This window comes from Rhizobium freirei PRF 81, from assembly GCF_000359745.1.
Lineage (GTDB): Bacteria > Pseudomonadota > Alphaproteobacteria > Rhizobiales > Rhizobiaceae > Rhizobium > Rhizobium freirei.
This window is the reverse complement of the sequence record NZ_AQHN01000013.1, coordinates 57,672-115,342: the sequence shown is the minus strand read 5'-3', so window position 1 is coordinate 115,342 and position 57,671 is coordinate 57,672. Positions and strand designations below refer to the sequence as shown.

General features: G+C 60.4%; 46 protein-coding genes (2 of these 46 cut by a window edge). 11 read left to right on the top strand and 35 right to left on the bottom strand.

Annotated elements, in window-relative coordinates:
• From RHSP_RS06100 to RHSP_RS06080, 5 genes are all read right to left on the bottom strand, one after another.
• Positions 1-199, bottom strand: the beginning of a protein-coding gene (locus RHSP_RS06100) for a CynX/NimT family MFS transporter (RefSeq protein WP_004110665.1). Its footprint begins 1,112 nt before the window's first position; only the first 199 of its 1,311 coding nucleotides appear in the window; its start codon is at positions 197-199; the stop codon falls past the left edge of the window.
• Positions 196-873, bottom strand: coding sequence for a FadR/GntR family transcriptional regulator (locus tag RHSP_RS06095; RefSeq protein WP_004110663.1), 678 nt, complete (start codon positions 871-873; stop codon positions 196-198). The genes RHSP_RS06100 and RHSP_RS06095 overlap by 4 nt, the downstream gene beginning before the upstream one ends.
• A 113-nt stretch (positions 874-986) precedes the next feature.
• Positions 987-2,186, bottom strand: coding sequence for an MFS transporter (locus RHSP_RS06090; RefSeq protein ID WP_004110661.1), 1,200 nt, complete (start codon positions 2,184-2,186; stop codon positions 987-989).
• 118 nt (positions 2,187-2,304) lie between these two features.
• The gene (locus RHSP_RS06085) at positions 2,305-3,528 is read right to left on the bottom strand and encodes an MFS transporter (protein ID WP_240535371.1); all 1,224 of its coding nucleotides are present in this window, start codon (positions 3,526-3,528) and stop codon (positions 2,305-2,307) included.
• Between the two features lie 228 nt (positions 3,529-3,756).
• On the bottom strand, positions 3,757-4,452 hold the full coding sequence (locus tag RHSP_RS06080) for a GntR family transcriptional regulator (RefSeq protein ID WP_004110658.1): 696 nt from the start codon (positions 4,450-4,452) through the stop codon (positions 3,757-3,759).
• 522 nt (positions 4,453-4,974) lie between these two features.
• Between RHSP_RS06080 and RHSP_RS06075 the strand changes: the two genes are divergently transcribed.
• From RHSP_RS06075 to RHSP_RS06055, 5 genes are all read left to right on the top strand, one after another.
• Positions 4,975-6,801 (top strand): ABC transporter ATP-binding protein, encoded by a 1,827-nt coding sequence (locus tag RHSP_RS06075; protein WP_004110656.1) that lies wholly within the window; start codon positions 4,975-4,977, stop codon positions 6,799-6,801.
• A 47-nt stretch (positions 6,802-6,848) separates the two neighbouring features.
• The gene (locus RHSP_RS06070; RefSeq protein ID WP_004110654.1) at positions 6,849-8,384 is read left to right on the top strand and encodes an ABC transporter substrate-binding protein; all 1,536 of its coding nucleotides are present in this window, start codon (positions 6,849-6,851) and stop codon (positions 8,382-8,384) included.
• A gap of 64 nt (positions 8,385-8,448) precedes the next feature.
• Positions 8,449-9,372 (top strand): ABC transporter permease, encoded by a 924-nt coding sequence (locus RHSP_RS06065; RefSeq protein WP_004110652.1) that lies wholly within the window; start codon positions 8,449-8,451, stop codon positions 9,370-9,372.
• 6 nt (positions 9,373-9,378) lie between these two features.
• Positions 9,379-10,227 (top strand): ABC transporter permease, encoded by an 849-nt coding sequence (locus tag RHSP_RS06060; RefSeq protein ID WP_037149957.1) that lies wholly within the window; start codon positions 9,379-9,381, stop codon positions 10,225-10,227.
• A 6-nt stretch (positions 10,228-10,233) separates the two neighbouring features.
• A complete protein-coding gene (locus tag RHSP_RS06055) occupies positions 10,234-11,964 on the top strand; it encodes a M14 family metallopeptidase (protein ID WP_037149954.1) in 1,731 nt (576 codons plus the stop codon).
• Here RHSP_RS06055 and RHSP_RS06050 read toward each other — a convergent pair.
• Positions 11,948-12,835: a LysR family transcriptional regulator gene (locus tag RHSP_RS06050; RefSeq protein ID WP_037149951.1), complete on the bottom strand. Its 888-nt coding sequence runs from the start codon at positions 12,833-12,835 to the stop codon at positions 11,948-11,950. The genes RHSP_RS06055 and RHSP_RS06050 overlap by 17 nt on opposite strands.
• 104 nt (positions 12,836-12,939) lie before the next feature.
• Here RHSP_RS06050 and RHSP_RS06045 point away from each other — a divergent pair, with 104 nt between their 5' ends.
• Both RHSP_RS06045 and RHSP_RS06040 read left to right on the top strand, forming a co-directional pair.
• Positions 12,940-14,205 (top strand): YbfB/YjiJ family MFS transporter, encoded by a 1,266-nt coding sequence (locus tag RHSP_RS06045; RefSeq protein ID WP_004110640.1) that lies wholly within the window; start codon positions 12,940-12,942, stop codon positions 14,203-14,205.
• A gap of 123 nt (positions 14,206-14,328) precedes the next feature.
• Positions 14,329-15,594, top strand: coding sequence for a glycoside hydrolase family 5 protein (locus tag RHSP_RS06040; protein WP_004110637.1), 1,266 nt, complete (start codon positions 14,329-14,331; stop codon positions 15,592-15,594).
• A gap of 701 nt (positions 15,595-16,295) precedes the next feature.
• On the opposite strand, the gene RHSP_RS06035 is transcribed toward RHSP_RS06040, so the two are convergent.
• The 9 genes from RHSP_RS06035 to aptA all read right to left on the bottom strand — a co-directional run bounded on the left by RHSP_RS06035 (position 16,296) and on the right by aptA (position 30,667).
• Entirely contained in the window at positions 16,296-16,856 is a 561-nt protein-coding gene (locus tag RHSP_RS06035; RefSeq protein ID WP_004110633.1) for a hypothetical protein, read from the bottom strand.
• A 503-nt stretch (positions 16,857-17,359) separates the two neighbouring features.
• On the bottom strand, positions 17,360-18,550 hold the full coding sequence (fdhA, locus tag RHSP_RS06030) for a formaldehyde dehydrogenase, glutathione-independent (protein WP_004110631.1): 1,191 nt from the start codon (positions 18,548-18,550) through the stop codon (positions 17,360-17,362).
• Between the two features lie 689 nt (positions 18,551-19,239).
• A complete protein-coding gene (locus RHSP_RS06025; protein WP_157385304.1) occupies positions 19,240-21,219 on the bottom strand; it encodes a beta-galactosidase in 1,980 nt (659 codons plus the stop codon).
• Between the two features lie 180 nt (positions 21,220-21,399).
• A complete protein-coding gene (locus RHSP_RS06020; RefSeq protein WP_004110626.1) occupies positions 21,400-24,432 on the bottom strand; it encodes an aminotransferase class III-fold pyridoxal phosphate-dependent enzyme in 3,033 nt (1,010 codons plus the stop codon).
• 16 nt (positions 24,433-24,448) lie between these two features.
• Positions 24,449-25,165: an SDR family oxidoreductase gene (locus tag RHSP_RS06015; RefSeq protein WP_004110624.1), complete on the bottom strand. Its 717-nt coding sequence runs from the start codon at positions 25,163-25,165 to the stop codon at positions 24,449-24,451.
• Positions 25,146-26,801: an amino acid ABC transporter permease gene (locus RHSP_RS06010; RefSeq protein ID WP_037150046.1), complete on the bottom strand. Its 1,656-nt coding sequence runs from the start codon at positions 26,799-26,801 to the stop codon at positions 25,146-25,148. Before RHSP_RS06010 ends, RHSP_RS06015 begins: the two co-directional genes overlap by 20 nt.
• 66 nt (positions 26,802-26,867) lie before the next feature.
• Positions 26,868-27,614 carry a transporter substrate-binding domain-containing protein gene (locus RHSP_RS06005; protein WP_004110619.1) on the bottom strand — a complete coding sequence of 249 codons (747 nt, stop codon included), beginning with the start codon at positions 27,612-27,614 and terminating at the stop codon, positions 26,868-26,870.
• Positions 27,615-27,893: 279 nt separating this feature from the next.
• The gene (locus RHSP_RS06000; protein ID WP_037149948.1) at positions 27,894-28,928 is read right to left on the bottom strand and encodes a LacI family DNA-binding transcriptional regulator; all 1,035 of its coding nucleotides are present in this window, start codon (positions 28,926-28,928) and stop codon (positions 27,894-27,896) included.
• Between the two features lie 404 nt (positions 28,929-29,332).
• Positions 29,333-30,667: an omega-aminotransferase AptA gene (aptA, locus tag RHSP_RS05995; RefSeq protein WP_037150043.1), complete on the bottom strand. Its 1,335-nt coding sequence runs from the start codon at positions 30,665-30,667 to the stop codon at positions 29,333-29,335.
• A 143-nt stretch (positions 30,668-30,810) separates the two neighbouring features.
• On the opposite strand from aptA, the gene RHSP_RS05990 reads away from it, so the two are divergent.
• A complete protein-coding gene (locus RHSP_RS05990; protein ID WP_004110596.1) occupies positions 30,811-31,359 on the top strand; it encodes a cupin domain-containing protein in 549 nt (182 codons plus the stop codon).
• Between the two features lie 117 nt (positions 31,360-31,476).
• Here RHSP_RS05990 and RHSP_RS05985 read toward each other — a convergent pair whose 3' ends face one another.
• The 7 genes from RHSP_RS05985 to RHSP_RS05955 all read right to left on the bottom strand — a co-directional run bounded on the left by RHSP_RS05985 (position 31,477) and on the right by RHSP_RS05955 (position 38,993).
• Positions 31,477-32,208, bottom strand: coding sequence for a molybdate ABC transporter substrate-binding protein (locus RHSP_RS05985; protein ID WP_004110594.1), 732 nt, complete (start codon positions 32,206-32,208; stop codon positions 31,477-31,479).
• Complete coding sequence (locus RHSP_RS05980; RefSeq protein WP_240535370.1) at positions 32,205-32,993, bottom strand: ABC transporter ATP-binding protein; 789 nt, start codon at positions 32,991-32,993, stop codon at positions 32,205-32,207. Before RHSP_RS05980 ends, RHSP_RS05985 begins: the two co-directional genes overlap by 4 nt.
• A complete protein-coding gene (locus RHSP_RS05975; RefSeq protein WP_004110589.1) occupies positions 32,983-34,017 on the bottom strand; it encodes a FecCD family ABC transporter permease in 1,035 nt (344 codons plus the stop codon). Before RHSP_RS05975 ends, RHSP_RS05980 begins: the two co-directional genes overlap by 11 nt.
• Positions 34,014-35,078 carry an ABC transporter substrate-binding protein gene (locus RHSP_RS05970; RefSeq protein ID WP_004110586.1) on the bottom strand — a complete coding sequence of 355 codons (1,065 nt, stop codon included), beginning with the start codon at positions 35,076-35,078 and terminating at the stop codon, positions 34,014-34,016. The genes RHSP_RS05975 and RHSP_RS05970 overlap by 4 nt, the downstream gene beginning before the upstream one ends.
• 227 nt (positions 35,079-35,305) lie before the next feature.
• On the bottom strand, positions 35,306-36,328 hold the full coding sequence (locus RHSP_RS05965) for an ABC transporter permease (RefSeq protein WP_004110584.1): 1,023 nt from the start codon (positions 36,326-36,328) through the stop codon (positions 35,306-35,308).
• Positions 36,312-37,847, bottom strand: a complete 1,536-nt coding sequence (locus tag RHSP_RS05960) for a sugar ABC transporter ATP-binding protein (RefSeq protein ID WP_037149946.1) — start codon at positions 37,845-37,847, stop codon at positions 36,312-36,314. The genes RHSP_RS05965 and RHSP_RS05960 overlap by 17 nt, the downstream gene beginning before the upstream one ends.
• Positions 37,848-38,006: 159 nt before the next feature.
• Positions 38,007-38,993 carry a sugar ABC transporter substrate-binding protein gene (locus RHSP_RS05955; RefSeq protein WP_004110580.1) on the bottom strand — a complete coding sequence of 329 codons (987 nt, stop codon included), beginning with the start codon at positions 38,991-38,993 and terminating at the stop codon, positions 38,007-38,009.
• Positions 38,994-39,331: 338 nt separating this feature from the next.
• On the opposite strand from RHSP_RS05955, the gene RHSP_RS05950 reads away from it, so the two are divergent.
• Together RHSP_RS05950 and RHSP_RS05945 are read left to right on the top strand one after the other, a co-directional pair.
• Positions 39,332-40,342, top strand: coding sequence for a LacI family DNA-binding transcriptional regulator (locus RHSP_RS05950; RefSeq protein WP_004110579.1), 1,011 nt, complete (start codon positions 39,332-39,334; stop codon positions 40,340-40,342).
• A gap of 74 nt (positions 40,343-40,416) precedes the next feature.
• Positions 40,417-40,956, top strand: a complete 540-nt coding sequence (locus RHSP_RS05945; protein WP_004110577.1) for a GNAT family N-acetyltransferase — start codon at positions 40,417-40,419, stop codon at positions 40,954-40,956.
• 67 nt (positions 40,957-41,023) lie between these two features.
• Here RHSP_RS05945 and RHSP_RS05940 read toward each other — a convergent pair whose 3' ends face one another.
• The 9 genes from RHSP_RS05940 to RHSP_RS05900 form a co-directional block, all read right to left on the bottom strand.
• A complete protein-coding gene (locus RHSP_RS05940) occupies positions 41,024-41,968 on the bottom strand; it encodes an isoaspartyl peptidase/L-asparaginase family protein (protein ID WP_037149944.1) in 945 nt (314 codons plus the stop codon).
• Positions 41,969-42,056: 88 nt separating this feature from the next.
• Positions 42,057-43,595: a hydantoinase/oxoprolinase N-terminal domain-containing protein gene (locus tag RHSP_RS05935; RefSeq protein ID WP_004110573.1), complete on the bottom strand. Its 1,539-nt coding sequence runs from the start codon at positions 43,593-43,595 to the stop codon at positions 42,057-42,059.
• Positions 43,592-44,668, bottom strand: coding sequence for a DUF917 domain-containing protein (locus RHSP_RS05930; RefSeq protein ID WP_004110571.1), 1,077 nt, complete (start codon positions 44,666-44,668; stop codon positions 43,592-43,594). The genes RHSP_RS05935 and RHSP_RS05930 overlap by 4 nt, the downstream gene beginning before the upstream one ends.
• Before the next feature lie 170 nt (positions 44,669-44,838).
• The gene (locus RHSP_RS05925) at positions 44,839-46,434 is read right to left on the bottom strand and encodes an ABC transporter substrate-binding protein (RefSeq protein WP_004110569.1); all 1,596 of its coding nucleotides are present in this window, start codon (positions 46,432-46,434) and stop codon (positions 44,839-44,841) included.
• 41 nt (positions 46,435-46,475) lie between these two features.
• Positions 46,476-47,609, bottom strand: a complete 1,134-nt coding sequence (locus tag RHSP_RS05920) for a DUF917 domain-containing protein (protein WP_004110566.1) — start codon at positions 47,607-47,609, stop codon at positions 46,476-46,478.
• Positions 47,602-49,158: a hydantoinase/oxoprolinase N-terminal domain-containing protein gene (locus tag RHSP_RS05915; RefSeq protein ID WP_004110563.1), complete on the bottom strand. Its 1,557-nt coding sequence runs from the start codon at positions 49,156-49,158 to the stop codon at positions 47,602-47,604. The genes RHSP_RS05920 and RHSP_RS05915 overlap by 8 nt, the downstream gene beginning before the upstream one ends.
• A 17-nt stretch (positions 49,159-49,175) precedes the next feature.
• Positions 49,176-50,822: an ATP-binding cassette domain-containing protein gene (locus RHSP_RS05910; RefSeq protein WP_004110561.1), complete on the bottom strand. Its 1,647-nt coding sequence runs from the start codon at positions 50,820-50,822 to the stop codon at positions 49,176-49,178.
• Positions 50,823-50,825: 3 nt separating this feature from the next.
• Positions 50,826-51,707 carry an ABC transporter permease gene (locus RHSP_RS05905; RefSeq protein ID WP_004110559.1) on the bottom strand — a complete coding sequence of 294 codons (882 nt, stop codon included), beginning with the start codon at positions 51,705-51,707 and terminating at the stop codon, positions 50,826-50,828.
• Positions 51,707-52,735 carry an ABC transporter permease gene (locus RHSP_RS05900; RefSeq protein ID WP_037149940.1) on the bottom strand — a complete coding sequence of 343 codons (1,029 nt, stop codon included), beginning with the start codon at positions 52,733-52,735 and terminating at the stop codon, positions 51,707-51,709. The genes RHSP_RS05905 and RHSP_RS05900 overlap by 1 nt, the downstream gene beginning before the upstream one ends.
• 135 nt (positions 52,736-52,870) lie before the next feature.
• Here RHSP_RS05900 and RHSP_RS05895 point away from each other — a divergent pair, with 135 nt between their 5' ends.
• A complete protein-coding gene (locus tag RHSP_RS05895; RefSeq protein WP_037149937.1) occupies positions 52,871-55,225 on the top strand; it encodes a helix-turn-helix transcriptional regulator in 2,355 nt (784 codons plus the stop codon).
• A gap of 24 nt (positions 55,226-55,249) precedes the next feature.
• On the opposite strand, the gene mnhG is transcribed toward RHSP_RS05895, so the two are convergent.
• The 4 genes in view from mnhG to RHSP_RS05875 are tightly spaced (each overlapping or abutting the next) and all read right to left on the bottom strand, a layout consistent with a single transcriptional unit that may run on beyond the window.
• A complete protein-coding gene (mnhG, locus tag RHSP_RS05890; protein ID WP_004110552.1) occupies positions 55,250-55,633 on the bottom strand; it encodes a monovalent cation/H(+) antiporter subunit G in 384 nt (127 codons plus the stop codon).
• Positions 55,630-55,911, bottom strand: coding sequence for a K+/H+ antiporter subunit F (locus RHSP_RS05885; RefSeq protein ID WP_004110549.1), 282 nt, complete (start codon positions 55,909-55,911; stop codon positions 55,630-55,632). The genes mnhG and RHSP_RS05885 overlap by 4 nt, the downstream gene beginning before the upstream one ends.
• Positions 55,908-56,384 (bottom strand): Na+/H+ antiporter subunit E, encoded by a 477-nt coding sequence (locus tag RHSP_RS05880; protein ID WP_004110547.1) that lies wholly within the window; start codon positions 56,382-56,384, stop codon positions 55,908-55,910. The genes RHSP_RS05885 and RHSP_RS05880 overlap by 4 nt, the downstream gene beginning before the upstream one ends.
• Positions 56,384-57,671, bottom strand: the 3' portion of a protein-coding gene (locus RHSP_RS05875; RefSeq protein ID WP_004110544.1) for a monovalent cation/H+ antiporter subunit D. It continues 323 nt past the right edge of the window; only the last 1,288 of its 1,611 coding nucleotides appear in the window; its start codon lies off the right edge, out of view — the gene reads right to left on this strand; its stop codon occupies positions 56,384-56,386. Before RHSP_RS05875 ends, RHSP_RS05880 begins: the two co-directional genes overlap by 1 nt.

The following is a 57,671-nucleotide window of genomic DNA, read 5'->3' as shown; positions in this document are numbered from 1 at the left end:
GCCCGGTCCGGATCTCCGGCAGCAGCGCCGATGCGCTGGAAAAGACCGGCCTCAAATTGAATGCGATCAGGACGAGGCTCACGCCAAGAACAAATCTGCCGATCGGCGATTTACCCATGTGCGGCTGCGGCGGCGGGATTTCATCGGCCTCGGCATCGATCAAGTCCAAAGAGGCGGCATTTTGCGAAGACATGGTCATGACATCAGTAACCGATCAAGTGTGACAATAACGGGAGCCATGAAACGGCGCACGGCAGCGTCGGCCGCTTCCGGATCACCGGTTTCGATGGCGTCGACGATCTCGACATGCGCCTGCATGTCCGGCTCGGGAATTTCGGCATCGAGCGTCGCCTCGATGGTTTCGGCGATCGACATGGAGAAGAAATCGTAGATCTCGACCATCGCCATGTTCCGCGATGCGGCAACGACCGCTTTATGGAAGGCAAGGTCGCGCTTGATGAAACCCGACTTGTCACCCCCTTCGTAATTTCCTCGCGCGGCGAGCAGCCCGCGCAGTTGCGAGATCACCTCCGGCGTATGGCGCAGAGCGGTCAGCCGCGCGGCCTCGACCTCAAGAGCCAACCGGGCTTCGAATTGGTCCCTCAGCCCGGCGCGACGGGCGATGTCGAGCGGACGGCCGAAATCGGTCGTCGAGCGCACGTAGGTGCCGGACCCCTGTCGTGTCTCGAGATAGCCTTGTGAGGCCAGCACGCGCACGGCTTCGCGGATCGTGCCGCGACTGACTGAAAGCATCGAGGAAAGAGCGGCCTCATTGGGCAGCTTGTCACCGACTCCCCAGCGTTGGGCGATGATTTCGCTGCGGATAGCCTCCACGGCAGTGTCGGCAAGCGTCGTCTTGGTCAAGGCACGCACGGCTCATCCTCATCAAGTCATCAGATGACTTTACGACTATCTGAACGACGTCCGTTCGTCAATGGATGGTCGAGGCCATAGCGAAGCGCCGGAAAAAGCTTTTGATTTCTCTCTCAGTGTCGCCTGATGCCGTCGCAGTAAAGCAGCATGGCAAGCCCCGACAGCCCGGCAAAGGCCCCGATAATCGCTGTTCCGGAATAGCTGCTCACGGCAGTCCCCAGCGCGAAAAGGAGAGCGCTCAAGCCGGCGCTCAGGAAAATATTGACCGAGATCAAGGCGCTGCCGAGTCCGGGGCGCTCGGCAATCAGATCCTGCAGATAGGTGATCGGGATGCTTATGAGGGCCGCTGCCCCGATGCCGCTGATAAGCGTCAGCGCATACATATGCCACGGCGCCGACGCCAGACCGAGCAGCAGCAGGTAAATCACATAGATCACCGTGCCGATCGCGAGCGCCGTGACATGGCTCATGATCCGCTGGGCGCGTCCCCAGACGACGATGAAGATGACCTCGAGAAGCGCCACGATGCCGACGAGAACCCCGATGTCGGCAACGGTCCCATGCGCTGCACCGGTAACGACTAGCGGCAGGATGGCGCCGTTGACGTGGAGCGTACTGCTGATCAACGCCACTGCCATCACGCGCACGAATACGGGCGGTGAGATGACCTCGCCAAGTGCGGCAAGATAAGAGAGATGACGCGTCGCCGCCGCGTCGGTGCCGTTCTGCCGCGGGAGGAAAACCGCGATCAATCCGAAACAGACGACGCAAGCGAGACCGGCAAAAAGATAAGCGGGCAACATGCTCGCCGAGTTTGCAAGCAATGCTCCGGTAATTCCCGGCACCAGAACCCAGGAGAGCGAAATCATCGCCCGGACGCCCGAATTGACGGTCGCGACATCATTGCGCTCCATCCCTCTGGTCGCAACCCTGACATTGGCGAAAAGCAGCGAATTGAGCGAGCCGTAAATCGGCAGGAAGAACAGGGCGCTGAGAATGAAGGTCGCTTGCGCCGGGACGATATAGACGGCGCCGTAACCGAGAGTACCGAAGATGGCGACCGTCAGCATCATCGCGCGATATTCGCCGATCCTATCCGCCAGATTTCCCAGGAGAATGCTGACGACGACATTCACCGCAGCCGCACAGAAGATCAGCGCCGAATACAACCCGTTGCTCAAGCCGAGTTCGCGGATCCCCACGACGGACTGATAGGGAGAGGTCGCCGCTCCGGCAAAGCCGAAGGCAAAGATGGCAAGCATGCTCACCCGGATCGTCGGGTTGCGAAAAACGTCAGGAAGGAGGCGGGTCATCTGTGATGTCGAGGGTCTGGCAAATCACCCGGTAGCTGGGCGAAGGGCTTTTAGCAGGTTTGGCATTGTCCGAAACCTGCCAAAGCAAATTATTGGCGACGCCGACGCAGGCGGAACGCTACTCGATGACGCCGCGCCGCGCCATGATCGCCAAGCCGATCATCGCCACCAGGGAGAATACCGCCGGAAGGTAGAAGACATTCGGAAGACCGAGATAGGCGACACCGATGCCGCCGACACCGCCGCCAAGTGCCATGGCCAGCGCCGAAGAGCTCATGAAGATGGCGGAGGCGGTTGCGACGGCGTTGGGAAGAAGACGCTGGGCTACGATCAGCCCCAGCACCATGTAGAGCCCCCAGACGCCACCCATCAGCGTCTGCCCTGCAAACATGCCGATGGCGCTTGGCCATGCTGCAAAACACAAATTGGCGGCGACGCCACATGCCGCCGCGATGCACATCAGCCAGAGCGTGCCGATCCGCCGGGCGAGCATGACGCTGAACGGCATCAGAAGAAGCTCGATCAGCGGCTGCGTTCCGATAACCGCGCCGCGCACACCCGGATCGACCCCGAGGTTTTCCTCCATGTAAAGCAGAAGAAAGCCGTATTTGATGGGCTCGCCGGCATAGACGAGCACATAGAGGCCGGTAAAAGCCAGCAGCGGCATCATATCCGACCAGCTAGGCGAGCTGGCTTTGCCGGTCGCATGTTTTGTTTTTAACTTGGGGCTCACCGAGACGCTCAAGGTTCCCAGGGGAGCGATTTGCGCCACAAAACAGATGGCCGTCGCCCAGAACATGGTTCGCAGACCGGTTTCGGCCGCCAGCCACGCACCGATAAACGGGCCGACGATCCAACCCGCCGTCAAAGCCATTCGGATGATTGCGACCACGCTCTCGTTCGCGCCCGCCGGGTTTCTGTTCAGATCGTCGTGAATGGCGGTGAAAAGCTGCGATGTCGCGGAGCCGGAGAACGCCAGGACGACAGCACCGATGACGAACGGCATCCAGGGCGCATTCGAAAGTGCAAAGCCCATCCATCCGAGAAAGCCTGCCATGGCGCATAGTCGGAATAGGCTGAGGCGTTTGCCCGCCCGGTCGGAGTAGCGACCGACCAGATAGCCGGCAACCGGCGCCGTCAGACCGGTAAGGTAGTAGAGCCCGGCCACGGGCATCGATGTTCCGAGCTCTTTTACCAGGAAGACGACGATCTGCGGCAGCGAAGCCGAAGTTCCCAGGCCCGAAAGGAAGAGAGCGAGTGTCGCTCCGCGATAGAGCGGCGAAGCCCATACCTGCTGAATTGCAGTGGTCCTGCCGGAACTTTTCAAGGATTGCGCGTCCATTCCATCCCAGTCCGTAGTAGCCGGTTGCTTATTTTGCTGTTCCGGTTCGACATGCATGGTCGTCCTGATCGACGACGGCCAAGATCAGCCCGTTTAAGGCAGATGGAATCACGATTTCATCCCGGATGGCGGCTATCCTGCCGCCAAAATCGGCTGTGACGCAAATGTTTGCTTGGAGCCACAACCTATCCGGATACGATTTCCACAATGAATGTCTCGGCTGTGCCTTCAGCCGGGAATCGCTCTGGAATAGGCGGCCAGGATGAACCGCTCGGCTTGATAGAGATATTTCTCCAGCGCTTCGGCAGCGCTCGCCGTTGCCCCCTCCTCAAGATGGGACAGGATCGTGGCATTCTGCCCGACATAGGGAGCATGCAGATATTCCGGATCGCGTATCAGGCCGAAGACCAGCCGCAGCTCCAGCGAGATCTGCGCGTAAAATGCCGAGAGCCGAGGGCTGTCGGCCAGCTCGACGATCGCGGCGTGAAAGGCAATGTCTGCGCTGCCGACATCAAGCCATTCACCGAGGTCACGATGACGGACCGCCTCATCCACAGCCGCTCGCATCTTGCCGACGCTCGGATGACGATGATGGGCACCGGAAAGCGCGGAACATTCTATGAGGCGGCGGATATGGAAGATGTCGATGATGGTCGATATGCTGGGCGTGGTGACGAACACGCCGCGATTGGCTTCATGGCGCAGCACGCCTTCCTTCGTCAGCAGCCGAAAAACCTCGCGCAGCGTATTGCGCGAAACCTGCAGTTCCTCGCATAGGTTCGCCTCGGAGAGATGGCTTCCGGGCGATAGCGTTCCGCTGATGACCCGCTCACGGATACGCGCCGCCGTCACCTCGGTGACCGTCTGCCCGGCTTCCGCCGTACCCGAAGTCGGCTCGATACTCACAAGCTTCGTCTGCTTCATCTGCTCTCCTGGCGCCTGCGTTCGGTCAAACTGCAGCGCCTATCCATCCCTGCATTCTCCGGCAAGCTATGCATTGCTGCGAAAGCTCGCAAGCAATCGGATTTCTGATCCCAATCCACTGGGTTACACCGCTGACGGCGCTGCCCCGTTGGACGATTCCACGTGAACTCCTCCCGATTTTCGGCGAGCATCACGAAAATTGTTCAACAATATAGACCGGATTGTTGTTTGATGCTATCTCATGGCCTAAGAAATATAGTGGGAACACGGATATAGGTGATCGTGAGGCACCTGCTTCGGAGGAAAAAGTCGCTTGGCTTTCCAGAATCAAATGGCTGCGGACTACAACGTCCTATCGCCCAATCCAAGCGGTGATCCCTGCGAGAACCTTAACGCGTTCGCATCAAAGAACCACGTCATTGCTGCCGGGGATAGAGTGAGAATGGAATCGCAGGTCGCGCCCATCAATCCGCAAGATTCCGAACGCTCATGGAGCAATCCGCTACATATCGAGGTGAGCGCATGACGGAGGCGACGAACACGAAGAAGCCGCTTCTGTCGGTCGCGGATCTGACGGTGCAGTTCGGCGAGAGCCGCGTTGTGGAAGGTCTTTCCTTTTCCGTAGAGCCGGGCCGGACGCTTGCGGTGGTCGGGGAATCCGGCTCCGGAAAATCGGTGACGTCGCTTTCGATCATGCGGCTTGCGGATATGATGGGTGCGCGCTTCGAGACCGGCAGCATCACCTTCAACGGCAAGGACCTTCTCAAGCTCTCGCAGAAGGAAGTCCGCTCCATCCGCGGCAAGGAGATCGCCATGATCTTCCAGGAGCCGATGACCTCGCTCAATCCGGTCTTCACGATCGGCGACCAGATCTGCGAAGTCCTTTTGCTGCATGAAGATATCGGCAAATCCGCCGCGATGACCGAAGCCCGCCGTCTTCTTGAGATGGTGCGACTGCCCGATGCCGCAGCACTGCTCAAGCGCTATCCGCATCAGCTCTCCGGCGGCATGCGGCAGCGCGTCATGATCGCCATGGCGCTGGCCTGCCGCCCCAAGCTGCTGATCGCCGACGAGCCGACGACGGCGCTCGACGTCACCATCCAGGCGCAGATCCTCAATATCATGCGGGATCTCCAGAAGGATCTCGGCATGGGCATGATCTTCATCACCCATGACATGGGTGTCGTCGCCGAGATGGCGGACGACGTTGTCGTCATGTGGAAGGGAAAAAAGGTCGAGGAAGGGCCGGTTCGCGAGATATTCGCCAACCCGAAGCATCCCTATACCCGCGCCCTGCTTGCAGCCGTTCCAAAGCTCGGCAGCATGGCGGGCCAGGACTTTCCGAAGCGATCACCGCTCATCGTTCTCGAAGGTGGCGAGCCGAAGATCGTCGGCGAGGAGCGCGTTCAGAACACTGCTAAATATGATCAGCCGCCACTCTTGTCGGTGCGCGACCTCTTCGTGCGTTTCGACATAAAAAAGAACGTCCTCGGTCAGGTCACGCATCGCTGCAGTGCCGTCCAGCAGGTCGGTTTCGATATCCATCCGGGCGAAACGCTTGCCCTGGTCGGCGAATCCGGCTCCGGCAAGTCGACGATCGGCCGCACCATCCAGCAATTGCAAAAGGCGCGTTCCGGCGAAATCTCGTTCAACGGCAAAAGCTTTGCCGCAATGTCGGCGGCAGAACGCTTCCGCATGCGCCGCGACGTGCAATATATCTTCCAGGATCCATTCGCCTCGCTCGACCCGCGCAAGACGGTCGGCTTCTCGATCGCGGAACCGATCAACACGCACGGCATCATCCCAGGCTCGAAGGAGGTTCGCCGCCGCGTGGACGAACTTCTGGAGCGCGTCGGCCTGACATCGGCACATGCGGAGCGTTATCCGCACGAATTCTCCGGCGGTCAGCGCCAGCGCGTCTGCATCGCCCGCGCGCTTGCCTCCGACCCTAAGCTCATCATCGCCGATGAGGCGCTTTCGGCGCTCGACGTATCGATCCAGGCGCAGATCATCAATCTGTTCATGGACCTGCAGGCGGAACGCGGGCTTGCCTATCTCTTCATCAGCCATGACATGGCGGTGGTGGAAAAGATAAGCCACCGGGTCGCCGTGCTCTACCTCGGCCAGATCATGGAAATGGGCAGCCGCCGACAGGTCTTTGAGACGCCAATGCATGATTACACCCGCCGCCTGCTATCTGCCGTGCCGGTCGCCGATCCTGCGGTCGAGCGCAAGACCGCGCTGATCGAAGGCGAAATTCCAAATCCCGTTCGCCGCGTCGGCGATGAGCCGCCCATTCTCGCTCGCGAGGAAATCGGCGCAGGTCATTTCATCGCCAGGAGCGCCTGAACGACTGCTATCTTTTTTTGCAACGATCTGAAGAGGAAACAGGTTCGATGAAAAAAATCAAATGGGGACTGACAACCGCTTTCACGGTGCTCGCCTTGTCGGGCGTGACCATCAACGCGGCGCCGGCGCTCGCAGCCGGAAAGATGACGATCGCTTCACCGCAGGACCCCGGCAGCTGGGATCCGATCGATACGTTTCTGGTGGCTTGGGCCGCCGTCTCGACCAATATCTTCGACGGGCTGACCTATCGTGGTCCCGACCTCAAGCTGGTGCCGGGCCTTGCCGAATCCTGGGAAGAGCTCGATCAGGGCAAGCGCATCCGCTTCAAGCTGCGCCACAACGTCAAGTTCCATGACGGCGAACCCTTCAACGCCGAATCGGTAAAATTCACCTTCGATCGCCTCCTCGGCGAACAGGGGGCAAAGGGCCCGCAACGCTCGAACTATACCGCGATCGAAAGCGTCGACATTATCGACGACTACACGGTCGACATGAAGCTGAAGGCACCCGATCCGGTGCTGCTGACCAAGCTTGCCGGCTACGGCGCGATGATCGTTCCGCCGAAATATATCAAGGAAAAGGGCGAGGACTATTTCAACCTCAACCCGGTCGGCACCGGCGCTTTCAAGTTCGTTTCCTATTCGCCGAAGGTGAACATCAAGCTCGCAGCCAACTCTGATTACTGGGGTGGCGCACCGAAGCTCTCCGAACTCGAATATCGCTTCATCAGCGAACCCGCGACCGCCGTCGCCGAGCTTCAGGCCGGCCGTGTCGATCTCGTCATTCCGCCGATCATCCCGATCGGCATGCTCCCCGTCATCCAGAACGACTCCAAGCTGGAGATTGCCAGCGTTCCCGGCCCGACCGTCGATGCGCTGCGTTTCAACACCCGCGACGGCATCACTGCAGATCCGCGCGTGCGTAAGGCCATCATCATGGCCGTCGACCGCGCGACCATCGTCAAGTCGATCCTTGTCGGCCAGGGCGCTGAAATCACCAGCTTCCAGAGCGCGCTGTCCTTTGGCTTCGATCCAGACCTGAAGGCGCTTCCCTACAATCCGGAAGGTGCCAAGAAGCTGCTCGCCGAGGCCGGCGTGAAGCCCGGCGCGGCAATCCAGATCGACATTCGCGGCAACGACGCAACCATGAACGAGGTGGCGCAGGTGATCGCAAGCTACCTGCAGATGGTCGGCATCACCGCCACCCTCAAGCCCTACGAGACCAACGTTCTGCTAAACGACATCATCCCGCAGGGCAAGACCGGCGCGATGTTCCAGCAGAAGTGGGGCGGCTGGACCTTCGACTACGACAACACCGCCTATTCCATGTATCACTCCGGCGAAAAGTGGAATCCCTACGAAAAGGATGCGGCGCTGGACAAGCTTCTGGAATCCCAGCGCCCGCTCACCGACCGCGCCGAGCGCGAGAAGATCCTCAAGGACATCGGCAAGTATGTCTCCGACAAGGCGCTGGAGCTGCCGCTCTATAATTCCAACGCGATCTACGGCATCAGCAAGCGGGTGAAGGGCTTCGTGCCTGCGCCGGATACCCGTATCAAGCTGAACGAGGTCACCGTCGAGTAATCGTCAAGCGCGACGCCGCCGGGCTTACCGGCGGCGTTCATTTTGCAAATTTCGGGAAAAGAACGTGGCCGGTTTTCTCATCAAGCGATTGTTGCAGGCGGTTTTCGTCGTCATCGCCATTACACTTCTCGTCTCCTTCGCCATCCGCCTCACCGGCGATCCCGCCGTGATGATGTTTCAGGGCGGCGGCAGCATGACGGAAGAGGATCTGGCACGCATCCGCGCAGCGCTCGGTACGGACCAGCCATTTGTCGTTCAATATCTGACCTTCCTGAAGGGCCTGCTGACGCTCGATTTCGGCCGCAGCTTCACCGGAGGTACGCCCGTTTCCCGGTTGATTGGGGACGCCCTGCCCGCCACCCTGCTGCTCGCCTTCATCGCGATGGCAATATCGATCGTGCTTTCCATTCCGCTCGGCATCAAGGCCGCGACGGCGCGCGGCAAGACCGCTGACCAGATCATTCGCGTTCTCTCGCTGCTCGGGCTTTCCTTTCCGAATTTCTGGCTGGCGCTGATGATGGTGCTGCTGTTCTCGATCACGCTCGGCTGGTTGCCGCCGAGCGGCATGGTCGGGATAGCGAGCTACGTCATGCCCGCCCTGACCATGGGCGTCATTCTGACGGCGACGAATGTGCGCCTGGTACGCACCGCCATGCTGGAAACGCTGCAGTCGCAATATATCATGGTCGCGCGCGCCAAAGGCCTCAGCGAGAGCAAGGTGCTCTATAAACATGCCTTGCGTAACTGCGCCATTCCGCTGATCACCTATTTCGGCATCCAGTTCGGCGGATTGCTCGGCGGCATCGTCGTCATCGAGCGGGTCTTCAACTGGCCGGGTCTCGGAACCCTGGCGTTCGACGCTGTGGCCGCCCGCGACTATCCGCTGCTACAGGGCGTCATCACTGTGCTGGCCTTGTTCATCGTCGGCGTCAACCTGCTGGTCGATATCGCCTACGGGCTCGTCGATCCCCGCATCCGCACGGAGTAATCGCCAATGGCCGCCACGACATCAAGCCGTTCGCGCTTCCACAGCTTCGAATTCATCCTCGGAGCGTTGCTGACCGTCGTCATCTGCCTTGCAGCCGTGTTCTCGGACGTCATCTTTCCAGGCGGCGCGGAAAAGATCGATCTGATGGCCCGGCTTGCAAGACCCTTTGCCAGCCTCGCTCATCCGTTCGGAACGGATCCTCTCGGGCGTGATGTTCTTGCCCGCGTCGTCGCCGGCGGCAGAATATCGCTGCTGGTCGGCCTTACCTCCGTCATCGGTGGCGTCGTTCTTGGCGTGCTGGTGGGTCTGGCAGCGGGCTACTATCGCGGCATCTGGGACATGATCCTGATGCGCTTTGCCGATATCCAGCTTGCCATGCCCTTCATTCTGCTGGCCATCACCTTCATTGCCATCGTCGGCGGCAGCCTCACCAACACCATCATCCTGCTGATCGTGTCGCAGTGGGTGCAGTATGCCCGCCTTGTCCGCGGATCGGTGCTGACCCTGCGCGAACGGGAATTCATCCTCTCGGCGCGCGCCATCGGCGTGAAAGACTGGCGCATCATCTTCCAGCATCTGCTGCCGAACCTTCTGGGACCGGTAATCGTGCTGATGACGCTGAACATCGCCAACAATATCCTTCTCGAAAGCAGCCTCACCTTCCTCGGGCTCGGCGTCGATCCCACGATCCCGAGCTGGGGCGGCATGCTGGCCGATGGACGCACCTATCTGCAGACGGCCTGGTGGGTCAGCCTCTTCCCGGGCCTTGCCATCCTGCTCACCGTACTCGGCCTCAATCTCCTGGGCGACTGGCTGCGCGACAGCCTCGACCCAACAGGCAGAACGACAAGGTAAGACATCATGACCATGATTTTCGAAAGAAGTTTCGAGCGCACGCTTTCGCGCCTCGTCGCGGAGGCCAAGGCCGGCCAAAATTTCGAGGCGTGGACCTTTGACGATCGACAGAGCCGCCGGGAAGCAGAACTCGAACTTGCCACGAAAGGCGTGCAGGCGCGCATCCGTAGCGCCTACAAGCCGCTGGTATATGCCTTTCTCGAAGAGATCGATCTGCAAGGCATAGAAGCAATCGAGATCCGCTATCCCGTGCAAGCGAACGCACCCGCCAACCGCTTCCGGCTGGAGGCCTATCCGCTTGCGGCGATGGTGGGAAATCGCAATATCGCCTTCATCGCCAGAACCGACAGCGATTTCCATTATGACGTTCTGTTGAAGAGCAATTCGGGCGGCGAGCGCAGGGTCAGAGTATTGGCGCCCAATCGCGTCCATATCGACGTGGCCGGTGAAACGAGTGTTTCCCCAACCGGCTGGCTGGTGCGGGATGGCAGCGCGACCGGCGAACGGCTGGCCACGGACTACGAGCAGCTTTTCGAAGAGACCATCGCTGCGATTACCCAGTTCAACTGGGGTGCGACCGAGCCCTATTTCGAAGAGCTCAATATTCGCGCCACGCTGCCGGTCGCCGACGAAGCCCTGCCTGTCGGCGACGAAGTCATGAGCCTTCGGGAAGCGCTGCACGAGGACTTCTATTTCTCGCTGCTCGAATTCTTCCAGAAGAAATCCGGCCGACCGCTCGGCGACCGTGGCCTGAAGCCGGGACAGATCGTTCCGCAGATCCTGTTATCCTCTGGCGAAATCTCCGCCCGAGTAGAAACGCAAGCATTGACCTCGGGCTACTGGGACGGTGCGGAGCAGCAGATCGAGACGGCAGCAGAGCCCCTGGCCGTACGGCAGATCGAGGCCATGCTGGAAGAGATCGGTGGCGAAGCGTTTGAAGCCGTCACCCGCTCCGGCCGGACGGTCAGGGCACGTTATATCAAGGGCCGCGATGCGGCCGTGATGATCAGCGGCGGGCAGCACGCCAATGAGACGACCGGCGGCGCAGGCGCGCTGCGCGCCGCGCAAAGGCTCGCCATTATCGAAGGCGCACATTTCACAGTCTCGCCTCTGGAAAATCCCGATGGCTATGCGCTGCACCAGCGTCTGCGCAAAGACAGCCCGCGCCACATGTATCACGCCGCGCGCTACACCGCGCTCGGTGACGACCTCGAATATCGCACCGAGGCCAATGCCGGTCCGTATCTCTACGAGAAGAAAATCCGCTTTCAGGCAGAAAAGTTGAGTAATGCGCAGCTGCATGTCAACCTGCACGGCTATCCGGCACATGAGTGGACCCGTCCGCTTTCCGGCTATGTACCGCGCAACTTCGCCATGTGGACATTGCCGAAAGGCTTTTTCCTGATTGCCCGCTATCATGCCGGCTGGGAAGCGCAGGCGGAGCAGCTTCTGGACAGGGTTACCAAGCATCTCGGCGCCATTCCCGGGTTGCTGGACTACAACAACAGACAGATCGCGCTCTACGAAACACATGCCGGCGAAACGGGGTTCCGCATCATCAACGGCTTCCCATGCCTCGCGGACATCGACGATCGCCACACGGTGCCGGTCACGCTAATCACCGAATATCCGGACGAGACCATTTATGGGGCTGAATTTGTCGCCGGTCACACCGCGCAGATGGAAACGGTCCTCTCGGCATATCGCGCCTGGCAGGACATCATGGCTTGGAGCTGAGCGCCGCCGGGTTCGATCGCACCATATCGAGAAGTGCGGTCATGGCACTCGATGTATAAGCATCCTTGCGGCGCACGAACAGCGTATCCACCAGCGATCGCTCCGGCGGGAGCTCGTGAACCGCAACCCTGCCGTCCTGCCAGGCTGATGCCACGATACCCTTTGGCAGCAAGGCAATGCCGACGCCGGCCGACACGCAGCTGATGATCGTATCGAGCGAACCGAACTCCAACGGTTTTGCGGTGACGACGCCCATCTCGGCGAGCAACGATTCCAGTCGCTGCCGATAGGAACAGCCAATCTGGAAAACGATGGTTCTAAGATCGGTGATACCGGCAAGCTCATCCATTGTGCGAATAGAGCGGGCGGTGATGAGAACGAGCTCCTCCTGGAACACAACTTGCTGATCGAGGTCAGGATGGCTGATCGGCCCTGCCACGAAGGCACCCTCAAGCTTACACTCTATCACCTCGTCCAGAAGCCGGCGCGTCGTGCCCATGGTGACGACGAGACGGACCTCCGGATATGTCTTGGCAAAATGGCTGATCAGTGGAGACAGCCGCAAGGCCGTCGTCGTCTCAAGGCTACCGAGCAGCAGCGCGCCAGTCGGGGAACCATCGTCCCGGGCGGCGCTGCGCGCATCCGCGAGAAGCTTGGTAATGCGGCCGACGAACGGCAGGATGCGCTGTCCGGCAGGCGTGGTCGACACGCCGCGGGCGTGGCGCTGAAACAGGCTGACGCCCAACTCCTCTTCCAATGTCCGGATACGCGCCGTCACGTTCGATTGAACGGTATGCAGTTCCCGAGCCGCCCGGTTCATGCTGCCGTGCCGGGAAACCGCCTCGAAGACCCTGAGATCCGATATATCCATGCCTCACCTATCTCAATTAGAGATAACTATTCTCATAATAAATCAATTTTAATGATATATCCTGCGGCGTATTATCTCAAGTAGTGATAGCTGAGAGAGTTCACATGACTAGGATCGCCGCTCCCGAAATCAATAGCAGCCATTCCAGCGCAAGGTTCGCCTGGCGTGCCGTTCTGTCGGCATTCTGCGCCAGCCTGATCGGCATCGGACTGGCACGCTTTGCCTATACACCGCTTCTGCCTGCGATCGTCGATGCCCACTGGTTCGACCAGTCAGCCGCCGCCTATCTCGGCGCCGCGAACCTTTCCGGCTATCTGGCAGGCGCGTTGCTTGGAGGCCCCCTCGCGGCGCACATCTCCATTGTCTCGACACTCCGGGTCATGATGCTCGCGGCGACGGCGGCTTTTTTCGCCTGCGCGTTCTCCATGGGATTTGCATGGTTTTTCGCATGGCGTTTTGCCGCGGGCTTTGCGGGTGGCGCGCTGATGGTGCTGGCGGCACCGACGGTACTGCCGCTCATCGCACCCTCCCGAAGAGGCCTTGCAGGCGGCATGATCTCCATGGGCGTCGGTGCAGGGGTCGCACTGTCGGGAACACTGGTGCCGCTGCTCTTGCAACAGGGCCTGCGCGAAGCATGGCTCGGCCTCGGCGCATTCTCGCTGCTGCTGACTGCCATTGCCTGGACCGGATGGCCGCAGGACGGCGCGGCATCGCCCGCAGCAATCCAGCACCACGCTCATGTACCGGCGCGCGGGACGCTGCGCGCCCTCTATCTCGAATATGCGCTGAACGCTGCCGGCTGGGTTCCCCACATGATCTTTCTCGTCGATTTCGTCGCTCGCGGCCTGGGAAAGGGCCTGCAGGTCGGCGCTGAATATTGGGTTCTGTTCGGGATCGGCGCGACAGTCGGGCCGATCCTCGCGGGCCATCTCGCGGATCGCACCGGCTTTGGCGCGGCAATGCGATTTGCTCTTCTCCTAGAAGCAGTCGCCGTCGCCATTCCCGCCTTCGGCCTCGGCCAGGCGTGGCTCATCGCTTCAAGCCTTGTGGTCGGCGCCTTCGTGACCGGAACAGTGCCCTTGATGCTGGGGCGCATCGCCGAATTGCTGCCGCATCATCCCGCACAGCAGAAGATCGCCTGGGGCATGGCGACGATCTTCTTTGCATTGTTTCAAGCTGCAGCCGCCTATGGCTTCTCCTTCGTCTTCGACCGAACCGGCGGAGACTACCAGATGCTCTTTTTCATCGGCACGGCTGTCATGGTCCTTGCGCTGGCAATCGACCTCACGGCCGCGGTGTTCTTCCGCTCGCCGCAGCGGCAAAACGAAAATCCGGATGCGGCGAAATCCGGCTCGGCCTCCACGAACTGAGACAAAATACCAAAAGCGGATAGGCCGCTTCGAGAAAACTGCGGAGCGTCGCCTGCGCAAGATTTTACTCCAGGTGTCACGTCGTGCCCACTTGGTGCCAAAGTTTCGCGCGACTGGAGATTCATGAAGCGATTCCTGCTTTTTCTGGCCGCCCTGTCTGCCATCTGCCTGGTGTCGCTCGCGCCGCCGGCGCAGGCGCAAGGATTTGTACGGGCCGACCATCAGCAAATCCTCGATGCCAAAGGCAATCCGCTGATCTTGCGCGGCCTTGGCCTCGGCGGCTGGATGGTTCAGGAAGGCTATATGATGGGCCTGTCCAACCTGAAGGCGCAGCACATCATCCGCCACAGCATTTCCGAGATCATCGGCAGGAAGAACACCGAGCACTTCTATCTCTCCTGGCGCGACAATGCCGTGACGAAGGCCGATATCGACGCGATGGCAAAATGGGGCTTCAACAGCGTTCGGCTGCCGATGCACTGGAACCTGTTCATCACGACGATGCCCGGCCAAAAGACGAATGGCCGTATGGTCTGGAACGAGGAAGGTTTCCGGCGCGTCGATGCACTCGTCGGCTGGCTGAAAACCCACGACATGTATCTCATTCTCGATCTGCATGCGGCGCCCGGCGGCCAGGGGCATGACATCGCGATCTCAGATCGCAATCCGAACAGCCCCTCGCTCTGGGACAGCCATGAGAACCAGACGGCGATGATCGCACTGTGGGGCGAGATTGCCCGACGTTACAAGGATGAGCCGACCATCGCCGGCTACGACCTTCTCAACGAGCCGAACTGGGGCTTTCAGGATAAACACGACAAAGGTGGCTGCCGCGAAACCGGCAGTGCGCCACTGCACGATCTCTACGAACGCGCCATCCAGGCAATTCGCGCTGTCGACAAGAATCACATGCTGATAATCGAAGGCAATTGCTGGGGTAATAATTATGCCGGTGTGCTGCCGATCAGCGATCGCAATACGGCGCTCAGCTTCCACAAATACTGGACTCCCACCACACAGGAATCCATCGAGCCTTTCCTGAAGCTGCGCGAGCAATACGACATGCCTCTATGGAATGGTGAATCCGGTGAAAACAATAATGATTGGTACGCCCGCGCCGTCGCGCTGCAAGAGAAGAATGGCATCGGCTGGTCGTGGTGGCCATTGAAAAAAATCGGCAAGGGCAATCCACTCGAAATCAAGGAGAACGCCAATTATCGCCGCCTGACCGCCTATCTCCGTGGAGAAGGCAAAAAGCCCTCGGCGAAAGACGTCTTTGCGGGATTGATGCAGCTGGCAAGAGACAGCCGTTTCAACAGAAATATCCGCCATCAAGACGTCATCGGCGCCTTGCTCGGAGCCTCCGGCGGATCAGAGGCTCCGAACTAGATGTTGCGAGATGCATCCGGGATGCCTCTCGAAACGACCTTTTACGCAGAGCTCCGGATCGCTCTCAAACCGATAATTGTTGCCTGGGCCTATAGCACTTGCGGTCGACAGGTATCATGCTCAATGTGGCTGGCATGATCTCCTGATCATCAACTCGCATTTCCTTCCCGTCGGATTTGCTGTCGTCGATCGAACGTCCCACAGGGTATTCGCACAATGGCTGCGAGGGAACCGCAGGGCTGTTGCTCATTTATGATCAGCAGCAGCAATGTAGCTTGTATCACGCTTGTAAGAACGTGGCATGCCGATGGATATCAATGGCTACGGAGTTCGTTCCCCATCCTATTATCCGTGAAACATCATCCCCAGCTAACTCGCTCTTCGCGACGGATTATACTCACTGCCATTCTACCCGTTTGTTTCTGCATTCAGAATCTGTCAAAATTCATGCTGATGATAATTATCATCAGCTGGTGCATCCTTATACCCCAGGTAAGCTCTTAGTCGTCCAGGTGAAGTTATTCGTTTTGATGCATCGAGATGCTGAGCACTATGCCTGACATCCTCGCCAGGCGTGCTTTACGGTTTAAGCGCCGATCACAGAAGACGGGCGCGGAGCAATCTCGTGGCGCATAGCAGGCGCCTATGAGGTAGCTAAACCTTGCTGAAAAAATAAAGCCCGCATGAAGCGGGCTTTATTCTTATTCGGCGGCGGCATCGGCCTTTGGCTTGCGGCCCCGCTTCGGCTTGTCTGCCTCGGCAACTGCTGCAGGAGCGGCTTTCGCCTTCGTAACCTTCGGAGAAGATTTGCTTGCTGCGGGCTTCGCAGCAGCCGACTTTGCGGCGGGCTTTGCCTTTGCCTTGGAGGCGGCCGTATCGTCACCCGACTTGGCTGCATTCAGCAATGCGACGCGCCGCTTGCGGTTCTGCTCGAGTGCCTGCTGAAAGCCGGCATCCTTCTCCGCATGATGGGCCAGATCATCGAGAAACTCCGCCACTTCCTTGACGGATTCAACGACGATATAGCTTAGCCCGGCACCGGCATTGACCGAGTCACGGCCAACCGTGACGCCGAAACCGCTAGGTACGCGCTGGAACCAGGTGGAGCGCCACTTCTTGAAGCCGGCGACGTCCTTCTCATACTCTTCTAGATATGCTTTCTGCTCCGCTACTCTCGCTCGAAAGGTATCGACTACATTCCGCGCTCCAGCCTTGGGCTTTTCAGCCTTCTTCGAAGACCATTTCTCCAGAAAGTTTGCCATTGTCCGTTTCTCTTCAGGTTAGCGTTTCGTCCAAGCGGCCGTTTATTCGGCAAGCGATAACGGAGCTATTCCACATGGATAACGACATATATGTATAAGATATGTGTATAATGGCAATATTATCTGTCATCATCGTCAATAGAGGCGCTTCTACGTCTCTGCAATTTCCAACTTCCGATCTTGATGAAATACTAATCTTGCGCAGCGGCGCACTCGTGTTGACTGGTTCTTGCTGATATCAGGATGGGAATATCCAGCCTTTTTTGGCTGAGATCGTGCGCATGACTAGCGAATGCTGCATCGCAACAGTTCCTCTTCGCAGACACCATGCCTTGCGAAGATAGAGTGATGTAGCCCGCGCTGCTGATCCGTTGCCGGTATTTCGTTGCCCGGCAAACTCATAGCAATTGTGCAAAATAAAGCTGGGAACCGGAGGATCTCCCCGCGTTCCCAGCCCCAAGCTCGTTTCTGTCAGTAACGAAGCATGCGCAGCTTCTGCCGGCTCATGAAGCCTTCAGCAGTTCTCCGTGCGGATCGAGAACGAATTTCGTGGCAGCACCATGATCGAAGCTTTCATAGCCTTGAGCGGCGTCTTCGAGCGAGATGATCTTGGCGTTGACGATGTCGGCAATCGGCAACCTGTCATGCAGGATCGCCTGCATGAGTTGCCTGTTGTACTTGATCACCGGCGTCTGGCCCGTATGGAAGGACTGCGCCTTCGCCCAGCCGAGGCCGAAGCGCAACGACAGGCTGCCATGCTTGGCGGCATTATCGACTGCGCCTGGATCTTCCGTAACATAGAGACCGGGAATGCCGATCGATCCCGCTGCACGCGTGATCTCCATCATCTGATTGAGGACGATAGCCGGCTGTTCACCGCCGGAATGGCCTCTAGCCTCGAAGCCGACGGCGTCGATCGCGCTGTCCACTTCGTTAGTGCCGACGACTTCAGCGATCATTTCGCCGAGACGATCGCTCTTGGAAAGATCGATCGCTTCGAAACCAACCTTGGCCGCATGCGCAAGGCGATCCTTGTTGAAATCGCCGATCATGACGACTGCTGCGCCCAGGATACGGGCGGAAGCAGCCGCTGCCAGACCGACCGGGCCGGCGCCTGCGACATAGACCGTGGAGCCCACGCCGACGCCGGCGCGAACGGCACCGTGGAAGCCGGTCGGCAGGATATCGGACAGCATGGTGAGATCGCGGATCTTCGCCATGGCCTTATCGCGATCCGGGAATTTGAGCAGGTTGAAGTCCGCATAGGGCACCATGACATAGCGTGCCTGACCGCCGATCCATCCGCCCATATCGACATAGCCATAGGCACCGCCGGCACGCGACGGGTTAACCGTCAGGCAAACGCCGGTATCCTGCGATTTGCAGCAGCGGCAGCGGCCGCAGGCCACGTTGAACGGAACCGAAACGATATCGCCGATGTCGAGCATTTCGACATCGAGACCCTTTTCGATGACTTGTCCGGTGATCTCATGTCCCAGCACCAGACCCGGCATGGCGGTGGTACGCCCGCGCACCATGTGCTGATCGGATCCGCAGATATTCGTGGAGATCACCTTCAGGATCACACCATGCTCGATGCGCCGGCCGTCCGGTGCTTCCAGTTTCGGATCGTCAATATTGCGGACCTCGACTTTGCCGGGCCGCAAATAGACAACGCCTCTGTTCCCAGTCATGCCATCTCCTCCTTGGTTTAACGCTGATCGTCGTTACTAGCGATCGCTCGCAAGCGCCTTCAGATCGGCCCGCTCCTCAACGGGCTGAACAGCAGCAAAACGGGCACGGATGCCGCAATTTTAGCGACACCCCTGTCCGGAATAGGTATGACCGACCGCACGAGAAGCAAGAGGTGAACGGAGCTTTCCATTCGCCCCCAGATCACTCACCGAGATCAGTCAGGCCTGTCGTCAAGGTTGGCGTCCGGCTTCGAACTCGCCCATTGGCACTGCCTCGACGACTTCCGGTCCGTCGACCGGGGCTGCGTTTGAGACGTTCAGTTCGATACCGTACGCAGGACGGCGCCGAGCTGCGGCGTGTTTCCCGACTGTCCATCAAGAACATCTCGATGGCACCTTGACGCCTGCTAGAAGATCACGCCTAGGGGTATGGTGCGCACGGGAAAACGACATCAGCACCCTGCAAGACGACATGATGCGCTTTCGTCCCGATCACCGTCGGAGCAAGATGCAGTCGCAGTTCGCAATACGCGCGCCGAACCGGGAAGGACAGCGGCACCGAAGGCTTTAAAGGCAAGGCGACGCTCGCTGCTCGCCCATCTCGGACATCGGGTGAATTTCCGATAAGCCCTCTCCCAGAGGCAAGCTGCCGATGCGACGGCAACTTGCCCGGATTAACGCGGAATCAATTACTTGATCGCCGCATCCTGGGTCGCCTCAATCCAGATCGCGACGTCAACGGGCGCAACACTCCTGCTGCCGACAAGGAAAGTCGCATCCGCTGCGGCAGGCGCACTCGCAGCAGTACTGCCGTAGTTGAAGGCGAAATGCAGCTTGCCGCGTCGAGCCAGACGTAGGTCGCCGAGGTCAGGCAGGCTGTCTACCTTCGCCCAGGCGAGCGTGTCCTCCATCAGCTTCAGCAGGAATTCGTCGCGCGGAAGCGTTGCGCAGTAGCGCGCCTTTTCATTGCCGATCAGAGCCGGTGCATCGGGGCGATAGTCTCCCTGGAACGTTGCAAGCACTGTTTCCGTCGTCCGGATCGTTTCCCGCCATCCGGTCGTCTGATGTCTGGTATTGCCATAGAGCACGGTCTCGGACTGAAACGCCGGCAGGGATTCGACGCGCGTAACCCGGAAATCGAGAAAATCTCCGAGCGCACCCGGCGGCAAGTCGGCTGGAATATGCATATCGCGGGTCTTGCTGCCGCTGCGGGGGCCGAACAGAACCTTCGCGCCCGATGCCTTGAGCCGCATAATGAAGTCCGCATCGGGAATGACGAGATCCGGCGCCAGCACAAGGCGATATCCGTCGAGACAGGAATGCTGTCCGACGAAATCGATATCGACCCCGAGACGAGAGACGGCGGAATACCAATCAAGCGCAATCGCGGAGGCGGCATAGTCGCGTCCCTGCGGCAGGGCGCGGGTCGCGAAGCGCGAGTCATAGTCCAGCAGCAGCGCGACGGAAGCCTTGCTGCGCTTTTCGCCCTTCGGCAGCCGCTTCATTTCGGCAATGACCTGTGCCACTTCCTTGTAACCCTGATCCTCTTCGCTGTTGGGCAGCAGAAGGCCGGCATGGAATTGCTCCTGCGCAAAGGGCGCCTGACGCCAACGAAAATAGGACACCATGTCGACGCCGTGGGCATAGGCAAGCCAGGTCCACAGCCGCACCATGCCATCGGCCGGCGACTGATTATGCGAGGCCCAGTTCACCGGCCCCGGCTGCTGCTCCATCACCCACACACGGCCGCGGCCGACTGCCCGATAGAGATCGTGATTGAAGGCCGGCTGATCGGGATCGCCGACGCGCAGATAGCGCTGCTTTTCTTCAGCGCTCAGGCGACCATTGATGAGCCCGCCCATGGGATAGACGTCCCACGAAGCGATATCGATGTCTTCGCCGACCTTGTAGTGATCGAAGTCGGTGTTTTGCGACATGAAGTTATGCGTCACCGGCCGGCCTGGCGAATGGCGGCGAATGATGTCGACCTGCGCCTTGTTGAAGCTTTGCACCTCATCGGAGGCGAAGCGGAAGTAATCGACAAGATGCGTCGGGGTCGGCTCTTCGACGAGATTGTTGGGCAGATCCACCTCGTCGAAGCTGTTGTAATGCATGCTCCAGAATGTGGTGCCCCAGGCGCGATTCAGCTCTTCGATCGTGCCATATCGTGCGGCAAGCCATTCGCGGAACGCGTGAAGGGCTGCCCGCGAATAGCTGTGAATCGTATCGTGATCGCCATACTCGTTGTCGGTCTGCCAGGCATGAACGAAGGGATGCGCGCCGTAGCGCTGCGCAACCGCCTCGGTGATGCGGGCAGCCTCCAGGCGGTAGCGCTGGCTCGAAAAGCAATAATGCCGGCGCGCACCGAACTTGCGGACGACACCGCGCGCATCGACCGGTAGGATGTCGGGATAGCGGTCCACCAGCCACTTCGGCGGTGCGGCAGTCGGCGTGCCGATGATTACCTTCAACCCCGCCTTACCGAGCACTTCGACGGCCTCGTCGAACCATTCCCAGTGGAAAACGCCGGATTGCGGCTCGATGCGCGACCAGGAAAATTCACCGATGCGCACCCAGGCGAGCCCAAGCTCGACCATGCGAGCGGCATCCTCTTCCCATTTCGCCCGTGGCCATTGCTCCGGATAGTAGCAGACACCAAGCTCCAGCATGCCGGCATCCTGCCGGCCTGCATCGAAATCGGTCTGTCTGGCGAGCGGCTTGTGCACTGTCTTGTCCTTCATCATTCAAGTCGCCGAACGTCGGGCATCACCCTTGTCGCAGTCGAAATGTAAACGTTTATATCGCCGCGAAAGCGTTCCCGGCGTGATCTATATTGTGGGAGCGGAAGCTTAGCGGACCGGCAGGCGGGACAAGGTCTCGTCCAGCGCATTGAGGAACCGGTCGCAATCTTCGGCACTGAAGGGTGCCGGCGGCTTCACCTTCAGCACGTTGTGATGCGGCCCCTCACTGCTGAGCAGAATGCGATGACTGCGCTTCATCTCCGCGATCACGAAGTCCAGCTCCGCGGCCGCAGGCTCGAGCGTTTCGCGATCACGCACCAGTTCCACGCCGTTGAAAAGGCCGTGGCCGCGCACATCGCCAATGATCTCATGGCGTGCCGCCAGCGCCCGCACACCATCCATCAAACGGTCGCCAACGACCTTGCAATGGTGCATCAGCCGCTCGTCGCGGATGACGTCGAGAACCGCAAGGCCGATCTCGGCGGAGACGGGGTTGCCGCCGAAAGTGTTGAAATATTCCATACCGTTGGCGAAGGAGGCGGCAATGGCTTCCGTCGTCACGACGGCTGCCATCGGGTGTCCGTTGCCGATCGGCTTGCCCATTGTGACGATGTCGGGCACCACGCCCTGCAATTCGTGCGCCCACATATGGCTGCCGACGCGGCCGAAGCCAACCTGGACTTCGTCGGCCAGGCAAAGACCGCCTGCCGCCCGAACATGGGCATAGGCTTGCCTCAAATAATTGTCCGGAATGGTCAACTGTCCACCGGTGCCAAGAATGCCTTCGCTGAAGAAGAGGGCCGGACGACGCCCCTCCACCGTAAGAGCGGCAACCTGGTTGCGCACGTCCTCTGCATATTTGCTGCCTGCATCCGCATCGCCATAGCGGAACCGGCCGCGATAAAGATCCGGCATCTCCGCGACGCGGACATGTCGCGGGCGCCCTTCTCCGCCCTTGCCGGCAAATTTGTAGGGGCTGACGTCGATCAGGCTCGAGAGATGGCCGTGATAGGCATGATCGACGGTGATGATATCGCGATGGCCGGTATAGGCGCGCGCCAGCCGGATCGCGAGATCGTTTGCTTCGCTGCCGGAATTGACGAAGAAGCAGACATTGAGCGGATCGGGAAACAGACCTGCCAGTCGGCGGGAATATTCCACCAGCGAGTCATGCAGATAGCGCGAATTGGTATTGAGCTTGCCGATCTGCGCTTGCGCCGCCTTCACTACGCGGGGATGGCAATGACCGACGTGACAGACGTTGTTGACCATGTCGAGCCAGCGCGTGCCCTCTTCGTCGATCAGATAAGCGCCCTCACCGCCGACGATTTTCAGCGGTGTCGCCGAATAGGCGATGCTGAGCGAACGGCCGATGCGGCGGTGACGCTCGCGCACCAGAAAATCCTTGTCCCGCGCGACGACGACCGAAGCAGGCGTCGAAAAGCCGAAGACAACACTCGGATCGGGGCTGATACCCCGCCACACCTGCCATTGGTCGCGCACGCCGACTCCATGCATCTGCGCGCCGAGACCGAGATGATCCGTGACGATCTGGAAATGCAGATGCGGAGACCAGTTGCCGTTTTCCGAGGCCTCGCCGAGGGCGCAGAAAGCTTCGCCCTTGGCAATTGCCCGCCCTACCGAGAGCTTGGCGACGCTCTCGCGCGAAAGGTGGCCGTAGAGAGTCCAGAAGACATCATCATCCGTGCGATGTTCGAGCAGCACCGTAGGACCAAAGCCAAACGCGACGGCATCGTTATGAATGAAGGCAACTGTCCCGGCAAAAGGCGCATGCACAGGCTCTTGCGCTTGCCCGAAGAGATCGATGCCGAGATGAATGCTCCGGCGCTGACCAGCCGTCGACGTCCGATAGGCATCGCTCTTGTAGATGTTGCGATCCTCGCCGTAGAGGCCAATCGCGAAATCGGCTTCGGCCTGCGCGACGCGCTCCGCAATCAAGCGCTGGGCCCCTGCGGCATCGAGCGACGCCCAGGCCTCGGCATCCTGCCCCGTCGTCGTTATGTCGAGCGCCAGTACCTTCGGCTTCCCGATCGACGGCTTGAAAATCCCGGCAAAATCATGGGCGTTCCGTTCCAGCCAACGCTCGATGCGGGTGCCGTGCGGGATCGGATCGAAGCCGCAGGCGTCGCGGATGCGGGCAATCGCCAAAGAACGGTTCTCGCTCTGCAGGCGCTGCAACTCGCGCCAGACATCCTCCTGGCTCACCAGAAGGTAGGTGTTTTCCGGATTCTCGCCGATCTGCTTTGCCGCCATACACATGCTGACGGCATAGCGCGTGCAGGTAAGATCGAAGATCAACTCGGCTTCGATCTCGCTGATCGGATTGACGGCGTGATAAGCGCCAGCGAGGCGGCCGATCGTATCAACCGGATCTTCCGTGCCGATCAACGCATAAGCGCCGGCAACGGCTATTTCGATCACCCGCCAGGTCTCGACCATATCGCCGAAATCGAGCAGGCCGCTCACAGCACCTGTCTCATCGAGCAAAACGTTGTAGTCATTGGCGTCGTTATGGATGACCTGGCGCGGGCATTGCTGTAATCGCGGCAGTATCTCGCCCGCGAAACGCTGAAGGATAGCTCCAACGGTTTTGCGCTTTTCCCCATCCGTAATGAAATCAAGATTTTCCAGATGCATATCGGCGCGGCCTATATCCCAGGCGTAGGCGCGCTTGGCGCCGGGATGGCTGAAGCTTTCGAGGCTGCGGTCCATCTCGCCCAGCAAGCGGCCGAGCGTGACGACGCTTTGCGTGCCTCTCGCCGACGATTTAGACCAGACATTGCCGGCCAGCCACGTCAATAGCCGCGCCGTGCGATTGCCGCGCAGGGCCGCCGCAATCGCCGTGGCGCCATTCCTGTCCGCCAGCGCGCGAGAAATCGGAAGCTGCGGCGCCGCTTGAGAGAGATGGTCGAGCACGGCAATCTGCATGGCGAGATCGTCGGCATCACCAGGCGCGTGCAGCTTGAGAAGGAAACGGGTTCCGTCTTCTGCTTCGACGCAGTAGTTGAGGTCGTGCTCGCCCGGCAGAGCGGTGACCTTGCCCGAGACGCCATAGCTATCGCGGAGCAGTGCATCGATCGCCTGGATCTCGCCGTCATGCTGGCTATTCGCGTCGGTCATTGCCAAACTCTTTCCCTTACCAAGATATTGTCTTGCCGTCGTAGGCGCGGAAACTGCCGGTGTCGGCCATCGTCGTGGTGTCGATCAGGTTTTTCAGCCCTCGAGCGCTCTGCTCGATATCGACCACCGCATCCGGACCGCCCATGTCGGTGCGGACCCAGCCCGGATGCAGCGAAATGACCGCAACGCCGTCGCGCCGGAAATCTTGCGCAAGCTTTACCGTCGCCATGTTCAATGCAGCTTTCGAGCAGCGATAGGCATAATCGCCGTCATCATCGTCCAGCGTCCCCTCGGCAAGCGATCCGGCGCGGCTGCTGATATTGACCAACAGCTTGCGCCGTCCGGCGACGAGATTTGGCTTGAGGGCCTGCGCAATCAGCAGCGGCGCCAGCACGTTGATCCGCATGACCTCCATGAAGTCATCCGTCCGGAGCGACGCGAGCCCTCCAGTGTCGCCGCGAACCGCAGCATTGTTAATGACGATGTCGATCGCGGTGCCTTCGAGCATCGTTCCAAGCGTTTCGATCGATGCCGCATCGTTGACGTCGAGGCGATAGGGCAGCATGCAATCTGCAGCGGCCGGCTGCTCCTGACGTGCGCAGGCCAGCACGCGCCAGCCCTCGCCAGCATAGAGCTTAGCAAGCATTCGGCCGAGACCACGCGAGGCGCCGGTTACCAGGACCGTACCCGGCTCTCGCGGCCGGGGAGAACTGTTAGCGGTGCTTGACGTCATATTTCTTCTCGATAAGGCTCACGAGGCTGGCGGCAGCAAGCGTCAGCAGGATGTAGAGAACCGCGGCGGAATTATAGGGTGCAAAGGGCAGGAAGCTTGCCGACTGGAACTCGCGCATGCGCTGGGTGATATCGCGGATCGACAGGATCGACAGAAGCGACGTGTCCTTCAAGATAGCGATGAGTTCGTTGCCGAGCGGCGGGATGATGATGCGGAATGCCTGCGGGATGATGATCAGCCGGGCCGTCTGCCAGCGATTGAGCCCGATGCTTGCCGCAGCTTCGATCTGGCCGACGGGGATGGCGTTGATTCCGGAGCGGAAAATCTCGGCGAGATAGGCCGAATAGGCCAGAGCCATGGCGACGATGCCGCGCATCAGGTTCGGAGGATCGAAGACGCCCTGCGTCGCATCCTTCAAGGCACCGCTGAGCGGCAGGCCGACGTAAAGGACGATGACGAGCATCGGGATGCCGCGGATCGTATCGACAATGAACTCCGAACCGATCGACAACGGATGCCGGCGATGGAGAAAGCCGCCAAGGGTCAAAAGACCGATGATGATGGCGATCACCGAGAAGGTTATTCCGGCAGCTCGATCGCGATCATTCAACGCCTGCGTACGCCAGATAACCGGCCAGTCGGACGGGACCGACGCCTCCGGCAGCAACGCACCACTGACATCCTGTTTCTTGCCGACAGCCTCGATGGCTTGCGGCGGAGCGACGAAGGTTCGAACCGGCGTCTCCGTCTTCGGCGCGCCCTCATATTGGCCGAAGCGCACCGCGCCGATCAGGCCGGAGGGCGTGTTGGTGACGATACCGATCTTGCCGCCGAGCGTGCCGGCAAGGACATAGTTGTCGCGTGGCTGCAGCAGGAACCAGGCCGAAAGCGCGGCAAGACCAAGCGTCATCGCCACGAAGACAATGAGGCTAGAGCGCGTATAGCGCAGCTTCTGCAGGCCGACCCAGATCAGGCCGAGTACCGCCGCCAGAAGATAGGCCGCGATCGCGGCTCGGATCGTGGTGGCAAGACCGGAAGCAAAGGCGATATAGGCAATCAGGAAAACGAAGACGAGACCGGCCCCGTTGACGACGCCAAGGAGCCATGCCCCTGCCCGGCGGGCTGCGCTTTCGGCCGGAACCGAGGCGCGATTGCCGATGGCGAGCAGGCTGAGGCCACCCACGAGCAGGATGGCATAGGCCGGCCAGATCCAGACTTCGACTTGTCGCACCACCGCATCGGCGGCCGGCGTCAGCTGACGCGGCGTCACGCCCTTGACGACAAGATCGGACTTGAAGGGATCGACGCTGTTGGCGACCACGGAGGCGATGAAGGGATGAACCAAATCGCCGGCGAGGATGGCAGCGGTCGCGATCAGACCGAGAAGTGCCACAGCAATCGTCAAGCGCGGCCGCGCCACTTTCATCCGCGACAGAAAAAGGACGGCAATACCGGAAGCAAACGCGGCAGAAAGCAACAGGAAGCCGGGAACGAAAGCCGAAGATCCCGGCTCCACGCCGAGAATGGCCTGCAGCGAGCGCTGATAGTCCGGCGAAGATGCAAACAGATAGACGATGAAAGGCAGCGCCGCGAGAATGATCAGGTTGCTGGGCCGCACGCTTTTGATGAATAACATTCCGGCCTCCAGCGCCAGATCGAGCAGACGATGTCGGGAGCGCGGCACGCACACTCCCGGCAAAACTTACTTGAGACCCCAATATTTGGCGATCAGCTTGTCCAGCGTGCCGTCCTTCTTGATCTCCTGCAGGCCTTCATTGAAGGCAGCGGCATTCGCGTCGCCCCTGCGGAAGACGAGGCCGATCGGATCGGATTGCAGTCCCTTGATGGCCGCCACCAGCTGACCGGCAAATTCGCGCTCATAAGCGGCGGCATTGGCGCCATTGATGACGACGCCGTCGACATCCTTGTTCTTGAGCGCAATGATCGCCGCACTGAACGTGTCGTAGGCGGCAACGTTTTCCTTGCCGACGAGACCCTCTGCAACCTGGGCATCGGTGGTATTGGCCTGCGCCGAAAGCTTGCGGCCTTGCGCCTTGAACTGCTCAAGCGTCATGCCCTGATCTTCGGCACGCGTCAGGATGACTTGGCTGTTGACGATATAGGGATCGGAGAAATCCATCGCCTTCTTGCGCTCGTCGGTGATCGACACGCCGGAGGCCACCAGGTCGAAATTACCCTGGTCGAGCGCGGCGAAAATGCCGTCCCAACCTGTTGTCACGAATTCGGCCTGACAATGGATCTTGGTGCAGATGGCATTGACGACATCAATGTCGAAACCGACGATCTGGCCGCTCGCGGGATCGACGCTCTCCATCGGCGGCGAAGTTGTATCCGAGCCGATCTTGAGCAGCTTGCCGCCGAGATCGGCGGCTTGAGCAGCGCCTGCGGCCAGCATGGCCAACGCAAGCGTCACGACAAATTTTTTCATTTCTTCCTCCTCAATATCGGCACCACCACCCTCGCGAGGCGCGACAAAACCCTAATGAATATCGCGCCCCCTCGGAACCACCAGCCCGATCTCCGTTTCTCACGCTGACTTCCTAACAAGGAATATAAACGTTTTCAATATCAATATAAACGTTTTTATCTCCGATCCACAAAGCGATGAAAGAGAGCAGGCGGAACGAGAAACCAAGGCAATACCGCTCCAGGCATCTGAAAGACATGCCGGATATCGAGGGCGCGATATGGAAAATTATCGGCGCGATCAGCCGCGCGGCATCACGCGATCGTCGGAGCGCTCGATCAGCTTCGGCATGATGAGTGTCTGAAGACTTTCCGGAGACCCGCCTTCCATGCGGCGAAGAATATAGGTGCCTAGCAACTCGCTAGGTTCGTGGATCGGCAGAAAATAGGTTGTTATCGGAGGAGCGAAATATTGGCTGACGTTGAGATCATCGGTCGCATTGATCACCGCATCGCGTCCGTGCACCAGACCGCGCTCATGGAAGCCGGAGAAGGCACCAAGCGCCGAGGCTTCATTGGCGCAAATATAGGCCGTCGGCGGATCGGGCAGACGCGACATCGTCAAGACGCTCTCCCGGCCGAAAGCCGGCGTCAGCCGACCGTGAACGACGAGTTCGGGATCGAAAGGAAGACCTGCGATTTCCAAAGCATGCCGATAGGCATCGAGCCGGGTGACGGCGTAGGTGAGATCGGACATCGGATTGATGAGCGCGATGCGGCGATGGCCGCGCTCGACAAGTCGGGCGACCGATCGGCGGATCATCTGCTCGTTATCGGCATCCACGTAGGCATGCGGATCATTGTGGATGGTCGTGCCATAGGTGACGAACGGAAAATCGGCCTCCTGCATGATGCGGACGCGCGGATCGTCGGCATGTGTGCCCGAAACGATAATGCCATCGGCCTTCTTGAGCGAGACGATCTGCCGGATAGCGGCTAGGCTCTCCTCGAAAGAGCGCACGGCATAGAGGGAAACACGATAGGGGCTTTCTTCGAGCGCCCACGAAATGCCGCTGAGGAGCTGGGCGTATTCGACACCTTCCCATTCCTGCTGCTTCGGGCCGGGCGCCGTCATGATGGCTGCGACCTGATAGGTCTTGCCGGTGCGCAGTTGCACGCCATGCATGTTCAGCTCGTAGCCGACGCGCTCTGCGGCAGCCACGACGATCGCACGGGTTTCCGGGCGAACCTGCGGCGAATGCTTCAGAGCTTTCGATACGGTTGCGATCGAAAGGCCCGTTTCCTGCGCGATAGTCTTGATCGTCGGTCTCTGCATGCGGTTCGGCTCGCTACGACTGATTCGTGCCAAGGGAGGCGGCCAAGAGGATATAGATCGCGCATGCCCAAGCGAAAGCCCGGTCGCGCAATCCTCTCCCCCGACCAAGCATCGGAGTTTTCGGCCATATCGCTTTTAGAGGCGGGAGAACAGAACTTTTCCGCGATTGTCCGCGCTATTTCTATCTCTCCTTGCCGGCACCTCGGATCGAATTCGCTGGCGCGGATTGCGGTCAAGAGCGTTTTATGACGCTCTGGCATTCTTGACGCCAGCCTTGGAAATACAAAATTGAGCGGGGGATTTGTGCCGGCATTTGAAGGGGCAGCGCGGCATCTACGGACCAGGCGCAGATTTTTCATGAAGAAGCCTGACCGGCAATTTGCCGCCAGCCAGGCTTTTAGCTATCAGGCAGCTCGCTTCAGCGCGTCGCCGACCACAGAGACGATCGTCTCGATTTGAGCGCGTTCGATGATGAGAGGCGGCGACAGGGCGATGATGTCGCCGGTCACGCGGATCAACAGCCCCTTCTGGAAGCAATCGACGAAGACGTCGTACGCGCGTGTGCCGGGAGCGCCGTCGCGCGGCGCGAGTTCGATCGCGCCGACAAGGCCGAGATTGCGGATGTCGACCACATGCGGCAGGCCCTTCAACGAATGCAGCGCATTTTCCCAATCGCTCGCCAGTTCGCTGGCACGCGTCAGCAGGCCTTCTTCCTCGTAGACTTCCATCGTTGCAAGACCGGCGGCGCAGGCAACCGGATGCCCCGAATAGGTATAGCCATGGAAGAGTTCGATCTGGTTTTCCGGGCCGGTCATGAGGCCGTCATAGACCTTGCGGCTGGCGAAGACCGCACCCATCGGGATGGTGCCGTTGGTGATGCCCTTGGCCGTCGTCACAAGGTCGGGAACGACACCGAAATAGTCCGTCGCGAAGGGCGTGCCCAGCCGGCCGAAGCCGGTGATCACTTCATCGAAGATCAACAGGATGCCGTATTTGTCGGCGATCGCCCGCAGCCGCTCGAGATAGCCCTTCGGCGGCAGGATGACGCCGGCGGAGCCGGACATCGGCTCGACGATGACGGCGGCGATGGTTTCGGCGCCATGCAGCGCGACCAGCCGCTCGAGATCCTCGGCAAGCTCGATGCCATGCGCCGGCAATCCCTTGCTGAAGGCATTGCGCTCGACATCAAGCGTGTGGCGCATGTGGTCGGCCGGAATCTGCGGGAAAACGCGGCGGTTGTTGACGAGACCGCCGACGGAAATGCCGCCGAAGCCGACACCGTGATAGCCCTTTTCGCGGCCGATGATGCGGGTGCGGGTGCCCTGCCCGATCGCGCGCTGATAGGCGATGGCGATCTTCAGCGCGGTATCGACGGATTCGGAGCCGGAGCCGGTGAAGAATACGCGGTCGAGCCCGGCCTTCGGGCCGCCCGGCGCGTGTGCTGCAAGCTTTGCGGCGAAGTCGAAGGCGATCGGGTGTCCCATCTGGAACGTCGGGGCGAAATCCATCGTCGAAAGCTGGCGTTCGACCGCCTGGGTAATCTTCTTGCGGCCGTGGCCGGCGTTCACGCACCAAAGGCCGGCCGTGCCATCGAGCACCTTGTTGCCATCGACGTCGGTGTAATACATGCCATCGGCCGCGGCCAGCAGCCGGGGGGCCGCCTTGAACTGCCGGTTTGCCGTGAACGGCATCCAGAAATTGTCGAGAACCGGGGTGTTGGTGTGGGTGATCTTGTCCATCGTCGCCTCCATTACGCTACCACTGAAATCAGTGATTTTCCCGCGCCGAACAAGTCCTTTTCTATGCTGATTTAAGCTATTGATATTACTGATGCGATGTGTAGAGTTTTCGATATTTCGAACACCTGAAACGCGGAATCACAATGTCCGTCGATATCGGCAATCGTCTTCGCCATCTGCGGCTTGCGCGCAACCTTTCGCAACGGGAGCTCGCAAAACGCGCCGGCGTGACCAATTCCACGATTTCGCTGATCGAATCCAATTCGGCCAATCCATCCGTCGGCGCCTTGAAACGGATTCTCGACGGCATTCCGATCGGCCTTGCCGAGTTCTTCGCCTTCGAGCCGGAAGCGCCGAAGAAAGCCTTCTATGCCGCCGAGGAACTGGTCGAGATCGGCAAGGGTCCGATTTCCTATCGCCAGATTGGCGAGAATCTGTTCGGCCGCAGCCTTCAAATCCTGAAAGAGTGCTATCAGCCGGGAGCCGATACCGGCAAGGTGCTGCTCGTGCATGAAGGCGAGGAAGGCGGCATCGTTTTGTCCGGCCGCCTCGAAGTGACCGTCGACGATGAACGGCGCATTCTCGGCCCCGGAGATGCCTACTATTTCGAGAGCCGCCGCCCGCATCGTTTCCGCTGCGTCGGCCCGGTTCCTTGCGAGGTCATCAGCGCCTGCACGCCACCAAGCTTCTGATTGTTTCAGAGCTACCGCCGTGGCCCTATAGGTTTTTGACAGGTGCAAATGGTAGCAAAGCTCATCATGCCGCGCATAACGGCGAAGCCATATAACATATCCCTAAGCTCGATCGGATTAGCCGGCGGGAGAAAAGCCGGCCTCGCTCAGAATTTTCTGCCCACGCGCCGAAAGCAGAAAATTCCTTAGATGCCTCGTTTCCACGTCCGCATCTTTGCGGATGGCCATGCCATATTCGACGACCGGCTGAAATTCGCTAGGAATCTCAACGACGCTAAACGACGGATCCTGCTTCAGCAGGCGCGCATTCGAATAATAGCTCATCATGAGATCGACTTCGCCGTCGGTTATCAGATAACCGGCACCCTTGCCCGGCGGCGTCGGCGGCGAATTGCGACCGCCGACCAGCTGCCGCGCGCGGGATTTTATTGCCTCACCCCTCCCTGAATAACGGGCTTCAATGCGATCAAAAACCTCGAAAGCATAATCGCCACCCGGATCGTCGCCCGGCGTCGACGTGCCGATCCTGGTTGCCGGGTCCGACAGGACTGCAAGAAAGTTCTCCGACGTCAGGCCGAGATCGGCGCGGGCAAGTACGCACAGCCGGTTTCGGGCGAAGCATATGGCATCTTCCGTTAGACCGCCGGCAGCGAGACGCTGCGGATGCGCCATATTGGCGGAAGCGAAAAGATCGAATCTTGCGCCCGCCTCGATCTTTTCGCGCAACAATCCTGCCGGTCCGAGCATCAGCGAAACGGCAATGCCGGTTTCCTGACCAAAAGCCCCGATGATCGCAGGAAAAGCATAGCGCAGACTGCCGGCGGACAGGACATGAACTGCATTACTCACGGGCGACTTCCTCTCCTATTCCTTTGCCTGAACAGCGGTACGAAAGCCGTTTCCATGAGTTCGCCACTTCCGAGCACCGTCGAACGGACCGGAACACCATAGAGCGCTTCAAGATTGGCCTCTGTCATCACGTCGGCCGTGGGGCCGAAAACCGCCCTGGCCTGGTCAAGCATGAGCAGGACTTTGTCGGCAACGGCCACGGCGTGGTTTGGCTGATGCGTCGTGAAGGCAATGGCCAGCTGCTCACGGTCCGCAAGCGTGGCGAGCAACGACAGCACCACATCCTGGTTCTTCAGATCAAGCGCGGAAGCCGGTTCATCGAGCAGCAATATTGCGTTCTCGCCGGCCAGCGCCCGGGCAATCAGCACCAGCTGACGCTCGCCGCCGGAGAGCGCATCGATGTTGCGCCGCGCATAGCCGGCCATGCCGGTGGCATCCAGTGCTACCATCGCCTTCTCGACATCGATCTTGCGCGGCGTCTGGAAGAGGCCGATGTGGCGCGCACGACCCATCAGCACCACATCCAGCACCGAATAGGGAAATGAGCCGGAAAACTCCTGCGGCACGAAGCCGGTGCCCTCGTTGAGGTGAACACCTCCGGAAGTCGGCCTTTGAAGCCCGGCCAGCACGCGCAACAGGGTCGATTTGCCACGGCCGTTCGGCCCCAAGATCGCGATGATCTCGCCTGCACTCAGCTCGAAGTCGAGATCGCGAAACTGCCAGCGCTCGCCATCATAAGATTGGCTTGCCCGCATTATCTGCAGCTTGACGGGATCAGAAACCACGCGCACCTCTCTGCGTCCGCCTCAACACCAGTGCGAAGACAGGCGTACCGATCAGTGCCGTGAGAATCCCCAACGGAATTTCCGAGCCCGTCGCGGTTCGTGCGATGGTGTCTATAACAAGCAGGTAGAGCCCGCCGATGAGCAGAGAAGCCGGCATCATCACCCGATGATCCGGGCCGACGAGCATGCGCGCCATATGCGGCACGACAAGCCCGACCCAGCCGATGATGCCGCTGACGGCAACCTGCGCCGCGACGATGCAGGAAACGAGTATCAGGATCAGCCAGCGCAGCGGCTCGACATTGACGCCGAGCGCACGGGCGTCCTCGTCGCCGATCGACAGCAGGTTGATGCGCCAGCGCAGACCCAGCAACAGCAGGCCGGAGATCACGACCGGACCGATAACCAGCGAGAATTTCTCCCAGTTGGCCGTCGCAAAGCTGCCGAGCAGCCAGAAGACCATGGTGGGCAGCTTGTCTTCCGTATCGGCAAGATACTGTACCAGGCTCACCAACGCCCCGAAAAAGCCGCTGACGACAACACCTGCCAATACCAGCGCCAGGATGTTGCGCCGGGCGACGATGCCGTTCAACGCATAGACGATGATGAGAGCGGACAGCCCGAAGGCAGAGGCTGCGCCGAGCAGGCCATAACGCGAGAAACTCAATAGGATGGCAAGCGTGCCACCGAAGGCGGCCCCGGAGGAAACGCCGACGACCTGCGGCCCGACCAGGGGATTGCGGAACACACCCTGCAGCGTCGCCCCAGACAGAGCGAGGCCCGCGCCCGTCAACAGCGCCAGCAAGATGCGCGGCATGCGCACCGTGAATACGACATTGGCCTCAGTCGCCGTTATGGGCACTGCAGGTGCCGAGATCGGCGACCGGAGAATTTCGACGACCCGCAGGAATGGAATGTCGTAACGCCCCATCCCTAGCGAGACGACCGCAGCGACCGAAAGCAGGATCGCCAACACGGCGATAACAGCCTGTGGCGCCAGCCGCGGGAAAGCCGTGGCGCTCATTGCGCCGCGCGATAATCGGTGCGGTAGAATTCCTTGTAATAGGCGTCCGCTTCCTTTTGCATGTCGATATCCTTGAAGCGCTCGGGATAAAGCTCCTTCGCCATCCAGAGTTCGCCGAGCGCCATCGCCTCCGGCATCGGATAGCCCCATGCCTTGGCATATTCCGGCATCAGATAGATGCGGCCATTCTTGACGGCATCGATGGTCTGCCAGGCGGCGGCCTTCTTGATGTCGCTGACGACGGCGGGGTAGCGCTCCTGAACGAAGATCACGGCGGGATTCCATTTCAGCACGTCTTCCATCGTCACCTGCTTGAAGCCGCTGATCGAATTGGCCACGTTGCGGGCACCGGCGCGCTCCATCATCAGGCCGGTATATTTGCCGCGGCCATAGGTGGTGAGATCAGGGTTCGCCATATAGACCGGCAAGCGCTTGTCTTCCGGAATATCGGCAACGCGGTCGGCAACGAGCTTCCGGCTTTTCTTGGTGACCGCGATCATCTCCTCACCCTTTTCCTTGCGGCCAAGGACATCCGCGATGAGCCGCACGCCGGCCGCAAAGCCGGCATCGATCGCCGCCGGCTCATCCTTGACGGAGGGATTGAGCTTGACGGCTTCCTCCGGCGGGACATCAAGAAGCGAGATCGCCACGACGGGAAGGCCGGCATCCTCGATCTGCTTCACCATGTCGGCTGGCGCATAATTGGTCACGAAGACCACGTCCGGCCTCAGTTTCAGGAGCTCTTCGATATTGACCTTGGTTAGACCGCCCGGCATCGGCAGATTGGGCAGTTGCGGCACGAGCCGCACATAATTGGCACTCAGCTGCTTCTTCCATTCGTCGAGAACGCCGACCACCTTGTCCATCGCATCAAGCTGAACCGCGATATTCAGCGTCTGATGCTGCAGGATGACGACGCTGTTGACCGTATCCGGAATATGCACCTGCCGGCCGATCTGGTCGGTCACGACGCGATCCGCCCAGGCCGGAGCGGAAAACAGCAAACTGCCGAAAAGAAGAGAGATTTTCGCAATGAAGAGCAGATGACGACGGCTGAGCATGGGATTCTCCTGAGACTATCCCAATCGCTAGCATTATATTTCCCCGTATACAACGGCTCCGCGGCTGCGAAAATGTGCCCTCGCACTATCGCCACCTTATGTTGGAAGCCACGGAAATATTTGAGTTTTCTGAATGCTCTCGCGTTTTGGAATACCCCCGCTGAAGACGACAAAGGCGCGGGGTCCACCCCGCGCCTCATCCAATGCCGCCGATGTTCAGCCGCGGATCATCGTGTCTCGAGTATCCGCATCAACCGGCCGCGGTAGCTGTCGAGAATGACGGCCAGCACGATGACGGCGCCGATGACGATCGGCTTGATGTTGTCATCGGCACCGAGCAGCTGCAGCCCCGTGGACAGCACCTGCAGAATGCAAGCGCCAACCAGCGTCCCGACGATCGATCCCTTGCCGCCCGAGAGGCTGGTTCCGCCGATAATGACGGCCGCGATGGCATTCAGTTCATAGCCGATACCAGCAACAGGGCTGCCGACATTGAGGCGCAACAGATAGACCATGGCTGCAATGCCCGCCGTCAGCCCGGAAATCGTGAAGACCGCGATCTTGAACCGTTTAGGCTCATGTCCTGATAATCGGACGGCTTCCTCATTGGTGCCGATCGCGAAGACGAAGCGACCGAACACCGTATAACGCAGTACGAACCAGCCGACGAGGACGACGACGATCGCAATCAGGAAGATCGAAGGAAATACGCCCCAGAAGATCAGGTTACCGAAGTCGACGAAAGGCTGCGGCAGGCCGGTGATGGTCGAGTTGTCGCTGACCACGCGAGCCAGGCCGCTCGCAACGTTCAGCATGCCAAGCGTGACGATGAAGGACGGAAGCTTCCACTTCTCGCACACCCAGCCATTGATCGCGCCAAGGACGGCGCCCGTGCCCATCGAGGCGAGCGACGCCAGCACGATCGCCTGCCAGGGGGAAAACCGGGGATCGACCATGATCGTCGCGCCGATAACAGTGCAAAGGGCAAGCAGCGAGCCGACGGAGAGATCGATGCCGCCTGTCAGAATGACGAAGGTCATGCCCGAGGCCAGTACGGTGTTGATGGCGATCTGAACGAAGATCTTCAGAAAATTCTCCGGCGTCGCGAAATACGGCGCGGTGGCCGAGAAGAATATCACGATCAGGACGAGGGCGATCGCGACGCCCGCCTCCTTCATCGAGATCCGGATGAGCTTGTCCCAGAAGCGGCTCTCTTTCGCTTCGGTCGTTTGTTCAATGCTGCCGGACACGACTGTACTCCTTGTAAGCGAGTGAGAGGATCCTGCTCTCTTCGAATTGGTCTCGAGCTATTTCTCCGGCGATCTTGCCGTCCGACAGAACGATGATGCGGTGGCAAATGCCGATGAGTTCAGGCAGGTCCGAAGAGACGACCAGAACGCCCTTCCCTTCGGCGGCGAATTTCCACAGAAGATCGTAGATCTCGGCCTTTGCCCCGACGTCGATGCCGCGGGTCGGCTCATCGAAAATCAATACCTTCGGGCCGCGGAACAGCCATTTGGCAATGACCACCTTTTGCTGGTTACCGCCGGAAAACGTCCTGACGATCTGATGAATGGAGGGCGTTTTGATCCGCAGCTCCCGCACGAGGCGCTGCGCGTGATCGTCCTCCGCATTTCGGCTAATCAGGCCGTTGCGGGAGACCTTGCCGAGATCGGTTATCGTGGTGTTTTCGGCGCAGCTCATGTCGAGCATCAGGCCCTGCATCTTGCGGTCTTCTGTCGCCAGGCACAGCCCGGCGGCAACGGCATCCTTCGGCGAGTCGATCTCGACGCGTTTACCATCGATGCGAATTTCCCCGGCCGCCTTGGTGTCGGCGCCGAAAATGGCGCGGACCGCTTCCGTCCGGCCGCTGCCGACCAGGCCGGCAATGCCGACGATTTCGCCCTTGGCGACGGAAAAGGACAGCTCCGGGCTGTTGCGCGTGACCTTCAGGCCGGAAACCCCGAGCGCCTCCCCGGACACGACGCTGTCACCGCGAAAGGCGCCGTGATCAGAGAGCGTCCGCCCGACCATCAGCTCGACGATCTGCGGAATCGCCAATCCTGCCAGCGGCCGCGTGATGACATGCTGGCCGTCGCGCAGCACGGTCACGTCGTCGCCGACCTCGAAGATCTCTTCCAGCCTGTGGGAGATGTAGAGCGTGGTGACGCCACGCGCTTTCAGCCGCCTCAAAATTTCGAAAAGGCGATCGACTTCCTTGGAGGTCAAGGTCGCCGTCGGCTCATCAAGAACGAGAAGTTTGCTTTCGTAGCAGAGCGCCTTGGCGATCTCGAGCAGCTGTAGCTGCGCGACGCTCAAGCGGCTGGCCAGTGTCGTCGGCGCCACGTCGAGGCCGACTTCCGCCAGCAGCTCCGCCGCCCTGCTGTTCATTTCCTTGTAGTTCACCAAGCCGTATCGGCGAGGGAGATGCTCGAAGAGCAGATTCTCGGCAACCGTAAGATTAGAAAGAGGATGCAGTTCCTGATGGATGACACGAATGCCTGCCTTGAACGCCTCCAGCGGCGAGGATGGATCGTAACGCTGGCCATCAAACAGGATGTGGCCATCGTCCGGCCTGAAAACACCCCCGAGCAAATTGATCAGGGTGGACTTTCCAGCACCGTTCTCACCAAGCAGAATATGCCCCTTGCCGCGGCCGATCTGCATGGAGACATTCCTGAGCGCCACGACGCCCGGGAAGCGCTTGCCTATTCCGTCCAGTTTCAGGATGAAATCATCGTCTGTGCCTGACACGTCCACCTCATGCATGTTCTATTTCGAATGGGAGATGGTCACCCTTCCGCGCTGGGTGCACCGGGGCGGTTCGGAAACGGCCTGTCCGGAGCAACGAGCAGAGAAAGCGGTGGCGAATGGAGTGCGCCGGTCGGAAACCGGCGCCACCCTTGGTCTCAAAGCCGATAGTGTAGACTATTTGACGTCCTTGGTGGTGACGAGCTTGATGTCGGTCTTGACCCAGCCGCTGAATTTCTCACCGCCAAGTTCGCGAAGGCCATACTTGATGCCCATGACAGCCATTTCCGCGCCGTACTGCTCGACGGTGGCGAGCATCTTGCCATCCTTGATCAGCGGCTTGACCGGCGGAATGTTGTCGAAACCGACGACCTTGATCTTGCCGCTCTGTCCGGACGCATCGAGTGCCTTCACCACGCCGAGGGCCATGGAATCATTGGCAGCCATAACACCCTGAATATTCTTATACTTCGTCAGGAAATTCGTCATGACGGTGTTGGCTTCTTCCGTCTCCCAATGCGCGGTCTTGCTGTCGAGAAGCTCGAGCTTGCCGCCCTTGATGGAGTCCACGAAGCCTTCCTTGCGCTCCTTGGCGTTGTCGGCTTCCGGATTGCCTTCGAGGATCACGACCTTTGCGCCTGGCCCCAGATCCTTGGCGAGCGCATCGCCGGCAAGCTTGGCGCCTTCCTTGTTGTCAGGCCCGAAGAAGGCAAGATCGATACCGGCCGCCTTCTTTGCGTCGGCGTCGAGCGGCACGTCGATGTTGATGACCTTGACGCCGGCCTTCACGGCCTTTGCAAGCGGGGTGGCCATGGCCTTGGAATCGGCCGGTGCGACGACGATGATGTCGTATTTCTGCGTCACGAAATTCTCGACGGCGTCGACCTGTGCGGCGAAATCACGCTCGTCCTTCATGCCGACGGCCTTGAAGTCGAACTTGTCCTTGTTTTCAGCAGCGTATTTGTCGGCGCCGGCCTTCATCTGCTTGAAGAACTCATTGGACAAGGATTTCATGATCAGGCCGACCTTGGGCTTGCCGGCAGCAAAGGCGGGCGACACGCCGCAGGACAGTGCCAGCACCAACGTGCCGGCAAGGCCGAGCTTCAACGCCGAGCGACGCGGCGCATTGAACAAGACGGATTCATGCTTAGTGGAATTGGACATTTCTTTCCTCCCGAACGGCTCTGGGCTCAGCTCCACCTGAGTTGTCGGCGACAATGAACCGTTTCCAACATCTATTGGGTAGCAATGCCTCCGAAAATTGTCAAGGCGCCATAAATCGACCTAAAACCAGCATGGATTGCAATTTTTACCATATGCTGCAGTATGTTCGCTGAACCGTTTCCATAGAGCATGCTGCTGTTTCCGTTGCATGGGCGCGGTGGCAGGCAAATTTAGGATGCGGCGCTTTGATGAAGGCGCTAGAGACCGCTATCTGCAAACCCGGCTCAGACGCCTTTTGCGGCGGCTGAAGACGAAGATGAAGGACATGCGTTGCCATTATGCCAAAGGTCGGGATTCGAGACGTCGCCAAGCTCGCCGGAGTGTCTACCGGGACCGTTTCGCGAGTCCTGAATGACCATCCCTCTGTCACGCAGGAAGTGAGAGCGCGTGTCAGCGGCATAATCAAAGAACTCGGCTACATGCCTGACCCATCCGCAAGGAGCATGCGCAGCAAAGTCAGCCGCCTCATAGGCATCGTCATTCCGGATCTGACCAACCCCTTCTTCTCGGAACTGGTCCAATCTGCCGAGCAGGCAGCCGCAAAGCACGGTTACAACATCATCGTCATGACCTCCTTCGATCATGCTGCGAAGGAGGCGGACCGGATCGGGCAACTGACCAGCCGGAAGGTCGACGGCATCATTCTCGTTCCCAGCAACGATTTCCATACGCTGAAACTGCCGAAAGGGCTGCCGATCGTCGTCGTCGACCGCCTTATGCCCGGATATTCCGGTATCGCTTCGGATCATCGCAGCGGCGTCCGGCTTGGCATCGACTATCTTCTGAAGCTCGGCCATCGCCGAATCGGCTTCATTTCAGGCCCTCAGCATTCCGTTCCCGCCAATGATCGCCTCGAGGGCTATCTCGACGCAATGAAGCAGGCCGGCGATGGCGGACGATTGGCGGGGCCGCCGCTGATCGCCGAGGCCGGTTTCGACTATGAAAGCGGCCGCTCGGCCGGAAATTATCTTCTCGCGCGTGCCCGCCACGAGCGCCCGACCGCGATTTTCGCAAGTTCGGACCAGCAGGCGATCGGCTGCATGCGGGCGGCGCATGATCTGGGTATTCCGATCCCTGCGGCACTTTCCATCGTCGGATTCGACGGCATCCCGCTTTCCGCTATGACGATACCACGGCTGACCACGGTGAAGCAGCCGATCCAGAAGATCGCCGCTGCCGCCGTAGCGGTCCTGTTGAACGAGAAACCGGTGCCGAGTGTCGACGATCCGGTCCTGTTCGCCTGCGAGCTTGCCGAGGGCGAGACGACCGCAGCACCTCAGCCGGACTGAACAGCTGCGGGAAAGTGCGTTGCAATTAAATCGCGATCTCGCATTTGATGCTCAATCTGCAAGGGCACCTTACCATGACCGCAAGATCCATCCCCCGCTCGCATATCAAGACGGCCCGCCTCAGCCTGCGACCGACATCTGTTGCCGACGCGCAAAGAGCCCTGGAAATTCAGAGCGATTGGAACGTGACGCGCAATCTGGCCAACGCCACCTATCCCGCCGATGAGAAGGATATGGAGAACTGGTTTGCCAGCCACGAGCAGGAATGGGCCGAGGGAACCGCCTATCGCTTCGCTATCGAACGAGAGGGACGAATGATCGGAATCGTCGATGTCGATGGCATTAGCGCCGGCGAAGGCAGCCTCGGCTATTGGCTGGAAAGAACTGTCTGGGGCAAGGGTTACGGCTTTGAAGCTGCTCAGGCGATGATCGGCTTCGTCTTCTCCGAAGTGGGCCTATCGAGGCTCGTCTCCGGTCACGCATCAGACAATGCGGCATCGGGTCGAATACTGGCGAGTTTGGGCTTCACACAAATTGAAAGCAGGGAGCTTCTCTCACGCTCGCGCCGCGAGACCATCCTTCAGTGCCGCTATACGCTTGCACGCGAAGCATAGCGACACGGCCACCTCCCACGGCCGAAGCACAGTGCTAGCCGCGCATCCTTGCGCAGTCAACCTCTCGTTAGAGCTCGACTTCGTAGACTTGCTCGTGCGTCGCAACGAAAGCCTTGCCTTCGGGCGTCACCCACCCGCGGAACATCCCCGGCGTATTGTATGGCGCAACGGCGACACCCTGAGCGTCCACTGCGACCAGCCCGGCACCGATCTGATGAGGCGCCAGATCATGGTTGATCAGTGTATCCGTCGCCGTCTCGATGTCCTGCCGCAGATAGGCAATGCGAGACGCCACCTCGTGCCCGACGACATAGCGGATGAAGAACTCGCCCTTGCCCGTTCCTGAAACGGCACAGACGCCATCGCGCGCATAGGTGCCCGCACCAATGACCGGGCTGTCGCCGACGCGCCCGTCAGGCTTGTTGGTGTAGCCGCCCGTCGAGGTCGCGGCGGCGAGATGGCCGTTCGCATCGAGCGCTACCGCCCCGACCGTGCCGTGTTTTTCATTCTCCGTCGCTTCCGTGCCGGCGGCGGCATGGCGCTTCATCGCCCGCAGCGCATCGACCCGCTTCTGCGTGGTGAAATAGGACTGCGACTCGACCTGCAGACCCTTGGCCTCGGCAAAACGGTCGGCTGCAGGGCCGGTCATGTAGACGGCGCGGCCATCCTTCATCAGCGCGCGGGCGGCCTTGATCGGGTTGCGGATCGCCCGTGACGCGCTGATGGCACCCGCCTCCAAACTCTCGCCATCCATGATCGAAGCATCGAGCTCGTGCACACCGTTCTCGTTGAGCGCCGCGCCGTGCCCGGCATTGAAATGCGGGCTATCCTCCATGACCACGACTGCAGCCTCGACCGCATCGACAGCGCTATCGCTGGCTTTGAGCCGCGCATAGCCCGCACGCAGGGCCGCAGCAAGGTCGCGGCGAGCCCCCTCCCATTCCTCCGGCGTCATGCTGTCTTCCGGCATGACACCGCAACCACCATGAATGGCGAGCGCAATTCTAGTCATTTCCCACTCCGATCCGATGCCGGCACACCTATTTGCCAATCATCGCTCCCACGAACGACGCCCGACCAACCTGGCCAGGCGCGCAATTTCAGTTGAAGGCAATATCGCCGATGACCCTTACTCTTACGCGGCGTGCACCGCCAGGCAGATAAGCGATCGGAATGTCCTCGACTTCGAGCGTCTCCAGGCTAGCGCGGCTGGCGCCCGAGGCAACGGCGGCACCCTGCGCCTCGGCTTCCGCTTTGGCGATCGCCTCGTCACGGCTCAATCCGGAAAATACCTGGTCAACTTCGCCCGAAACCTGCGCCATCGCAGCGCCAAGCGCATTCGCCACGCCGGCATTTTCGACGCGAAGAACCTCTGAAGCACCCGCGATCTTGTCGGGGATCAGGAAGGCGCCACCGCCGACGGCGATCAGTTGCACATCCTCCGCCGACGTCTTCATCTGATCGAAGCTGTCTGTCACCATGTCGCGGATGCGTTCTAGGCTCGCCTTCACGAAGGCCGGGTCGAGATCGCGAACGCGATCCTTGTCTCCCATCTCGATCAGACCGGCGGCGACGGCGACGTCCGACGTCGTCAGCGTGTTGCCGCCGAAGACGCGTGCCTCCGTCAGGATGCGATAGCCAACCGAACGCGGGCCGATCTTGCCTGTTTCCGGATCGATGATCGTTCCGCCGCCAAGCGCGATCGGCAGGAGATCGGGCATGCGGAACAGCGTGCGCACGCCGCCGATATGGACGATGTTGTTCGCCTCCCGCGGGAAGCCACCGACGAGGCAGCCGATATCCGATGTCGTGCCGCCGACATCGACGACCATAGCGTCGCTCAAGCCGGTCAGGAAAGCTGCGCCCCGCATCGAATTCGTCGGGCCGGATGCAAAGCTGTGAACCGGATTGGCCGCGGCGACATCAGCCAGAGCGACCGTGCCGTCATTCTGCGTCAGATAGAAGGGGGCCGTAACGCCTGCTTCGCGCAGCGCATCCGAAAATGCCTGTACCGTCGTCCTGCCGAGCGACTGCAGTGCTGCATTGAGAAGCGCGACATTTTCGCGCTCGAGCAGGCCGATCCGTCCAAGCGTGTGCGACAGCGTGATCCTTGCATCGGGGATCACCGAACGGACGATCTCGGCAGCCTTGACCTCGCATTCCGTCGTCAGCGGCGAAAAGGTCGCCGATATCGCGATAGATGTGATGCCGGCATCGCGGATCTTCATGGCCGCTTCGCGGATCTCGTTGGGGATCATGGGAACGAGCGGGCTACCGTCATATTCATGGCCGCCGTGAACCATGAAGATGAGTGGGTCGACAGCCGCGCGCAAATCACCAGGCCAATCGCACATCGGCGGCAAGGAGGCGCCCGTCGGCAGCGCGATGCGGATCGCCGCCACCCTTTCCAGCCGCGCCCTCTCGACGACAGCATTGGTAAAATGCGTGGTGCCGATCATGACGGCGTCGATCGGCCGGCCGGATGCGCCGGCATGACCGGCGACATGGCTCAGGGCCGCTTTCACGCCGGACATCACATCCTGCGTCGTCGGAACCTTGATGGAAGCGATGATCTTCTCACCGTCGATCAGAACGGCATCCGTATTGGTGCCGCCAACGTCAATACCGATGCGTTTCATGCGAATACCGATCTGAAATCAATGTCATAGCCAAAGGCACGAGGACCGACCGCAGCGATCCCCGCAGGCGAGGTCAATAGCTCAGGTGCGGGCAAGGCCACGACGGTCACACGTTGGCCGTAACGCACGGATTCCGTGCCGATGGCGCTGCCGGAAATCGTGTCGAGAAGGCAAAGAAGATCCGGCGTCATCGCCACTGGATCGCCGTCGCGGAAAGCGACGGCCCATTCGTTCTGGAAGGCAAGTTCCATGCGCGCGCCCTTGTCGGCATCGATGCCTTCGATCACGGTTCGCCCGCGCAGGAAGCCGCCGGTGGTTTCTCGCGCCACATCGATCACCTTGCCACGGAACAATTGCTTGCCACCCTCGTGGTTGAGAACCGCCTTCACCGGATCGTCATGGCGAGCGCGTGCCTCGATGACGGTACGGCCGAGTTCCGTCGCCTTGGTGATCGTGTAGTGAATGCCCCAATCCTTCACCTCGCGGCCAGTGCGCGGCGCCTTGCAAGTGGCGGCAGTCGAGCCGACCTCCGTGCAGACCTTGCGCGAAATCCGCTCCATCCATTTCCAGGACGCGGCCTTGGTGACGATGACCTCGTTGTCGCGCACGTCGACCAGGGAAAGCGGATACATCGGCAGATTGCCGATGGCGAAGGAGGTCATCTGCGCCTCGGGATAGGCCCGTCCCATCGCATCGGCGTTGACGACCGGCCTGCCCAGCATCGCGGCAGCGAGGAAGGAGGACAGCGCATTCGAGCCGCCAATCTCGACGCTCATGATCGCGCGGAACGGCTTGCCGAGGTAGTCTTCCATGACCTCGACCGCACGCGCCAGATGCACGGGATCACTTAGACGCTCCTGTCCCACCAGCGGCGCCCCCATCTTCGAGACGACGGCAACCATGTCGTCATCATCGAGCGCCATCGGATCCATCACCTGTACGCGACGACCTTCGGCATAGAGCCTGCGAAGATTGAGGGTCGAAATATAGGGATTGCCACCGCCTCCGGTTCCCAGGATCCAGGCTCCCGTTGCGAGCGGCTCGATATTTTCTTCGGAAAATTCCTGAAGCATGTTTCACCTTCGGCAATAGAGCAGTTCAGCTTTTCACGGAAACTCCGAGCTGCTCTATCTCTTTGTTTTCTTGCAATTCCGGGCGGAAAACCGCTCCGCACTTTTCCTGGAATTGCTCTAGCTGTCCCGACCCCGAATGGGGCCGGGCCGATGTCTTATGCAGGCGAAGATCAGTTCGCCTTGCAGTCCCAATGGAAGTTCGAGAAATTCAGATCCCAGCTCTGCATGGGAATGAACGCGTAGCCCTGCAAGCACTTGTTCGCTGCATAGCGCCGGTTCGGCGATACTGCCCACACGTCGGGCTGCAGCTCGGCGAGCTTTGACTGCAGCTCCTTGTAGGTCGCGTTCTGCTCCTTGATGTCGGTGGTCGCCCTCACCTTGTCGATCAGGGCGTCGACCTCGGGATTCTGTAGCCATTCCATCGACATCCAGGTGCCGGAAGCCTTGGAGTGATACTGGTTGTAGAAGATCGCATCGGGCGACGGGTAGTTGGGCGAGATGTTTACCTGGGTCGAAGCGGGCGTGGTCTCGGGCTTGGACGAAAGCTCGACGATACGGTTCCAGGGCTCGGGCTTGATGTCGAGCGTGATGCCGATCTGCTCGAGATTGGCCTGCATCAGCAGCGCCACTTCGGACTCGAAGGCGAGCGAGGCGACATAGCTGTTGACCAGCGTGATCTTCTGGCCCGCATATTTGGATTTGGCGAGTTCCTCCTTGGCTTTTTCCAGATCGAAGACGCCGGGCTGGATATCGCCGCTATGGGCGTCCTTGAAGACGGTCGACAGCGGACCGGTCATGTCGAAGCCGGGATAGATCGCCTCCTGGATGGTCTTGTAGTCGGTGGCATAGGCGATCGCGCGCCGCACATGCACGTCGTCGGTCGGATAGACCTTGCTGTTCAGCTTGATGACGAAGCCGCCGGCCGTCGTCGATTGGAGCAGCTTGTAGCTCGCCATCTTGCCGAGAGTTTCATAGGTATCGTTGCCGAGACCATGCGAGGAAAGGCCGAGCTCGCCCTTTTCGGCAAGTGCCTTGACGGTGGCGTCGTCGCTCGTCTGGACGAAGCGGACTTCGTCGATCGGCGTTCCCTTGGTCCAGCCGAGGAAATAGTCGGGGTTGCGCGCGATCACCATGTCGGCGGAACGATTGTAGCTGACGAGCTTGTAAGGCCCCGAACCGGCAGAGTGCTCGCCGACATAGGCTTCGCCCCATTTGTCGTCCGGCTTGGAGTTTGCCTCGATCAGCTTCTCGTTCAGCGCCATCATCAGCGGCGTTACGGCCATGAACGGCGAGAACTGGCGATCAAGCTTGACGACGACGGTCTTGTCGTCCGGCGCGGTGACGTTTTCGGGCTTCACGAGGCCGACAACGAGATTGGATGGGCCCTTGTTGATGCCGATCAGGCGCTGGATCGACCAGACGAAGTCGGAGGCTTTGACAGGCTTACCGTCCTGGAACTTGGCGTTGTCGCGAAGATGGAAGGTGTAGGTCAGACCATCCTGGGAAATGTCCCAGGATTTCGCCAGATGCGGCACAATCTCGCCGGTGGGGCTGACCGTCGTCAGGGCATCATACATGTTCACGATGGCCATGTAGCCCGTGTAGTCCGTGACTTTCGCCGGATCGAGCGAGCTGAAAATCTGCATCGTGTTGACTGCGATCGACACCTTGTCGGTCGCCGATGCCGCGACCGAAGTCAGCGGCAATGCTATGGCACTGGCAAGCAGAAGCGCCGAAAGACGCAGACTTTTGGAATCCATCTTCATTCAAGTTCTCCTCTTTAATGCGGGAACTGCCCCGCTTATGATTAGGCTGCCTTCTGCCCCCGGGCCGGCAGCGGGGAATAGGTGATCTCCGGGTATCCGAACGCTGCCGGGCCGACGACATCGAGCGCACGCGCGCTGCGCAGCAGCTCGTGGCAGGGAATGGCGACGACGGCGACGCGCTGTCCGTAGCGCAGCATTTCGGTGGTGATCGGATAGCCTGTGTCGACATCGAGCAGTACGATCAGGTCCGGCACGCAGACCTCGATCATGCCGTCGCGGCGGAAGACCAGAAACTCGTTCTGGATCGCCACGTTCGCCGTCTGGCCATTGCAGTCGTCGAAGCCGGCAAGCTCCATGTCGCCGACCACAAAGCCGCCGCGCAAATGGCGCTTCAGGTCGGTGATCTTGCCGTTGAAGACGCGGCGCCCGCCCTCCAGCGCGCAAACCGCCGCAATCGGATCTTCCTGTGCCTTGCGCGCTCGGATCACCGCTTCGCCGAGCGCGATCGCCTTGGTAAAGCTTTTCGGGATACCATACTGGTGGACGTAATGCGCCTGCATCGGCGCCGTCGCCAGCATGGCACCGCCACCCTGCGCGACCACGCAGGCGCGGGCCATACGCTCGTGCCAGACTTCGGATACTGCATGGCTGAAGATCACCGCATTGCCATGCAGGTCGCACATGACAGAAGGCGTGGAGCTATGGCCATAGATCGAAAAAGTCGTCATCTGCATTTCGGGGAAGGCCCGGCCCATGCCATCGCAGTCGAGGATCGGCAGGCCGCCGAGAGCCGCGGTGACAAGCGGGTTCATCGCATTCGCGCCGCCGATCTCCTCGCAGACGATGGCATCGATCGGCGTGCGGATAAGCTCTTCCATGGCGCGCAGGCAGCGCAATCCTTCACGCCCCTCGCGAATGCGCTCGACGCCGACGACAGGCGCGCCGATGCCGCCGATCGACATGCAAAGCGCATCCGGTTCGATGGCATCGGTCGCGAGAACCTTCATCTCGTAACCGGCCTTCATGGCTTCGAGGACGAGGAGCTTGCCCTGATAGGGGTTGCCGCCGCCGCCGGTGCCGAGAATGCCCGCTCCGATTTCCAGCGCATCGAGATCCTCGGGCGTCAGCCGGCGCAGAGCGGCATCATCGTATTTCTGCTTGCGCGTTTCAGGCATGATGGCCTCCCATTTCACCGACGACTTTGACGTGAATGCGCGTGGCGTTGCCCGGCAGATAGGCTAGCGGCGTGTCCTCGCGCTCGATAACTTCAAGGGTTTCCGCAAGGGCGCCGGCGGCGATCGCCTTCTCGCGCGCTTCGGCTTCGGCCTCGGCAAGCGCGCTCTCGCGGGTGCGGCCGTCTACCAGCGAAAAGACGCGATCCGTCTCGCCGCTGATCTGGGCAATGGCGGCGCCAACCGCATTGGCCACCGCAAAATTCTCCGGCATGATCACTTCGAGATCACCGATGCGATCAGGCATCAGGATCGAGCCACCGCCGACCGCGATGACCGGCACCGGCGCCGAAGAGATCCGGCTCCGCTCGACGCAGGCCTCGAGCATCGCATCGATCTTCGCGACGGCGGCCTCGACAAGACCCTTGTCGAGATTGGCGACCAGCGCACGGTCGCCGATATCGGCTTTGCCGGCAGCAACCGCGATATCGGTGGCGGTCAGTGTCGATCCACCGAAGCAGAGCGCTTCCTTGCGCACGCGATAACCGACCGACTTCGGTCCAACCGTGATACCCACATCACCCCTAGCGACGAGCGAACCGCCGCCCAGACCGATCGAGAAGACGTCAGGCATGCGAAAGTTGGTGCGGACCCCGCCGATATCGACTGTTGTGGAAGCCTGACGCGGGAAGCCGTGCGAGAGGGCGCCGACGTCCGAAGTGGTGCCGCCGACATCGACGACGACGGCGTCCTTCAGCCCGGTCAGGAACGCGGCGCCGCGCATGGAATTGGTCGGACCGGAGGCAAAGGTCAGCACCGGAAAGGCACGCACGACATCGGCAGCCATCAGCGTACCGTCGTTCTGCGTGATGTAGAACGGGCATGGGATGCCGGCTGCGACAAGCGCCTTGCCGAAGGCAGCAACGGTGCGATCTGCCAGAGACAGCAGGCTCGCATTCATGATCGCAGCGCTTTCGCGCGCCAACAGGCCGTGACGGCCGATGTCCTTCGACATGACGACAGGCAGGCCCGGGCAATGCTGCTGCAGGATTTCCTTGGCCCGCAGCTCCATGGCATCGTTGATGCCGCTGAAGACGCAGGTCACAGCGGCAGCCTTCAGGCCCTTTGCACGGATTTCGCCGGCGATGCGCACGATGGCGTCCTCGTCGAGCGGCGAAAGCTCCCGCCCGTCGAACTCGTAGCCGCCTCTGACCTGGTAGCCGTGATTGCCGACGATCTCGCGCAGGTCATCGGGCCAGTCGACCATGGGCGGCAGGCCGGCGCCGGACGGCAGGCTCAGGCGGATGGCTGCAACTTCGTCCATATGACGGCGTTCGATCACCGCATTGGTAAAATGCGTCGTGCCGATCATCACAGCTGCAATACGGGTACGAGCGATGCGGGAGGTCTCGATGACCTTCTCCAGCGCCTCGATCACGCCCGAAGTCACATCCTCGGTCGTCGAAGCCTTGACCCCCGCCAGAACAGTCTTTCCCTCCAGGACGACAGCATCCGTATTGGTGCCGCCGACGTCAATTCCAACGCGATACACGTTAGGCTCCTCTTCAATCAGTCTGTGGTTTTGACGAGGAAGCGCGTACGCTCTTCCTCGCTCACGGTGGGCTTCAGGCGCTCTTCCTCATCCGTGACGACGGGAATCGCGGCTATCAGCGCGCGTGTGTAGGGGTGATTGGGTGCGGCAAAGACCGCCGGCGTCGGTCCTTCCTCGACGATCTCGCCGCGCAGCATGATGGCGATGCGCGAGCAGAAATTGCGCATCAGCGACAGGTCATGCGAGATCATCAGATAGGTGAGGCCAAGTTCCTCGCGCAGCTGCAACAGCAGCTCGATCACGGTTTTCTGGACGGAGACGTCAAGCGCTGCCGTCGGCTCGTCCAGGATCAGGATCTTCGGCTCGGCGGCCAGCGCGCGGGCGATTGCCACGCGTTGTTTCTGGCCGCCCGAAAGCTCATGCGGATATTTTGCCAGATAGGATTGCGGCAAGCGCACGAGCTCCATGAGCTGCTTCATCCTTACCTCGCGGGCCGGCCCATCCATGCCGATGGATTTCAAAGGCAGAGCAAGCGTTTGCCGAACGTTGCGCTTGGGGTTAAGCGACGTGCCGGGGTTCTGGTAGACGATCTGCGTCAGCCGCTTGCCGCGGCCAGGCGCAGGCGCATCGATGGTGATGCTGCCCGACGTCGGACGCGACAATTCCATGATGATGCGCGCGACCGATGTCTTGCCAGAACCGGATTCGCCAGCCAGTCCAAAGATTTCACCCTGGCGCAGCGTCAGGTTCACGTCGCGAACGGCATGGAAGCCGGGTTTCCTGCCATAGACCTTGTTCAGGCCCTCAACCTTGACGATCGGCGCACGGTCGCTCTGCGGCAGATCGGTGACGCGCTCGCCATAAAGCGGAGGCACGGCATCCAGGAGCGCCTTCGTATAGGGCTGCTGCGGGTTGGTGAGGATCTCGCCGCAGGGACCTGCCTCGACGATATCGCCATGGTGCATGACCACCACCCGGTCGGCAACCTTGCGCACGACGCCGAGATTGTGGGTGATCATGAGGAGAGCCATGTTCTCCTCGACCACCAATTGGTTGATCAGATTGAGGATTTCGTCCTGCGTCGTCACGTCGAGCGCGGTGCCGGGTTCGTCGGCGATCAAAAGCTTCGGCTGGTGCAACAGCGCAAGACCAATCAGGACGCGCTGGCGCATGCCGCCCGAAAGCTCGGACGGATAGGCATTCATCACGCGCTCGGCATCGGCAAGCTGGACGCGCCGCAAGACGGCGGCGATCCGCGTACGACGCTCCGCCTTCGACGAATTCATCCCGTCGCGCTTGTCGGCAAAACGCATGACGTCATCGAGGTGCGTGCCGATCTTGAACACCGGATTGAAGGAGGAAAGCGGGTCCTGCATGATCAGGGAAAAGGCCGTGCCTTTCAGCGCCTCGCGTTCCCTTCGCTGCATTTTCAGGACGTCGCGGCCTGCGACTGAGATCGTGCCGGAGCCGATGGCAGCATTCTTCGGCAGGGTGCCGATGATCGCCTTTGCCGTGACGGACTTGCCCGACCCCGTCTCGCCGATCAGTGCGACGCGCTCGCCGGCTGCGACAGTCAAGGCGATATCGCGCAACACCTGACGGGTGCGGCCGTAGGTCGTGAACGATACGTTGAGAGCGTCGATCTTGAGAAGCGGCTCGGTCATGGCTTAGCTCTCCACATCAAACATGTCGCGCAAGCCATCGCCCAGAAGATTGAACCCGAGCGTCACGTAGAAGACTGCAGCACCGGGACAGACGACTTCCCACCAATAGCTGGGCATGAATTGGCGGCCATCGGCGACCATGGAACCGAGGTCGGGAATGGGCGGCTTCACACCGAAGCCGAGGAAACTGAGCGTCGCGCCAAACAGGATGACGAAAGCCGCATCTAAGGTCGTCTTGACGGAAATCACCGCAACGCAGTTCGGCAGGATCTCACGGAAGAGGATGTGCATCGGCCCGGCGCCGGCAAGCCGTGCCGCCTCGATGTAGTCTTCGGAGGCGATTGACTTGGAAACGGCATAGATCAGCCGTGCATGCCACGTCCACCACAGCAGCGTGATCGCGATCATCGCGTTCATCAGGTTCGGCTCGAGCAGGTTCGACACGGCAAGCGCCATGACCAGCGGCGGCATCGCCAGCATGACGTTGGTGAGGCCGGTGATGATCTTTTCGACCCAGCCGCCGAAGTAGCCGGCGATCAGACCGAGCGCGGTGCCGATCGGCACGGAAATGCCGAGCACGCCGATCACCAGAAGCAGGGAGACGCGCATGCCGAAAACGGTGCGGGAAAAGATATCCCGGCCCACCTTGTCGGTGCCGAACCAATGGGTGGCATCCGGCGCCACATGCCGAGCACGGAAATCGACCACGGCGCCGACATGCTTCGGATAGGGCGTGAGCCACGGCGCAAAGACCGCGAGCAGCACGACGGAAATCAGGATCAAGGTGCCGATCACCGCAGCCGGATTGCGGCTGAAGCGATACCACATCATATAGCCGGTGCTCAGCGCGCGATCGGAGGCATCAAGCATCTTCGTATCGGCCATCAGCGTGCCTCTCTGCGGCGCTGGCGCGGGTCGATGATCGAGATCAGGACATCAACGATCAGGTTCGCAACGATGAAAAACAGGCCGGCGACCAACACCACGGCGGTCACGGCATTGAGGTCTTTTTGCAGGATGGCGTTCAGCCCATAGGAGGCAAAGCCGCCCCAGGCGAATACCATCTCGATGACGAAGGCATTGCCGATGAGCGAGGCGAATTCGAGCCCCATGATCGTCAGCGGCGCGATCGACGACAGCTTGAGGAGATAGCGGAAGATGATGACCCGCTCCGGCACGCCGAAGCTCTGCAGGGTCAGCACATGGTCCTTACGCTGGTTTTCCAGCATGGAGGACCGGGTAATGCGGGTAATCTGCCCGATACCGGCCATGGCGAGAGCGAAGGCGGGCAGGACGAGATGCCGGAGCGCGTCGAGGAAAACATCCAGGCGTCCCGCCAGCAGGCCGTCGATCAACAGGAACCCGGTCGGCCCAGCGTGAAAGCTTAAGGAATGATCGAGGCGGCCGATGATCGGCCAGTTCGGCAGGCAGCGGGCGGCAAGCAATTGCAGGCTGATGGCGAAGAGGAAGCTCGGAATGGTGACCCCGGTCAGCGACAGGATACGGCCGATATGGTCCAGCGCGCGATCCCGGAAATGCGCCGTTATCACCCCGAGAGGGATCGCTACCACGAACATGAAAATCACGGAAACGAGAACCAGCTCAACGGTCGCCGGCACCGTCTGCTCGAGATCGGTCGTGACCGGGCGCTGCGAAACCAGCGACATGCCGAGATCGCCGCGCAACGCCTTGCCGACGTAATCGGCGTATTGCATCGGAAGCGGCTTGTCCAATCCCATCTGCACGCGCAGCGCATCGACCTGCTCCTGCGTTGCCGCCGGGCCGAGGGCCATGCGCGCCGGATCTCCCGGCACCACGCGCGCCAGCGCGAAAATCATGATGGAAAGCGCGATCATGACCAGCACGAAGGTGCCGAGCCGCGTCAGAATCGCGACCAACGGATGTTGCTGCATCGGCGGGAGGTTCCTTGTTCGCCAGCTAACTGACAGACAACAATCCCCATCTGCGGACGATGGACAACTGGTCAAAAGTATAGTTTTTGAGCTTTATGGTATAGGCTATTTATGCATCGGCGCTTACAAAGCCACATGGACATGCCGATCCCCAGACCACGTCTTTGCCGCCGCATTGCTGAACAACGCGCTGGCGCCATCTTTCTGCGAGCCCCTGCCGGGGCGGGGAAGACCGTGACGCTCTCGATGGCCGCCGAGGCAATGGGCAGGCATGTCTGCAGCTTGCAGCAGCCACGCTTGAGCGATGTCGAAGGCGGCTGGCTTTTCTGGGATGCGCCGGTTTCGGCAAGATCGGTGCGGCTCTCCGCCCAACTGCTGGAAAGCGTCGATGTACTGGTCGTCGCCTGCCGGCCCGATCAACGTATCAGTGGGCTGGCGCGGCTCATTCTGCATCACGGCTCGGTGACGATCGACGCGAACGAGTTGACCTTCTCACGGGAAGAATTGGATGGCTTGCCTCCCGAAGAAACGAGCCGCCTTCTTGACCGCTATGCCGGCTGGCCGGCCTTCTTGCCGCTGACCCGTTCCCAGGCTCCGCGCCTCGCTATCGATTATTTGCGCGAGAATTTTCTGGCTCACCTTTCACCTGCGCAAACGGCCACCCTTTCGATCTGGCTCGAAGCACCGATGCCGACGGCGGGTGAAGACTGGAGCGGGTTGCTGCCGCCTCTTCTCATCGATGAGCCGGACAGGCACAGCGAGTTGCGAGAGCTTCTTATCATTGCCGTCCGTGAGCGCCTGGCGACCTTCGAAAATACGGCCGCCGTCATCGAAGTCGCAGCCGCTTTCGAAAAAGCCGGACGAGCCATTGCAGCCATGACCTTGCTTCTCGACCATGGGCATGAGGCGCACGCGGCACAGATCCTCGAGCGCTCCCGCGGCCTCGAACTGATCTACAGAAACAGCCTCGATGCGTTTCGCGACATCATCATGCGCTTTTCCCACGAAATGATCGCAGCCAACGAGATCGTGCTCTTTGCCCTTGCCCGCATGCTTTTGAAGCTCGGAGAGCTGCAGCGTGTCCGTCACCTCGTCGGCAAGCATCTCGGCACGGACTATCTGGACCCGCTCAAGGTCTTGCTGCGCGGATCGCGCTTCTCCTTTGCCGCGCGAACCTTCAGGTTGAACCTGATGATTTCAGAGGACCTGATGCCGACCGACGCCATGATCACCCGCCTCGGCGAATTCATGGCCGACTACCCGATGGGCGACCACGGCAAATGGGCAGCCTACTACAACGCCCTGCTGGAATTCGAAATTCGCCGCCGAAATTTTCGCGAAGCGGAAGCTGCCGCTGCGCGGGCGCTGATCTATCTCGGCCACATGGGCGGCCAGCCGTTGCTCGAATTCTTCATCCATCTGCATCAGGCCGTGTTGCGGCTGATGAGCGGCGACGCTCTGTTTGCGCGCCGCGCCGCGCAAGAGGCACGACAGAAACTGGAACAGGTGCCGCACGCAGCCGAGGCGGAATTCCGCATGCTGCGGCTGGCGGAAGCCTGTATCGCCTATGAAGCGGGGCAGCCGCGCGATCTGCTCCAATTCGTTCAAAACGAGTTCGAAGGCTTCGCAGCCTCGGAAATCTGGCCGAGCCTGATGCAGTTTGCCCTTCACTATGCGTCACAGGTGCTGGGAGATCACTTTCCGATGGTGATCCGGCCAGGCTTTCTCGACGGGCTGTGGATCCACCTGTCCGAAGGACTGCAGTTCCATGCCATGATGGAAATCCGCACCGCCATCGCCTATCAGAATGCCAATCGCTGGGGCGATGCTGCCGCCACGCTTTCAGCGGTCCGCATGCGGATCGGCCGCAACTGGGTCGAAAGCGCCCATGAAGAACTGACGAGACTGATGAGGCGCGACGAGATTTCCTACGTCATGGCCTGGCTGCGCGATGCCGTCCGCCTCCCGACGCCCCGCCCCTATCTCTCCCGCCAGATCGACGCGCTGGTCGCCAACCCCAAAGTGACGAACCGCGAAAAGGTCGCTCTGCAACTATGGCAGAGCTATGCCGCGTACCAGCGTCGCGACAAGGCGGCAACCCGCGCTCACCTTCTGTCAGCGCTCGAGGCGTCGACTCGCCTCGGATGCAACGGTGTGCTCTCCGAAGAGCGGATCTTTCTCTCGCCGCTTCTCAAGGATGAGCGCATTCGCGGCTTCATCGAGACATCTTCCGATGTCCGTGCTGCGCTCTCGCTCTTTGCTGCTTCCGTAAACTCGCCGCAGGCTCGGGCGCTGCAGGGCGGGCTCTCGCAGCGCGAGGCGCAGATGATGCAATTGATTGCCAGCGGCATGTCCAACAAGCGCATCGCCCATACACTCAGCATCTCCGAGGTCACCGTGAAGTTTCACCTCGGAAATCTGTTTCGCAAGCTCGGTTGCCGGCGCCGGGCCGAAGCCATCCGGGCTGCGACCGCGCTTGGCTGGCTTTGAACGTCGAAAGAACGAGCCGGCCGTCTACGACAAAGGCCTTTCGGCCGATGGCTCGCCTTGTGCACTCTTGGGCGGAACGTTGCCGTTCTGCTCGGCGCGATCGCGGTGGAGCGCCGCGCGTGCCAGCAGCATGAAGGTGATCGGCGTCGTCACCGTCACGAAGACGCCGATCAGAAGCTCGTGGATGACGAGGGACCGCGTGAAGGCCGAGAAGAAGATCATCGACGCGAGCATGATCGCTCCGATGCCGCCGCTCGTTCCCAATGTCGGAGCATGAATGCGCTCATAGAACGTTCCCATCCTCAGAAAGCCGATGGCACCGACAAGGGTCAGAAAGGCGCCGACGACGAGTAATCCGCCGACGGGAATTGCGGCCCAGAGCGGCACGTTTTCGAACGGGGTGTTCATTCGATCACCTCCCCGCGCATCAGGAATTTTGCCAGCGCGACGGTTGCGACGAAGCCGAGCATGCCGATCACCAGAGCCGCCTCGAAATAGACGATGCGGCCGGTACCGATCCCGAAGGTGAGCAGCAGCAGCATCGCGTTCACATACAGAGTATCGAGCGCAATGATGCGATCCTGGGCGCGAGGGCCGCGAAACATGCGAATGGACGAGATCGCCATCGCAGCCACGATCATCAGCTGCGCGACTGCGACAGATATTTGGATGATCATTGCGCTCATGCGAATATCTCCATCAACAGGCTTTCATATCGGTTGGCGACGGTTTCGCGCCATTGCGCCTCGTTCTCGAGATCCAGCACATGGAGCAGTACGGTGTTGTCGTTGGAATCATATTCCAACCATGCGGATCCGGGCGTGCCGGTGAGAATGACCGCAAGCAGCGCCAGCGAGATCTGATCCCGAACCCTGAGCTCCAGTGTCACGAAGCCGGGCGTCGTGTTTCGCGAGCGGCCGCGCAGGATGATCCAGGCCACTTGCACATTCGATTTCAGAACGTCGAAAACGACACGAAAGAACAGCTTCGGCAGCAGATACCACTTTCGTAGCTTCGGCTTTTCGGGGCGCAGCGACGCCATCGCCCAGGAGGCAAAGACAGCAACAATGACGCCAAGGACGAATTGGCCGAGCGTAAAGCCATTCAGCAGCAGCCAAAGCAGAAGCAAGATGAGCGTCAGCAGCGGATAAGGAAGCATCACGAACCTCCCGCTTTGCTCGACAGGGTCGCCGCATTGCGAACCGCATCGACATAGATGCGGGGATCGCTGAGCGTGCGGATCGTCGCTTCCATATATTGCATGACCGGGCCAGCCCAAATGGTCAGCGCCAGCGTCAGGGCAAGCAGGCCCATGACCGGCAATATCTCGATGACGAGCACGCGCGGAACCGTGCCTTCGAGCGAGCTCCAGAATGTGCGTATGCCAGCCCGCGTCATGGAGATCAGGGCGGCGATACCCGAAAGGATCACCAGCAGGATCAGCGCCCAGACGGCAGCACTCGGCGGCACGCCGATGGCGCCGGTGCCCATCATGGCCGACAGCATCGCAAACTTGGCAACGAAGCCCGAAAGCGGCGGCAGGCCGGCCAGAAGGATTGCGCAGGCGGCAAAGCAGATTCCGAGCATCGCCATGGTGCCAGGCATGGTCACCCCCTCGCCTTCCTCCGGCTCCTTCTCCTCGGCGTCCCCATAGGCTTCCATGGTAACAGCAAGAACGCTGGCCCCCGCATCCTGTCCGCGCTCGACGAGCTCGATCAGCATGAAAAAGGCGCTGATCGTCAGCGTGGAACTGACGAGATACATCAAAGCCCCGGCCGAGATCGAGCCATCGTTGATACCGATCACCATCAGCAGGGTTCCAGACGACACCAGCACGGAAAAGCCGGCCAAACGTCCGAGCGCCTGCGATGCCAGCACCCCGATGATGCCGAAAATCAGCGTCGCCATGCCGCCGTAGAGAAGCATGGTCGCGCCGAAGCCGGCGGACGGTCCCGAGCCGAAAAGAAGCATGGTCAGCCGCAGGATGACATAGATGCCGAGTTTGCTCAAAATGGCGAAAATACCGGCAACCGGGGCGGAAGCGGCACTATAGGCCGTCGGCAGCCAGAAGCAGAGCGGCCACATGCCGGCTTTGATCAGGAAGGCGATACCGAGCACGCCGGCACCCGCCTGCATGAGCATGCGGCGGTCGGCGGCCATTTCGGGAATGCGCACCGCCAGATCGGCCATATTCAACGTTCCCGCCGAGCCGTAGATCAGGCTGACGCCGATGAGGAAGAGCAGCGCTGCGGCGAGATTGACGGCGATATAATGCAGGCCCGCCTTGACGCGAAGCGGTCCGGAGCCATGAAGCAGGAGGCCGTAGGAAGCCGCCAGCATCACTTCGAAGAAGACGAAGAGATTGAAGAGATCGCCGGTGAGAAAGGCGCCATTCACGCCCATGAGCAGCAATTGGAACCTCGTATGGAAATGGGCACCGACCGCA

Coding starts and splice junctions, on each gene's coding strand:
- RHSP_RS06090 (WP_004110661.1), bottom strand. CDS start 2,186: ATGACCCGCCTCCTTCCTGACGTTTTTCGCAACCCGACGATCCGGGTG.
- RHSP_RS06085 (WP_240535371.1), bottom strand. CDS start 3,528: ATGGACGCGCAATCCTTGAAAAGTTCCGGCAGGACCACTGCAATTCAG.
- RHSP_RS06080 (WP_004110658.1), bottom strand. CDS start 4,452: ATGAAGCAGACGAAGCTTGTGAGTATCGAGCCGACTTCGGGTACGGCG.
- RHSP_RS06075 (WP_004110656.1), top strand. CDS start 4,975: ATGACGGAGGCGACGAACACGAAGAAGCCGCTTCTGTCGGTCGCGGAT.
- RHSP_RS06070 (WP_004110654.1), top strand. CDS start 6,849: ATGAAAAAAATCAAATGGGGACTGACAACCGCTTTCACGGTGCTCGCC.
- RHSP_RS06060 (WP_037149957.1), top strand. CDS start 9,379: ATGGCCGCCACGACATCAAGCCGTTCGCGCTTCCACAGCTTCGAATTC.
- RHSP_RS06055 (WP_037149954.1), top strand. CDS start 10,234: ATGACCATGATTTTCGAAAGAAGTTTCGAGCGCACGCTTTCGCGCCTC.
- RHSP_RS06050 (WP_037149951.1), bottom strand. CDS start 12,835: ATGGATATATCGGATCTCAGGGTCTTCGAGGCGGTTTCCCGGCACGGC.
- RHSP_RS06045 (WP_004110640.1), top strand. CDS start 12,940: ATGACTAGGATCGCCGCTCCCGAAATCAATAGCAGCCATTCCAGCGCA.
- RHSP_RS06040 (WP_004110637.1), top strand. CDS start 14,329: ATGAAGCGATTCCTGCTTTTTCTGGCCGCCCTGTCTGCCATCTGCCTG.
- RHSP_RS06035 (WP_004110633.1), bottom strand. CDS start 16,856: ATGGCAAACTTTCTGGAGAAATGGTCTTCGAAGAAGGCTGAAAAGCCC.
- fdhA (WP_004110631.1), bottom strand. CDS start 18,550: ATGACTGGGAACAGAGGCGTTGTCTATTTGCGGCCCGGCAAAGTCGAG.
- RHSP_RS06025 (WP_157385304.1), bottom strand. CDS start 21,219: ATGCTGGAGCTTGGTGTCTGCTACTATCCGGAGCAATGGCCACGGGCG.
- RHSP_RS06020 (WP_004110626.1), bottom strand. CDS start 24,432: ATGACCGACGCGAATAGCCAGCATGACGGCGAGATCCAGGCGATCGAT.
- RHSP_RS06015 (WP_004110624.1), bottom strand. CDS start 25,165: ATGACGTCAAGCACCGCTAACAGTTCTCCCCGGCCGCGAGAGCCGGGT.
- RHSP_RS06010 (WP_037150046.1), bottom strand. CDS start 26,801: ATGTTATTCATCAAAAGCGTGCGGCCCAGCAACCTGATCATTCTCGCG.
- RHSP_RS06005 (WP_004110619.1), bottom strand. CDS start 27,614: ATGAAAAAATTTGTCGTGACGCTTGCGTTGGCCATGCTGGCCGCAGGC.
- RHSP_RS06000 (WP_037149948.1), bottom strand. CDS start 28,928: ATGCAGAGACCGACGATCAAGACTATCGCGCAGGAAACGGGCCTTTCG.
- aptA (WP_037150043.1), bottom strand. CDS start 30,667: ATGGACAAGATCACCCACACCAACACCCCGGTTCTCGACAATTTCTGG.
- RHSP_RS05990 (WP_004110596.1), top strand. CDS start 30,811: ATGTCCGTCGATATCGGCAATCGTCTTCGCCATCTGCGGCTTGCGCGC.
- RHSP_RS05975 (WP_004110589.1), bottom strand. CDS start 34,017: ATGAGCGCCACGGCTTTCCCGCGGCTGGCGCCACAGGCTGTTATCGCC.
- RHSP_RS05970 (WP_004110586.1), bottom strand. CDS start 35,078: ATGCTCAGCCGTCGTCATCTGCTCTTCATTGCGAAAATCTCTCTTCTT.
- RHSP_RS05960 (WP_037149946.1), bottom strand. CDS start 37,847: ATGCATGAGGTGGACGTGTCAGGCACAGACGATGATTTCATCCTGAAA.
- RHSP_RS05955 (WP_004110580.1), bottom strand. CDS start 38,993: ATGTCCAATTCCACTAAGCATGAATCCGTCTTGTTCAATGCGCCGCGT.
- RHSP_RS05950 (WP_004110579.1), top strand. CDS start 39,332: ATGCCAAAGGTCGGGATTCGAGACGTCGCCAAGCTCGCCGGAGTGTCT.
- RHSP_RS05945 (WP_004110577.1), top strand. CDS start 40,417: ATGACCGCAAGATCCATCCCCCGCTCGCATATCAAGACGGCCCGCCTC.
- RHSP_RS05940 (WP_037149944.1), bottom strand. CDS start 41,968: ATGACTAGAATTGCGCTCGCCATTCATGGTGGTTGCGGTGTCATGCCG.
- RHSP_RS05935 (WP_004110573.1), bottom strand. CDS start 43,595: ATGAAACGCATCGGTATTGACGTTGGCGGCACCAATACGGATGCCGTT.
- RHSP_RS05930 (WP_004110571.1), bottom strand. CDS start 44,668: ATGCTTCAGGAATTTTCCGAAGAAAATATCGAGCCGCTCGCAACGGGA.
- RHSP_RS05925 (WP_004110569.1), bottom strand. CDS start 46,434: ATGAAGATGGATTCCAAAAGTCTGCGTCTTTCGGCGCTTCTGCTTGCC.
- RHSP_RS05920 (WP_004110566.1), bottom strand. CDS start 47,609: ATGCCTGAAACGCGCAAGCAGAAATACGATGATGCCGCTCTGCGCCGG.
- RHSP_RS05910 (WP_004110561.1), bottom strand. CDS start 50,822: ATGACCGAGCCGCTTCTCAAGATCGACGCTCTCAACGTATCGTTCACG.
- RHSP_RS05905 (WP_004110559.1), bottom strand. CDS start 51,707: ATGGCCGATACGAAGATGCTTGATGCCTCCGATCGCGCGCTGAGCACC.
- RHSP_RS05900 (WP_037149940.1), bottom strand. CDS start 52,735: ATGCAGCAACATCCGTTGGTCGCGATTCTGACGCGGCTCGGCACCTTC.
- RHSP_RS05895 (WP_037149937.1), top strand. CDS start 52,871: ATGGACATGCCGATCCCCAGACCACGTCTTTGCCGCCGCATTGCTGAA.
- mnhG (WP_004110552.1), bottom strand. CDS start 55,633: ATGAACACCCCGTTCGAAAACGTGCCGCTCTGGGCCGCAATTCCCGTC.
- RHSP_RS05885 (WP_004110549.1), bottom strand. CDS start 55,911: ATGAGCGCAATGATCATCCAAATATCTGTCGCAGTCGCGCAGCTGATG.
- RHSP_RS05880 (WP_004110547.1), bottom strand. CDS start 56,384: ATGCTTCCTTATCCGCTGCTGACGCTCATCTTGCTTCTGCTTTGGCTG.